Genomic DNA, 50,739 nt, shown 5'->3' with positions numbered 1-50,739 from the left:
ACAGGTATCAGTACACTGTCTGCACATGCCAATACATTGATGGTCAGCATCCCCAGAGATGGCATACCATCAATCAGCACATAATCATATTCGTCTTTGATCTGCTCTATGTAACGCTTCAATACCAATTCCCTGCTCATCACATTAACCAGGGAAATTTCCATGGCAGATAAGTCGATATTGGATGGCAGCACATCCACCCCCTCGCTATGACGAAGGATTGCAAAACCGTCCTTCATATCAACTTCATTGATGATATTCATCATTACAGATGCTAATGTATTGCAAATCTCGTCAGGATTCGTAAAGCCTAAGCTAGCCGTCAGATCGCCCTGCGGATCTGCATCAATCAGCAATACTTTTTTTCCTTTCCTGGCTAAGCCAATACCCAAATTCCCACAGGTTGTTGTCTTTCCCACGCCACCTTTTTGGTTTACAACCGCCATCACTTTACTCATTGTATTTCCTCCTTTATGAAATAAATCCCTATGTTCTTATACGATTCCAAATATCTCTTTTGCAACAAAATTTGTGCTATGATTGAATCGATATATCATAATGATTTTTTATAGTTCAAGGGCTTTTATGATTATTTCTTCAATAGAGATATCCGCGGCATAAAATACCTTCACCGATGTGCTTAAGATATTTTTCCTATAAAAGATTTTCTAATTTGAAAAAGCACTGCAAATTTGCAGTACTTTTTCAAAACAACATCTTGCATACAAAACCAGGCCAAATCTTAAATACAAACAACATATTGATATGTAACAGCAAAATGATGCCCCTTAAAACTCCGTTTATTTCTTAAAAACTCAATAGTTCGTTCGGGACATATGTTTAAGAAAATGATCGAACAGCAGGAAAAAATGATGGCTGAAAAAAATCAGGGCTGATTTAAAAACAGATTTGATTTTTAAAAGCTAAATCAGAAAAGCCCCTTTGTAAATATTTTTTACAAAGGAGCTTTTTTTATGTATTTTTTCACAAAAGCAACCTCAGATTCAACCTCTTTTGCAAAAAGCACCTCAAATTCCAGAAATTTTTTCTGTTGCTTTTCTTATATAAAACCATCGGATTTTTTTAAAACATAAACGATATTTGAATACATCGGATTAATTTCAGCTTATTTTGCCAAACATCTCAACTATTTTTTGAAAAGTGCTCTTTTTATGTATTTCCGACCTTGCAAACTGAACCGGATGGTCGATAAAATACTGCTGTACATTGACGGAATCTTTTCCCTTTTCTTCTTTTTTCACATACGTTCCCAAAGAGGTTAGCTCTCTCGCCTTCGTATTATCCATCAAGATGAACTCCAAATAGAAAGAGAACCAATCCCGATGCTCTCTGGAAAGAATGGGACAAGCGATCTCAACCCGTCTCTGCTGATTTCTTGTCATAATATCCGCAGAGGAAATATAAATCTGGCGCAGGTCTCCATTGCCAAAGCAATAAACACGGGAATGTTCCAAAAAACGGCCAACAATGCTTGTAACATGAATATGTTCCGTTTTTCCGGGAACACCAGGCAGGATACAGCAAATGCCGCGAACGATCAAATCGATCTGTACCCCTGCACAGGATGCTTCTTTCAGCTTATCGATCAGGTCACGTTCTGTCACAGAGTTTGTTTTGATAATGATACGCCCATTTTCCCCTTTGGCAATCTCGTTATCAATCAAACGCAGCAGCCCTCTCTTCATATCGTAAGGCGCTATCAGCAAACGGGAATAGCTTTCATTCAAATTGCCAATCAGCATATTCGCAAAGAAAGCCGCCGCATTCCGTCCCAATTCTTCATCAGCACTCATCAGGCAAAAATCTGTATATAATCCTGCTGTTTTTTCATTATAATTTCCCGTACCCACTTGGGTGATATAAGAAATACTGTTTTTTTCCTGATAAGTGATCAGACAAATCTTCGAATGGCATTTGAAGCCATCCTGTCCATAAACCACACGGCAGCCCGCTTCTTCCAGCACTTTTGCCCATTCAATATTATTCTTTTCATCAAAACGGGCACGCAATTCTACCAAAACTGTAACATTTTTCCCATTTTCCGCCGCTTCCACCAAATATTTTGCCACCTGAGAATTTCTTGCCAAACGATACAGCGTGATACTGATAGATACTACCGATCGATCCCTAGCCGCTTCCTTCAGCAAATCTAAAAATGGCTGCATAGAATGATACGGATAAAACAACAGTACATCTCGCTGGCGAATCTGTGTTTTCATCGGCACATTTTCTGCCAAATATACCGGTTTCTGCGGAGTGAATGGAGGATAGAGCAAATCCTTTCTGTCCTCTCCAATGCGATATGCCCAGGAAAGTACAGCGGGACATTTGGAATAATAAACCTGATATTTTTTCAGTCCCAATTTTTTTGCCAGCATTTTGCCTAATTCATGGGCATTTCCTTCCACTTCCAGCCAGACAGGCGCCAGTCTGTCCCTCGCCCGCAGCAGTTTAGACATGTGCTCTCTATAGTCCGGGCCGTCTTCATCCATCTCATCAGCATCAAAGCTGATATCTGCATTTCTAGTAACGCAGATGACAGCACTTTCTTCGGGAATGTAGATTTTAAAAATTCGGTTCAGGTTTCCCAGTATGATTTCTTCCATCCGCAAAAACCGGATGCCCTTATCCGTAGGCAAATACAATAATGGCGGCAAAACTTCCGGTACACCTACAATGCCCAAAAACGTCTTTTCCCCTGTACGCAGCAGCACAGCGCCATACAAAGCCTTATTTTTCAGATGAGGAAATGGATGGGAACGGTCTATGATCTGGGGGCTCAGCAAAGGGCGTATCGTTTTATCGAAATATTCCTGCACAAATTCTGCTTCTTTTCCCTTCAGCTTAGAAAAAGGCACTTCCGTGATACCCTGCTTATCCAGCTGCTTCATGATACGCTCATAGGCCTTTTCTCTGCGATGCAGCAAAGGCGGCACAGCTTCGTAGATTTTAGAAAGCTGTTCTGCAGGGGTCAGGCCGCTCTTATTATCCTTATCCTCAGGCGTCATGATAGAAACATCAAACAGACTGCCCACACGTACCATAAAAAACTCATCCAGATTTGTTGTAAAAATGGAGGCAAACCGCAGCCGCTCCAACAGCGGAACAGCTTCATTTTCCGCCTCTTCCAATACCCGCAGGTCAAACTGTAGCCAGCTCAATTCTCTGTTTTGTGTATAACTCAAGTCGTAAGTTTTATAATCTTTTTCCATAAATATCCCTCCCTCACACCATAATCACTGATATACAGCCGTTCTGCGTGCATTTTTTTTGCCAGTGTCTGAATGACCAGAGCCCCAGGAATAATGGTATGGATACGGTCAGGGCATTTTTTCAGCACAGCATCCCTGGCAGCTGTATCTTTTTTCAGCAGGAATGCAATGGTGTCCTCCAATTCTTTTCTGGTGATCTCTTTACAGGATGCATCTCTGTTTTCCCGCAGGTTGATCAACCCCCGCAGGCTTCTGGCTGTGCCGCCAACGCCAATGAGCAGCGGCTTGGGCACATGGGGCAATTCCAGATTTGTAAGGCTTCCCTCGATAAAGTTCCTCATCTCTTCGATTTCCCGTCTCTTTGGCCAAATTTTTTCCACATGTTCTTTATATAAATTCAAACAGCCAATTCCAATGCTGTTGATATAATAGGGATGGCGGTCATCAAATGCAACGATTTCCGTACTGCCGCCCCCCAAATCAAACAAACAGCCATCTTCAAAGGGTGCGGCATTGACTGCACCGGAAAAGCTCATGATTGCTTCTTCCTCCCCGGAAATCAGCTCAATCTCCAGCCCAACGGCATGATGGATACGCTCTATTGCCTGCTCAGAATTGGTAATATTACGCAAAGATGCGGTGGCAAAGGCATGGATGGTATCCACAGTAACATATTCCAAAGAGGCGCAGAACCGCCGCAGCACCCCAATCATTACGCCAATGCCCTCTTCAGACATTTCCCCTTCTGTAATATAATTTGCCAGCCCCGCCGTCTCTTTTTTTGAAAGCAGCACGCTAAACTGCTGTCCTTCAATTTTATAAACAGACATTCGCATGGTATTTGAGCCAATATCGATGATCGCACAAATCATAAAATTCCTCCTTAAAACACAAAAAAACTGCATCCTTCTGTCATTCGACAGAAAGATACAGTTCCATCATACGATTGCATTGTAAAATCAAGGAAATCGTATTTGTAAAATGTTTGTGAAAAATATCGAAACCAAATCAAGCTTCCAGATGTTCAGACGTTTTAAAAGATTTCGGAGAGAATCCATTAACGTGATCACAAATATTTGATCCACTATTATTTAATTGCATCAAACCCGCGCTGCAAGTCAGCGATGATATCATCGATATGCTCTGTACCGATAGACAGACGGATGGTGTTCGGCTTAATGCCCTGATCCAGCAATTCTTCTTCTGTCAGCTGGGAATGGGTCGTTGTAGCAGGATGGATGACCAGGCTCTTTACATCCGCAACATTTGCCAGAAGAGAGAACAGCTGCAGATTGTCGATAAATTTATGGGCTTCTTCCTGACCGCCCTTGATCTCGAATGTAAAGATGCTTGCGCCGCCGTTGGGGAAGTATTTTTCATACAATGCATGATCGGGATGTTCCGGCAGGGAAGGATGGTTCACATGTTCCACCTGAGGATGGTTTGCCAAAAATTCCACAACTTTCTTTGTATTTTCCGCATGGCGATCCAGTCTCAGGGACAGTGTTTCTACCCCCTGCAGCAGCAGGAATGCGTTGAAAGGAGAGATCGTCGCGCCGGTATCTCTCAGCAGGATCGCTCTCACATAAGTTACAAAAGCTGCAGGGCCTGCCGCATCCACAAAGGATACTCCATGATAGCTGGGGTTGGGTTCTGCGATGGGTGCGTATTTGCCGCTGGCCTTCCAGTCGAATTTACCGGAATCTATGATAATGCCGCCCAATGTCGTACCATGACCGCCGATGAATTTTGTTGCGGAATGTACGACGATATCTGCGCCATGTTCAATGGGACGGATCAGATAAGGTGTACCGAAAGTATTATCGATGACCAAAGGCAGTCCATGTTTATGGGCGATTTCCGCGATAGCATCAATATCAGGAATATCGCTGTTAGGGTTGCCCAGAGTTTCCAGATAGATGGCCTTTGTATTTTCCTGAATTGCACCTTCTACTTCTGCCAGATCATGGGCATCTACGAAAGTTGTTGTGATACCGTAGCGGGGCAGTGTATGGGCCAGCAGGTTATAGCTGCCGCCATAAATTGTTTTCTGTGCTACAATATGTTCGCCTGCGCCTGCCAGCGCCTGAATCGTATAGGAAATTGCCGCCGCGCCAGAGGCCAGTGCCAAAGCCGCTACGCCGCCCTCCAAGGCCGCCAGTCTCTTTTCCAATACATCCTGTGTAGAGTTTGTCAGTCTACCGTAGATATTGCCGGCATCTGCCAGGCCAAATCTGGCTGCCGCATGGGCGGAATTATGGAAAACATAAGATGTAGTCTGATAGATAGGTACCGCCCGGGCATCTGTAGCGGGGTCTGCCTGTTCCTGTCCAACGTGAAGCTGCAATGTTTCAAATCTATATTCACTCATTCTGATAACCTCTTTTCTTCTTTTGTGCTTTTGCTCTTTTGTTATTTTGTCTTATTTTCTTTCGCATAAAAAATGAAATAAAAAAACCGGGGCTTACAAGGGCTCCCGGGCAATTGGCTTAAAAAATACCTATATCAAGTATTCTTCTGGAGTGCGAAGCAGTGCATACTGACGCACCAGCCATATAAAACGCCCGGGAGTTACACATTCGCATCATACACATGTAATTGTTTTTGCTGCCAGCAATATAACCTGTCATGGCTTCCACCTCCTTTGAAATACTTTTTTCTGAAATATTCTTCTTTCATGCGATGCAATGATAATACCACCATATTCCTACTAAGTCAATAGGAAAACTAAAATTTATTTCCATTTTTTTCATCCGTTCATTGCCAAAAAAGAAAAGCAGGCAGACGAGGCCCGCTTTTCCCATGAAAAACCCCTTTTAAATTCTTATTGTATCGTACCGCCGCCCACAACAATATCACCGTCATAAAATACAACTGCCTGCCCTTTTGTAATAGCCCGCTGGGGTTCATCAAAGTATACCTCCAAGGTATCCTCATCCAGCTGTGTCGCCGTTGCCCATTGCTCCGGCTGACGATACCGTACCTTGGCTTTCACTCTCTTTGGCTCTTTCAAAAACGGAACCGAGATCAAATTGATATCCTTCGCAATCAGCGTTCTGGTATACAGGCTGTCATTTTCTCCCAATACAACACGGTTTTGGGCAGAATCAATATCACAAACATATAGAGGCATCTTTGCGGAAAGCCCCAGTCCTTTGCGCTGTCCGATGGTATAATGAATAATGCCTTTATGCTTGCCTAATATCTTCCCTTCCCGATCAACAAAATCTCCCTCGGGATACTGCTTTTGGGTATATTGCTGCATAAAGTCCGTATATTTCCCATTGGTCACAAAACAAATATCCTGGCTGTCATGTTTTTTTGCGTTGATGAACCCATGGCTTTCTGCAATGCGGCGAACTTCCGGCTTTGTCATGTTTCCCAGAGGAAATAGGGTATGCTGTAATTGCTCCTGTGTCATCATATAAAGCACGTAGCTTTGATCCTTTGCCCCATCCAAAGCCTTTTTCAGCAGATATCTGCCAGAGTCTTTGTCATATTCAATGCGGGCATAGTGCCCCGTTACAACGTAATCGTAATCCAGCTCCTTCATGCGCTGAAAGAGTTTTTCAAATTTCAGGTAACGGTTGCAGTCTATGCAGGGATTCGGTGTTTTCCCTGTTTCATATGCCTGAATAAAAGGATCTATCACACATTCCCGAAATTTATCTGAAAAATTGAACACATAATAAGGGATGTCAAGCTGATCTGCAACGCTTCTGGCATCCTCCACATCGGCAAGGGAACAGCAGGTATGTTCTCTAGAAAGACCGATTTCTTCATTATAAAACAGCTTCATCGTTGCACCCATACAAGTATATCCCTTTTCTTTCATCAAACAGGCTGCAACACTGGAATCTACACCGCCGCTCATGGCAATCAATGCTTTTTTCATGCTAAAATGCACCTCTGCTTTCTTCTCCAAATAGTATAACCAAGAAAGCCATGCAAAAGACTTCGCCCGGCTCCTTTTCTATAACTCTGCCTTTGGAAACAATTTCTCCTTCTGCACAAAAAATCTCCGATGCTCCGCGAGGAAGCATCGGAGTCCTCTTTACTCTTCAAAAAGGGGTGTAGACAGATATCTGTCCCCTGTATCCGGCAGCAATGCAACAATGGTCTTGCCTTCGTTTTCCGGGCGTTTTGCCAATTCAATGGCTGCCCATACCGCAGCACCGGCAGAAATCCCTACCAGAACCCCTTCGCTCTTGCCTACCAGCTTGCCAGTAGCAAAGGCATCTTCATTGGACACTGCAACGATTTCATCATAGATCCCTGTATCCAAAACATCGGGCACAAAGCCTGCACCAATGCCCTGGATCTTGTGTACCCCTGCGACACCTGTGGAAAGGACAGCAGAATCAGCAGGTTCTACTGCCACAACCTTAACCTCAGGCTTTTTAGATTTCAAATATGCACCAACCCCAGTCACCGTACCGCCTGTGCCTACGCCTGCAATAAAAATATCTACATTGCCATCGGTATCTTCGTAAATTTCAGGGCCTGTGGTCTCTCTATGGGCCTTAGGGTTTGCCGGATTGACAAACTGACCGGGAATAAAGCTGTTGGGAATTTCCTTTGCCAGCTCATCAGCTTTGGCAATAGCACCTTTCATGCCTTTTGCCCCTTCTGTCAGCACCAATTCTGCACCGTATGCTTTCATCAGCTGTCTGCGTTCTACCGACATGGTTTCAGGCATCACGATAATGATGCGATAGCCTCTTGCCGCCGCAACTGCCGCAAGGCCGATACCTGTATTGCCGGAAGTCGGCTCAATGATGACAGAATCCGGTTTCAATTTTCCCGTTGCTTCTGCTTCATCGATCATCGCCTTAGCAATACGATCCTTTACAGAGCCTGCAGGGTTCAGATATTCCAGCTTTGCAACAACTTTCGCTTTCAGTCCCAATGCTTTTTCGATGTGTGTCAGTTCCAGAAGTGGTGTTTTCCCAATCAGTTGATCTGCAGATGTATAAATATTAGCCATAATAAATCCCTCCTAAAATATGAACTATAACTTTAATTTTTTTATTTTTATATAAATTCTTTTGTCTTTCCTTGTAAAAAAGCAATAAAAAACCGGGGCTTTCAAAAGCTCCCGGGCATTGGCAAATACGCTTAAAGTATTTTTCTGGAGTGCGAAATATTGCATGCTGACACACCAGCCATATCAAATGCCCGGAAATCACACATACAACAACACATGTTTCTGTTATTCATTGCAGTATCGTTATTTTTCATGATATTTTCCTCCTTTCAAAAGCTTTTTTCCTGTGATGGAAACAGGATAACACCATTTTCCTACTAAGTCAATAGGAAAACTAAAATTTATTTCCATTTTTAATATCATAAAAAAGGGTATCCATTCCCTCCGGAATCAATACCCTTTTCAGCTTATTCGATTAGTTTTTGAAGCTGTGAATAGGTGCAGGGATTCTGCCGCCCCGAGCCACAAATTTTTCACAGCTGAAACGGTTCACAGGAATGATCGGTGCATAGCCCAGCAGACCGCCAAATTCTACACTTTCCCCTTCTTTTCTGCCGATGACGGGGATCAGACGAACCGCCGTTGTTTTATTATTCACCATACCGATAGCCGCTTCATCGGCAATGATACCGGACAAAGTTGCCGCAGAGGTATCCCCGGGCAGAGCGATCATATCCAGACCAACGGAGCAAACGCAGGTCATAGCTTCCAGTTTCTCCAACGTCAGTGCGCCTTTTTCGCAGGCATCGATCATCCCATGATCCTCGCTGACAGGAATGAACGCACCGCTCAGGCCGCCAACATAGGAAGATGCCATAACGCCGCCCTTTTTCACATTATCGTTCAGCAGCGCAAGTGCTGCCGTTGTACCAGGTGCGCCTGCTTCTTCCAGCCCCATTTCCTGGAAAATTTCTGCGATACTGTCGCCAACTGCAGGTGTCGGTGCCAGAGAAAGGTCGATAATACCAAAGGGTACGTTCAATCTCTTAGAAGCCTCTCTTGCAATCAGCTGCCCCACACGGGTGATTTTGAACGCAGTGCGTTTTACCGTTTCGCAAAGAGTTTCAAAATCCGCCCCTCTGACTTCTTCCAGAGCCTTTTTCACTACGCCGGGGCCGCTGACGCCAACATTGATGCAGCAATCCGCTTCCCCCACGCCATGGAAAGCCCCTGCCATAAAGGGATTATCCTCTACAGCGTTGCAGAAAACTACCAGCTTCGCACAGCCAATACATTCATTCTCCTTTGTGCGTTCCGCTGTTTCCACAATGATTTCGCCCATTCTTTTGACAGCATCCATGTTCAGGCCATTTCTGGATGTGCCGATATTGACAGAAGAACAAACGCGTTCTGTTACTGCCAATGCTTCGGGAATAGAATCCATCAAAATCTTATCGCTTTCCGTATAGCCCTTCTGCACCAGGGCAGAAAAGCCACCGATAAAATTGACACCAACTTCTTTTGCAGCTTTATCCAATGTCTGGGCAATGCTGACATAAGAATCCGCATTTTTACAGCCTGCCGCCGCAATGGCAATGGGTGTTACAGAGATTCTCTTGTTTACGACAGGAACCCCATATTCCTTCGCCAGTTCATCCCCGACCTTTACCAGGTCCTTTGCGTAAGTTGTAATTTTTTTATAAATCTTTTCATTGAATTTTTCGATATCTGCATCGGCACAATCCAGCAGGCTGATCCCCATGGTAATGGTACGCACATCCAGGTTCATCTCGCTGATCATGCTGTTGGTTTCCAGAATCTCGTTTCTTGTAATCATTCCATCCAGCCTCCTTTTCAAATGCGGTGCATCGCATCAAAGATCTCTGTGTGCTGGATTTTGATCTTCAGACCCATTTTTTCTCCTATTGCATACAGCTTTTCTGCTGTTGTATCAAATGTGTCCTTTGCCTCGGTAATGTCCACCACCATTACCATGTTGAAATAGCCCCCTACGATAGTCTGGGAAATATCCAGAATATTGATATTGGTTTCTGCCAAAACCGCGCATACCTTTGCAGTAATGCCCACCTGATCCAGACCAAGAACTGTTACAACTGCTTTTTTCATCTTACTTCCTCCTTTTTTCACCCATAATTTTTTTGAGAATGATGTTCTTATCATACCGAAGAAAAACAAAAAAAACAATGGACAAATGTCCCTATTTAAAGCACATCTTTCCAGGAAAACCCAGCATATTGTATACATAAAACAGTTTGTTTCTCTTTTTTCTCTAAAAATCATAGAGTTTTTCTATTGTAGGGTACAAAATGTGTTATAATAAGCAGGAAACAAATTCTTCAGAAAGTATCCGAAAAAGGAGGATCTCTTGTGAAACAAAAGAAAAATATCAAAAAGGTACTGATTATCGGTTCCGGCCCAATTATTATCGGTCAGGCCTGTGAATTTGACTATTCCGGCACACAGGCTTGCAAAGCATTAAAAAAATTAGGGTACGAAATCGTTTTAGTCAATTCCAACCCCGCAACGATCATGACAGACCCGGAAATTGCCGATGTGACCTACATTGAACCGCTGAACGTAACCCGTTTGGAACAGATCATCGCAAAGGAAAGACCCGATGCGCTGCTCCCCAATCTGGGCGGTCAGTCCGGTCTGAATCTTTGCTCTGAATTATCTAAGGCCGGCATTTTGGAAAAATATAACGTGGAAGTAATCGGCGTACAGGTGGATGCCATCGAACGGGGCGAAGACCGTATCGAATTCAAAAAAACCATGGACAGCCTTGGGATCGAAATGGCAAAAAGTGAAGTTGCTTATTCCGTTGAAGAAGCCCTTGCCATTGCGGATAAGCTGGGCTATCCTGTGGTTCTGCGTCCTGCCTATACCATGGGCGGCACCGGCGGCGGCCTTGTTTATAATGTAGACGAACTGAAAACCGTATGTGCCCGCGGTCTGCAGGCCAGCTTGGTGGGTCAGGTTCTGGTAGAAGAATCCATCCTCGGCTGGGAAGAACTGGAACTGGAAGTCGTTCGCGATGCCGAAGGCAACATGATTACTGTCTGCTTCATTGAAAATATCGACCCTCTAGGCGTGCATACCGGCGATTCCTTCTGTTCCGCTCCCATGCTGACCATTTCCGAAGAAGTACAGAAACGTCTGCAGGAAAAATCCTATAAAATCGTTGATTCCGTACAGGTCATCGGCGGCACCAATGTGCAGTGGGCTCATGACCCTAAAACAGACAGAGATATCATCATTGAGATCAACCCCAGAACTTCCCGTTCTTCCGCCCTGGCTTCCAAAGCTACCGGTTTCCCCATTGCTTTGGTTTCCGCCATGCTGGCAACAGGTCTGACTCTGAAAGATATCCCCTGCGGCAAATATGGCACACTGGATAAATATGTTCCAGATGGCGATTATGTAGTTATCAAATTTGCCCGTTGGGCTTTTGAAAAATTCAAAGGTGTAGAAGATAAGCTGGGCACACAGATGAGAGCTGTAGGCGAAGTCATGAGTATCGGCAAAACCTATAAAGAGGCCTTCCAGAAGGCGATCCGTTCCCTGGAAACCGGCCGTTATGGTCTGGGTCACGCCAAGGATTTCGACAGCAAATCCAAGGAAGAGCTGCTCCACATGCTGGTAACTCCCTCCAGTGAACGGCACTTCCTCATGTATGAAGCCCTCCGCAAAGGGGCAACCCCCGATGAAATCCATGAAATCACAAAGGTAAAACACTGGTTCATTGAACAGATGAAAGAACTGGTGGAGGAAGAAGAAGCCTTGCTGGCAAACAAAGGCAAGCTGCCTGCCGATGATGTTCTCATTGCCGCAAAGAAGGACGGCTTCTCCGATAAATATCTGAGCCAGATTTTGGAAGTCAAAGAAGAAGATATCCGAAACAAGAGAATCGAGCTGGGTCTGGAAGAAGCCTGGGAACCTGTACACGTCAGCGGTACACAGGATAAGGCTTACTACTATTCCACTTACAACGCAGCGGATAAAAACCCCGTCCGCACAGAAAAACCTAAGGTCATGATTTTGGGCGGCGGCCCCAACAGAATCGGTCAGGGTATCGAATTCGACTATTGCTGCGTCCATGCTTCCCTTGCCCTGAAAGAGCTGGGCTTTGAAACGATTATCGTCAACTGCAACCCCGAAACCGTTTCCACAGACTATGACACTTCCGATAAACTCTATTTTGAACCTCTGACATTGGAAGATGTCCTGAGCATCTATAAAAAGGAAAACCCCGTTGGTGTCATCGCTCAGTTTGGCGGTCAGACTCCTTTGAATCTGGCGGCAGATCTGGAAAAGAACGGCGTAAAAATCCTGGGCACTCCTCCCGCAGTCATCGACCTGGCAGAGGACAGAGATTTGTTCCGCGCTATGATGGATAAGCTGGAAATCCCCATGCCCGAATCCGGCATGGCTGTTACCGTAGAGGATGCTTTGAAGATTGCCGATGCAATCGGTTATCCTGTGATGGTACGTCCTTCTTATGTTTTGGGCGGCCGAGGTATGGAAGTGGTTTATGACCCTGAAAACCTGACAAAATATATGAATGCAGCCGTTGGCGTCACCCCCGACAGACCCATCCTCATCGACCGTTTCCTGAATCACGCCATGGAATGCGAAGCAGATGCCATCAGCGACGGCACCCATGCCTTCGTTCCCGCTGTTATGGAACATATCGAACTGGCCGGCGTTCATTCCGGCGACTCCGCATGTATCATTCCTTCCAGACATATTTCTGAAAAAAATGTCAAGACCATCAAGGAATATACTAGAAAGATTGCGGAAGAGATGGGCGTAAAAGGTTTGATGAATATGCAGTATGCCATCGAAAACGACAAGGTATACGTTTTGGAAGCAAACCCCAGAGCCTCCCGTACGGTGCCTTTGGTTTCCAAAGTATGTAATATCCGCATGGTGCCTTTGGCTATCGATATTGTAACAGCAGAACTGACAGGCAGACCTTCCCCTGTGCCCGCCCTGAAGGAACGCAATATCCCCTACTACGGTGTTAAGGAAGCAGTATTCCCCTTCAATATGTTCCAGGAAGTTGACCCTGTCCTTGGGCCTGAAATGCGCTCCACCGGTGAAGTTCTGGGTCTGTCCCAGTTCTATGGGGAAGCCTTCTTCAAAGCCCAGGAAGCAACTCAGACCAAACTGCCCCTGAGCGGCACTGTCCTGATCTCCGTTTGCGATAAGGATAAGGCAGAGCTGATTGAAATTGCAAAAGATTTTGCCGATGCAGGCTTCAAGATTCTTGCTACCAGGGGTACACAGAAGGCCTTGGCCGAAGCTGGGATTGCTTCTGAATTCGTTTATAAACTCAGCGAAGGCAGACCGAATATCTCCGACCTTATCACCAATGGCAAAATTGATCTGATCATCAATACCCCCAAAGGTGCCGATGGCGCAGCCGATGACAGCTATCTGCGGAAAGCTGCCATCCGTAAAAAAATCCCCTATATCACCACCATTGCCGCTGCAAAGGCAACTGCCAGCGGTATCGAATCTATGAATAAGCCCGGCTGTGGTGTTGTTCGCTCTTTGCAGGAACTGCACAGCATGATTACTGAAAAATAATTCTATAACAGGAATGCTTTTTGAATTTTTTCATAGAAAAAAGAGATTCCTCTGAATAGCATCAGGGAAACAGAAACGCATCAAAAAAGACCTCTTACGATAGCAAAAAGCCTATCCTAAGGGGTCTTTCTATATCAGAAAAAATGTTTCATCCGCCGGAAACGCAAAACTGACACCGCCGGAATGACGATGTCAGTTTGTTATATCTGTTTGGTTCTATTTTATGCTATTTGATACTGTCCGCAGGAAATGGCGGGATCCCTTTTTCCTATCATTCTTTTCATTAGAGTCAAAGAACGATATAATTTTCATTTTCATCCACATCCACTGTCAGCGTTGCGCCGGGCTCAACCTGATCTGCAATAATCTTTCTAGCCAGCAAAGTTTCCACATTCCGCTGTACCAGACGTTTCAATGGTCTTGCACCAAAGGCAGGATCATACCCTGTTTCAATGATATGATTCTTTGCCCGTTCTGTCAGTTCACATTTCAGCTGCTTATCTGCCAGTCTGCCATTCAGGTCTTTCAGAATCAGGTCGATGATATGGGTGATATTCTCCTTCGTCAGAGGTTTATAGAATACGATCTCATCCAGTCTGTTCAGGAATTCAGGACGGAAGGATTGTTTCAGCAGACCATCCACCGCTGCTCTTGCATCGGAAGTGATCTCACCGTTGGCATCGATGCCATCCAACAGATAGGAAGAACCCAAGTTAGAGGTCAGGATGATAACCGTGTTTTTGAAATCCACGGTTCTGCCCTGAGAATCGGTGATACGGCCGTCATCCAATACCTGCAGCAGAATATTAAATACATCGGGATGGGCCTTTTCCACTTCATCGAACAGGATAACAGAATAAGGTTTCCGGCGTACCGCTTCGGTCAGCTGTCCGCCCTCTTCATAGCCTACATATCCAGGAGGCGCACCGATCAGACGAGACACACTGAACTTTTCCATATATTCGGTCATATCGATACGAACCATGTTCTTTTCATCATCAAACAGGCATTCCGCCAAGGTCTTTGCCAGCTCCGTTTTCCCAACACCAGTAGGGCCAAGGAACAGGAAGGAACCGATAGGTCTGTTGGGGCTCTGGATACCTGCACGGCTTCTCAAAATTGCTTCGGAAACCTTTGTAACGGCTTCATCCTGCCCAACGACTCTTTCATGGAGGATATCCTCCAGATGCAGCAGTTTTTCCCGTTCGCCTTCCATCAGTTTGGCTACAGGGATACCTGTCCAGCGTTCGATGATACGGGCAATCTCTTCTTCGGTGACTTTATCTCTCAGCAGTGTATTCCGTTCGCTGTTTTCAGCAATACGTTCTTTTTCTTCCAATTCCTTCTGCAGCTGAGGCAGCTTTCCATATTTCAGCTCTGCCGCTTTATTCAGGTCATATTTCCGCTCTGCCGCTTCGATTTCCGCATTGACATCTTCAATTTCTTCCCGCAGCTTCTGTACTACGCCAATGGCATCCTTTTCATTCTGCCATTTTGCCTGCAAAGCCGCGAAATTATCCCGCATTTCTGCCAGTTCCTTCTGGATTTCCTGCAGGTGCTCCTGAGAAAGCTTGTCGTCCTCTTTTTTCAGGGCTGCCTCCTCAATTTCATGCTGAATGATCTTTCTCTGGATAATATCCAGTTCTGTAGGCATAGAATCCATTTCGGTACGGATCATGGCACAGGCTTCATCCACCAGGTCGATAGCCTTATCCGGCAGGAATCGATCGGAAATATAGCGGTTGGATAAGGTTGCCGCCGCAATGATGGCCTGATCCTGAATTTTTACACCATGGTATACTTCATACCGTTCCTTCAGACCACGCAGGATTGCAATGGTATCCTCTACGGTAGGCTCGTTGACCATGACAGGCTGGAAACGACGTTCCAGTGCAGGGTCTTTTTCGATATACTGCTTATATTCATTCAGGGTTGTTGCACCGATACAGTGCAGTTCCCCCCTTGCCAGCATGGGCTTCAGCAGGTTGCCCGCATCCATGGCGCCGTCGCTTTTGCCTGCGCCGACGATGGTATGCAGTTCATCGATGAACAGGATGATCTTGCCTTCGCTCTTTTTCACTTCATTCAGGACTGCTTTCAGCCGTTCCTCAAATTCCCCACGGAACTTTGCACCGGCAATCAAAGCACCCATATCCAGAGAGAAGATGGTCTTATCTTTCAGGCTGTTGGGTACATCTTCTTTTACAATACGCTGGGCCAGTCCTTCGGCAATGGCGGTTTTGCCGACACCGGGTTCCCCGATCAGCACAGGGTTATTCTTTGTTTTTCTGGACAGGATACGGATGACATTACGAATTTCATCATCACGGCCAATGACGGGATCCAGCTTTTTACTTCTTGCTTTTTCCACCAGGTCTGTGCCGTATTTTTTCAGAGCATCATAAGTTGCTTCTGGTGAATCACTGGTAACGCGGGTATTACCACGCACCGTCGCCAGCATCTTCATGAAATCTTCCTTTGTTACATTATACTGACGGAAAAGTTCCTTCAAAACGGCATTGGGAGCATTGACCATTGCCATGAAAATATGTTCCACAGAAACATATTCATCTGTCATATTTTCCGCCAGTTTTTCCGCTGCGGTCAGGGTCTTTTCCAGATCCACCGCCACACGGGTCTGCCCGCCGCTGACTCTGGGCAGGCGTTTTACTTCATTTTCCACTGCCTGTGTCAGGCCATTCACATTTACTTCCATTTTCTGCAGCAGCTGGGGAATGAGGCCATCCTCCTGCTGCAGCAAAGCCTGCAGCAAATGCTGCTGATCCAGTTGGGGATTGCCATATTCGATCGCACTGGACTGGGCGTTTTGAATGGCCTCCAAAGATTTTTGGGTAAATTTCTGTAAGTTCATAACCATTCCACCTTTCAAACTTTTCAAATCTATGATAACCATTAGGTTCTTCTCTTAACCACGTACCCATTATACATTGTTAGCACTCGCTTGTAAAGAGTGCTAACAAAACTTTTTTGTAAATTTTTTGTGAATAATAAAAACCATCCCTCAAAAAACAGAAAAAACCATTCAGAGTACGTTGCTCTTTTCACATCTCACTCCATAAGTCTTTACAATAAAAAATCCCCTCTTATTCTATAAACAAATAAGACGGGAATTTTTTATTGTAAGATTTTTTCGTTATCCTAAATATTGGGTCAGTTCTGCAAAACGGACACTGCTGTTTTCCGCTTCTTCCTCTTTTCTGCTGCCATCGGCATATTCCACAAGGAATCTGGTTTTTTCCGAGCCGCTTTCCAGCAGCTGTACGCGAACGATCGTAGCGCTCAGTTCTGCCTGCATGGTGAAGCCTTGCATCCTTTCGGATTTGCGGATACGTTCTTCGTTGCGTTTTTCCTGCAGCTTTTTAAAAAAAGACATCTCAAGGCTCCTCCTTATTGATAAGATTTCGTCGTTTCCATCCCGATGGTGAAGGTGCTTTCGTTCCAGGTTATCCCCATATCCAACAGCTGCGCCAGATCCCGCAGTTTATAATAGGTATAATCATTGATGGTATAAGCGCTGATATTCTTTTTGGTACCATCGCAATACAATTTCGCCGTAGATGTAGTCGCATAGGTATCACCATATCTGCCTGCAGAAGAACTGCCTACAGAAGTATAAGGTGTATGGAGAATCAGCTGAATCGCCTGATTTTCTTCATCCCAGGAAGTCTGGAACTGTTTTGATGTGCCATTGAGGGCACCGGCAATATCTCTCAGTTTAAAATAGGTATAATCATCGATCGTATAAACCTGAAAATCCACCGCCTTGCCATCCACCGTTACCTTTGCACGGCCGGCATAGGCCCATTTTTTCTGAACAATTACAGGTGTTTCCGGTTCAGGTTCAGGAACCGTGATTTCTGGTTTCTCTTCATAATATTCTTTCAGGGCATCATAGCAGCCCTGTCTGTTATTCAGCAAATCCCGTAAGCTGAAAAAGAAACTGCCGTCTACATTATATTTTTCATTGACTTGCAATTCCGCTGTAATTTCCTTTGCTACGGTATCCTTATAAATCCCCTGCCCGATATACAGCTTTACGCCCGTGCCTTCCACTACATCGCTCCACCATGCTACCAAAGTTTCATAATCGGCATAAGCATTGCCCTGTTCCCAATAAATCTGGGGGACGATATAATCTACCCAGCCTTTTTCCACCCATTTTTTGGCATCACCATAGACCGTATAATAACCCTCGGAGCCCCTCGTGGCAGAGCCTTCCGTATCAGAGGTATTGTTTTTCCAGATTCCCATGGGGCTGATGCCAAATGCTACCGAGGAGTCGATATTTTTGATGGTCTTATAAACCTGTTTCACCAGATCATCTACATGTTCCCGGCGTTCATTGGCCAAAGCGCCGTCACGATCTTCCCCTTCCGGCAGCGGATAATTGGAGGGATAGAAATAATCATCAAAGTGAATTGCATCCACATCATAATTTTCTACGATTTCCGCTACTGTATCGCAGATATATTCCTTTACTTCCTCTTTTTCGGGGTTATAATACATCGCACCATTATAGGTCAATATCCAATCGGGGTGCTGTCTTGCCATATTATCCACCGAAAGAGCTGAAACATCTGTACCAGAAGTGGTGATGCGGTAAGGGTTCATCCATGCATGAAATTCCATGCCTCTTTTATGGGTTTCTTCAATCATAAATTGCATCGGGTCATAACCGGGGTCCATTCCCTGCACCCCGGTCAAAACCGCACTCCAAGGGTTCAAATCGGATTCATAGAAAGCATCCCCTTTGGGGCGCACCTGTACCACCACCGTATTCAGCCCCATTTCCTTGGCCTTCTCCAGCTTCTGGATAAATTCGTTTTTCTGGGCATCCGGGTTATTCGTAGTGGAAGGATAATCCGCACTATAGACCGTAGAAATCCAAACCGCCCGCATCTCCTTGGCATCAGCAGCATAGGCCTCCTGGGCACCAATGCCTACCATCCCTAAAACACCACAAAGAAGGCCTGTACAAAGTTTTTTCAAATATTTATTCATAACATTCACCTGATTTCTTCCATTTCTAAATAATTGCATTTCTATCAGTGTACCATAAAAAGGGGCAGAAAAATATTACAAATACCTTAATCTTCTTTTTTGGAAAAATCGGTTCAGCCGCTATTTGCTGTATTTGGGATACTTCCAGGGACGATTGGTCATCCCTCTTTGCCAGAATATTTGAGCGCATTCATATCTTTTTCGCAGTTTCCGTATCAGAAACAGAGCACTTCTGTCCATCTTACTCATTGTCTGCGCTCTGTTTCTTTGGTAAAATAAAGACGTTAGGCAGGTGAAAACCATGGCAAAAATCAAACTAATCGCCTCCGATTTGGACGGCACATTATTGACAAACAAAAAAGAGATCACGCCCCGGTTATATCAGGCGTTAAAAAAAATAAATGAAATGGGTATTTATTTTGTTCCCTCTACGGGGAGGCCCTTCGATTCCCTCCCGTGGGATGTAAAAAATCTCCCCTTTTTGAAATATGTCATCACCAGCAATGGGGCTTCCGTATATGATGCCCGGGAAAACTATGATATTGTCCAAAATTTTCTGGCTCCCACAGCAGTAGATCTTACCTTAGAGATTGCAGGGAAATTACCCGTTATCATTGAATTTTTCAAAGACGGCAAGGCATATATCGCAAAAGAGGTTTTCGATGACCTCTCCCCCTATCAGCTGACAGAAAGCCACATCCACTACATAAAGACCACCCGTAACCCTGTAAAGGATTTCTTTGGAGAAATCGAAAAAAACAAATGTTCCCTGGAAAATATCAATCTAATTTTCAGTGATATGGAACTGAGAAAACAGACATGGGATTTGCTGAAATCCAAAGGGCATGCTTCTGTCACGGCATCCTCCCCGAATAATATCGAAATCACTTCCAAGGACGCCACCAAGGCACGGGCACTGGAAAAGCTCTGCCAAGTTTTGGGGATTGAGCCGAAAAACACCCTCGCCATGGGGGATGGGGATAATGACCTGCCCATGCTGCGCTTTGCCGGCATCGGCGTTGCCATGGAAAACGGGGAAGCCCATGTAAAAGCAGCGGCAGATTTTATCGCCGATGACTGCAACGATTTCGGTGCAGCAAAGATATTAGAACAAATCATTGAACAAAAAGGAGTTTTGTAATGAGTATTTTGAATGTAGTAAATCTCAGCCACGGCTTTGGCGACAGGGCAATCTTCACAGATGTATCCTTCCGCCTGCTGAAAGGCGAACATGTCGGCTTTGTGGGTGCCAATGGCGAAGGCAAATCCACATTTATGAATATCATCACCGGCAAGTTGATGCCCGATGAAGGCAAGATTGAATGGAGCAAAAACGTGCGCGTCGGTTATTTAGACCAGCATACCGTTCTGGAAAAAGGACAGACTATCCGGGATGTACTGCAATCGGCTTTTTCCTATCTTTTTGAACTGGAAGCTCAGATGAATGCCTATTATGGGGAAATGGCAGAAGCTGATGCAGACCGTATGGAATTTTTGATGGAAGAAACCGGCAGCATACAGGAAACGCTGGAGCATCATGATTTTTATATCATCGATTCCAAAGTAGAGGAAATCGGCCGCGCCCTGGGCTTGGCAGATATCGGCATGGATAAAGATGTGACAGAGCTTTCCGGCGGGCAAAGAACCAAGGTGCTGATGGCAAAGCTGCTGTTGGAAAAACCTGATATCCTGCTCTTAGATGAACCCACCAACTATCTGGATGAAAGCCACATCGAATGGCTGAAACGCTATCTGATCGAATATGAAAACGCCTTTATTCTTATCTCCCACGATATTCCTTTTCTGAACAGCGTTGTGAATCTGATCTATCATGTGGAAAATGCTCAAATCAACAGATACGTTGGCAATTATGATAAATTCCAAGAGGTCTATGCCATGAAGAAAGCCCAGCTGGAAGCGGCTTACCGCAAACAGCAGCAGGAAATCGAAGACCTGAAGGATTTCGTCGCCAGAAACAAAGCCAGAGTCGCTACCAGAAATATGGCAATGAGCCGACAGAAAAAACTGGATAAAATGGATGTCATAGAATTGGCAAAGGAAAAACCCAAGCCGGAATTTCACTTTAAAGAAGCCCGTGCCTCCGGCAGATATATTTTCCAGACAGAAGACCTTGTCATCGGCTATGATAAACCCCTTTCCAAACCTCTGACCCTTTCCATGGAAAGAGGGCAAAAGATTGCTTTGGTCGGTGCTAACGGGATTGGGAAAACCACCCTGCTGAAAAGCATCATCGGCGAAATCCCTCCTCTCAGCGGCAAAACAGAACTGGGGGATTATCTCTACACAGGCTATTTTGAGCAGGAAAAGAAATATACCGAAAATGTGACCTGTATCGATGAAATCTGGAAGGAATTCCCCTCCTTCACCCAGTATGAAGTCCGTTCCGCTTTGGCAAAATGCGGATTGACCACAAAGCATATTGAAAGTATGGTAAAGGTGCTCAGCGGCGGCGAACAGGCGAAAGTACGTCTGTGCAAGCTTATCAACAACGAAACCAATGTACTGCTGCTGGATGAACCGACCAACCATTTGGATGTAGATGCAAAAGAAGAACTGAAACGAGCCCTGAAAGCCTATAAAGGCAGTATCCTGCTTGTCTGCCATGAACCGGAATTTTATCGTGACGTGGTGACAGATGTATGGAATTGCGAGGAATGGACAACCGTGCAGCTATAACTATATAACATATAAAAGGAAGGCTGCAGCAGCACTCTTTTATGGTCTGCTCAAGCCTTCCAGCAATCTCATCCCCTTCTCTGAATTATCAGAAAAGGGGGTTTTGATTAGGATTCTTTTTTATTTTCCGAAAGCAGATGCATCATTTCCTTTGTTTTCTCATAGAGGGTCGCAAAAAGGATTCCCTGCTTGCGGTAAACTGCAAAGGTTTCCGGATTTGGCACATATTTCTTTTCTACCTGTATTTTACCGGATAATTCTGCCCAATCCTGAAAAGCGCCGCCTGCCAATGCTGCCATTAAGGCATCCCCATAAGCCGCACCAACCGTGATTTTTGGAACAGAAATTTCCTGTTCTAAAATATCTGCCAAACACTGCATCCAAACAGCATTTTTCGTGCCGCCGCCGACGGCAAAGATTCTTTTCACCTGCAAGCCATGGGACTTGAGCAATTCCAGATTTGACTGCATGCTATAACAAATTCCTTCCAAGCCTGCCCGTACCAAATGCCCGCGGGTATGTCCTGTTTCCAGCCCCAGAAAACAGCCTCTTGCTTTCGGGTCATTGATGGGCGTGCGCTCCCCTGCAAAATAAGGCAGACAAAGCAGACCTTCACTGCCTGCAGGCACTTTTGCCGCCTCTTCTGCCATTTTTGAAAAGGCTTCCCCCGTTTCCGTCTCCCGATACCACTGTTCTTTCATCCACTGAGTCAAAGCACCGGCCGTATTGGTTCCGGCACAGATGCCATAGGTATCAGGCAGGATAAAGGTTCCTGGCCAAAGACGGGGTTCGTCTATCATACGGTCGCTCAAATAAATCAGATATCCGGTAGAACCCAGCTGTATCATCATATCTCCCGGCTGACAAACACCGGCTGAAATCGCTTCTGCACCGGAATCACCTGTGCCTGTCAAGACAGGGGTGCCTGCTGCCAGTCCTGTTTCTTTCGCCGCCCGCTCTGTCACATGCCCTGCAATGGCTGTGGCAGGCAGCAGTTCCGCCATTTGGTCCGGTCTGCAAAAATCCTCACAGCCTTCTGCATGGATCCTGCCGTTTTTTAAATCATATAAAGGAAGGAAATCCTCCGCCAAATAGGGGTCCAATACATAACGATCGGTCAATCTTCCACATAAATAAGAAGATGCTGTCAAAAATTTATAGGCGCTTTCCCAGATATCTTTATGATGATTCCGAAACCAAAGTACCTTTGGTGCAACATCAGAGCTGCAGGGCATGTGTCCGAATATTTTTTCTGCATTTTTTCCATATTTTTCTAAAGCCCACTGAATCTCTTTTTCCGCACGGCTGTCTATTCCATAAAGAATCGCATCACTAAGGGCTTTTCCATCTTTCCCAATGGGGACACAATCGCAGCCTAGGGCTGAAAGTCCCACACATCCAATCTCAGCAGGGAAAATTGCCGCCTGCTCTATCAAGATGCGGCATAGTCTGCAAAAATCACCCCACCATATCCGTTCCGCATCCTGAGAAAACCAGCCTGGCCGGGGATGAGCCAAGCCATGGCCAACAGCCGCCTGCCAGCAGATTCTGCCATCTTCGTCGATAAGAACCCCTTTGCTTTCTCTGGTTCCAATATCAATGCCAAGATAATACGCCATGCTCATTCCCCTCTCAGCTTATGTACCAGATCCATAAATGCTTTTACACGGACTTCATCGATGGGGTTCTCAAATTTTCCATCCTTTTTAAATGTAGAGCCTACAAAAGCCCCTTGGCAGCGTTTCAGAATCTCTTCGACATTGCTCAGCTTACAGCCTGTTCCGCAAACCACCGGCGTATCTCCCGCCGCTTCTCCCACCTGTTCCAACAATTCCATTTGAGGGCCAAAACCAGCTGCCGCGCCACCTACTACCATAGCATCCGGGCGGCAATTGAACAGAAGGGATTGGGCAATATCCACTGTGGTACGTTCCCCTACGCAGGCATCGCCTTCACTGGTAATAAAATAGAAGAGTTTCAAATCATCCAAACGATATGCATTTTTCAGGCGCAGTGTTTTTGCAATATCACGGTCAACCAATCCAAAATCCCCTGCCCAGACGCCGGTAAACATACACCGGGTAAATGCAGCTTCTGTCGCCGCACAAAGAGAAATAGACGCATCTCCATCAAAAATTGCTTCTGCGCCATAGGGCACTTTTATAGAAGATTTCAGGGCGCCAATCACCATCCCCATGGCCGCCAGCGTTACAGGGGAAACGGTTTTTTCATAGGGCATACTGAATTCATTCGTAAACAGTACCCCATCCACACCGCCGTTCTGCAGAGCCTTCAGGTCTGCTCTTGCCTGTCGGATCACCGCATCCATGCCTTCCCCTTTATAAAAAGGATCCCCCGGCAATGCCCGCACATGTATCAAACCAATGATCGGTTTTTCCGTTCCAAAAAGTTCCGTTAAAAAAGACATATGTAAACCTCCTGTCATTTACATTTTCTGTCATATTATAACATATAACTCTTGGCTTTCAAAATAACCCCCAATAGATTCGTTGAAACAAACTAATATAACCTTCTTTTATCTATAAAAGATCAAACAGCTTTCCCCATTTCATAAGCTTCCTGTATCAAAGGGGTCTCTTTCACAGCCCCTGCTTCATACACACCGCTGCCATAAAGAACACCTTTCTCTGTGGAGCCATCCAGACAAACTGCAAACCCTCTGAAGCATTCCAGTGTGCAGTCCATGGCAGCTTTATCCGCTTCCGCCGCAGTCATAATATAATAGAATTCTTTATTTTTCAATTCCGTCCACTGGGCAACGGTACGGTCGATCACTGTCTTCATCTGCGCATCAATAGAATAGAAATAGACCGGGCTTGCCATAACGATCACATCTGCCCAATGCATTTCCTGAAGGATTTCCTCCATATCATCCTTAACGGCACAAACACCGCCATGCTCTCTGCAATAATAACATGCATTACAGTATCCAATTTTTTTGTCCCGAATAAAAATCTTTTTCACCTGATTCCCTGCTTCTTCCGCGCCGCGCAGAAACGCATTGCATAATAAATCTGAATTTCCTCCTCTTCTGGGGCTTCCCGAAAGGATCAATACTCTTTTGCTCATTTTTACGCCTCCTTACCATTCTTTTTTCTCGTCATTTGCGTTTTGTTTTCCCGTTCGTTCTTTTACCATTTTCACAAACCATTCCACCATGCTGGGGTCCGTATGAGAGAAAAAGGCACTCTGTTTTTTATCAAGGGCTGCAATCGTTTCCATATCTGCATCCGTCAATACAAAATCAAATACGTTGAAATTTTGTTCCATACGCTCAATATGTGTAGATTTGGGAATGACAACGATGCCTCTTTGCAGATGCCATCTCAGAATCACCTGCGCAGGTGTTTTGCCATATCGATCTCCAATCACTTTCAGCTCAGGAAGCTCAAACATACCGCCTCGCCCTTCGCCAAAGGGGGCCCATGCTTCCATCTGTACCCCATATTTATCGTGCCATGCCTTGGCTTCTTTCTGCTGATGATGGGGATGGGTTTCAATTTGGTTAACTGCCGGTCTGATTCTTGCAAAAGATGCGATATCTACCATGCGGTCCACATAAAAATTAGAAATACCAATGGCACGAATCTTTCCTTCTTCATACAAATCTTCCAGCGCACGGTATGCACCAAAATAATCCGCAAAAGGTTGATGCAGCAGGCAAAGATCCAAATAATCCACCTGCAGTTTCCGCATGGATTCCAGCACAGATGCTCTGCATTCATCATAGCCGTAATGCTCGATCCAAACCTTTGTCGTCAAAAAAATTTCTTCCCGGGGAATGCCGCTCTTTTTGATGGCATTGCCTACCTCCTCCTCATTGAAATAGGACTGGGCAGTATCGATCAGGCGATAGCCAACTTTCAGCGCATCCAAAACGCATCTTTCGCATTCTTCTCTGGGTATCTGATAAACACCATACCCCAGCATTGGCATTTCCACACCATTGTTTAACTTTACGTATTTCATACAATAATACCTCCTTGCATTCCTCCATTTATACGCCTTTCATAAAGTATAAGTAAATGATATAAGTTCAAGTCGACTTTAAGTCAATAGTCTTTGAAACAAATTTTTTTGAAGCAACATAGAAAAAGTGCCATTTTGGTATTCAAAAATGGCACTCAAATCCACCTATCCTTTTATAATCACTTCTGCTCGACAGAATATCAAACCAGCGTAACTTATTTAACATCCTCTGTTATACTAAAAACAGAACGTAATCGCTCCGTTCCGAAAACACATCCATACGGATTGCGTTCCATTTACCGAACTTTTTATTCAGAGCTTCACACCTTCTGTTGTCCAACTGCTAATCCTCGTTTCTATGCCTTTCCTCTCTCAATGGCACAGCATTTTGTGCCATCATACGGATCAGATCTTCATGGATTTCAGGTGCTTCTTTGCTGCATTTTTTGAAGCAATATTCCCAAGCGATCTGCAGAGCACCGCCGGGAGAACCATTAGGCTCACCGAACATCTCCATTGTCAGGGTTTCCTCGGAAAAGCTGTCCATTTTAATAATATTGAAGCCATAGCCATCTGTATAATCACACCTTTTGTCTATTACCAGGTTCAGGCAGTCAATCGCTTCTTTTGTCCAGCTGCCGATCAGCGTTGCTGTTCCCCTTAATTCACATGTACACTGCATAATTTTACTTCCTTAAATTTCAAAATTACTTATTCTTCTTCGCAAAATTCCATAAAGCTGTCATAGGAAACGATCTTAATCTTACCGCCCAGCTTGTTCCATTCCAGAGCCTTCCGATAATCTGCGAGTTCCTTTTCGCATGCCTCATCTACGATTAGGTAATCTGTTCCCTCTGTCACGTGGTCTTCCACAATACCACCCATTTCTTCGATCGTTTCTGCAAGTTCTTCTTCGTCTTCCTCGTCATAGATACCTGCTATAACGAAAACGCTGTCCGCAAATGCCAGTTCAGAAACATCAGAAAACTCGAATTCCACAGGCTCTACATATTTACTAAAGGGAATCCACTCTGCTTCTTCGGGGAATCCCCAATTCACAATCGTCAGGTATTCCCCATCTTCATCGAAGTCTTCTTCGTATTCGTCTTCATACCAGTCTCTTTCCTCTGCGATCACACGGTTTTCATCACAGAAAGGATCTTCCGGTGCAGCGTAAATCGTAGATTCCCCTGCAGGAGAATAGTAGGCAAAATATTCTGTCGCATCAGATACGGAATAAATGATCTTCGCCGCCACCGCCATTTCCATCTGCGGATATGCTTCTGCCATATCATTCAGGAAGACCAGTACCGCTCCGGAAGATTCTGTAGAAATTTTCAGTACCACTGTCGCCATTTCCTCATCTGCATCTTTCCTAAAATATTGCAATTCTTCTTCAATGCCTTCCGCCATTTCTCCCACTTCATCGAAATCAGGATATTCTTCCATCCATTGGTTTGCCAGCTTGGCGGCTTCCCGCAAAACGCCCAGCTCTCCGTGCATCGCCACATGGATATCACCGTATAATCTCATAAAATCCCCTCCTGGTCGATTCTTCTGTCTGCTTCAAACAAGCCCGTATCGTCTTGCAATCTTCAGCAATTCCTCCCCATCTGCCCTGCGGATCTCATGCTCATCTAAAAGCATGGCAGGCATCCCCGCCATCGCCCCTGCGTAGATTTCCGCCAGCAGTTTTTTTCTCAGCTCTTCGATTTCTCTGTCATCATATTCCATTTCAAAACGCTCCTTGTTATTATAAAACATAAAACAAATTGCTATCTTCATTATACAACATAAATCAGATAAAATGAAGTTTTTAGGGATGCTGTCATCATAGACCCACAAAAAATTATGCTTTTCTTCCCTACTGGAAATATAGGTATATCTATGGCAAATTGAGTATTCCATACAAAAGCGGTCTTTCCGAATAACAGAAAACAGACATATCAGAAGTCCTGAAAACTCAGGATTTTCTTGACATGTCTGTCTTTCGTATCCATAGCATCTATAACGTTCAAAAAGTTGTGAACCTTCCTGTTCAGCCTTCAAAGCTTATCATAAAAAGCCTTTCCTGCACACCCCCGCAATAAATATTTATTTCACCAGTTTTACGATACCACGAATATCTCTTACAACATAATCCGCACCTGCTTCATAGTAAATATTTGCCACTTTCTGATACAGCGTCTCTTTTTCTTCTGCTGTCAGTGCTTCATATTCTGCCTGTGTCAGGCCAGCAACCGAACTGCCTTCTACAATCCCTACAGAAACCATACCGGCGTTTTTGCCTTCCTTGATATCTGCTACGGTATCGCCGACTTTCATCACTCTTCTGATATCCTGCAGTTTTAATTCCTGCATATTTTTGAAAATCATATACGGATAAGGTCTGCCGCATTTGCCAACAGAATCCGGGCTGAACCAGCAATCTGCTTCATATCCTGCTGCTTTTGCCGCGGGAACTACGATTTCCATCATTTCATCTGTATAGCCTGTTGTAGAGCCAATTTTCATCCCCATCGCCCGCAGCTCAGCAATCGTTTCTTTCACATAGGGTTTCGGTTCCGCAAACTGATGGACAATTTCAATGATCTTCTTTTCACTCAGTTCATATACCTGCTGTACATCTGCCTCTGTCCATGCTCTGCCGTGGATTTCTTCCCACAGTTTGCTGATGCGTTCCATGGAGAGCATGGTGCGTACATGGTCAATCTTCAGCATACCCATGGGCTTGCGTACTTCTTCCAGCGTAGGCGTGATGCCGAACGCTTCAAAAGCTTCAACAAATGCCTTTACAGGTGCAAAGCTGCCATAATCAACCGTTGTGCCTGCCCAGTCAAAAATTATACCATCATATTTCATTTTTTCTCCTCCATAAAATCCCTGAAAATTTCGCACAGCTTTTTCATATCTTCTTCGTAGATTTCACCAATGTGACCGATGCGGAAAGTTTCTGCGTCTGTCAGCTTACCGGGATAGATTGCATAGCCTCTTTCCTTGATATACTGATACATTTCATTGAAATCGTAATCGGTATTTTCAGGATAGTAGAAAGTTGTGATGATAGGCCCCTGATTTTCGTCTTCGATGAAAGGGCGGAAGCCCATTTCTCTCATATGTGCAATCAGGTAGTTTTTGTTGTTGTTGTATCTGTTGAATCGGGCAGGGATACCGCCTTCTGCTTCCAGTTCCTGCAGTGCCTGCCAGAATGCCAGCACCACATGGGTAGGAGAAGTGAACCTCCATTTCCCGTCTTTCTGCATCGTTTCCCACTGTTCATAGAGATCCAAAGACAAACTTCTTGCTTTGCCTTTACTTTCTACCAGTTTATCTGTTTTACAGATGATGAAAGAGAAACCAGGTACCCCCTGGATACATTTATTCGCACTGCTGATCAGAAAATCAATCCCCAATTCACCTACATTGATCTCTACACCGCCAAAGCTGGACATCGCATCCACAATAAAAGTTCTGCCAGCGGCTTTTACTGCTTTTGCTACAGAAGCGATATCATTCAAAATACCAGAGGTTGTTTCGCTGTGGACCATAGAAACATGGGTGATCGCCGCATCTTCTGCCAGAATCTTTGCAATCTTTTCCGCAGAAGGCATCTGATCGAAGGGTTCTTCATACATCACATAGTTGATGCCCGCGTGCTGTGCAATCTGCGCCATACGTTTCCCGTAAGCACCATTGGCAGCAATCAACAGTTTCTCTTCTGTGCCGATCACACTTGTCAGCACAGATTCTACACCGAAAGTACCACTGCCCTGCATTAGGACTGCAGTATATTCAGGTTCTTTTACATGAGCCAGTTCCAACAGCTTGCTGCGGATCGCTCTTGTGATCTTCATGTAATCTTCATCCCATGTACAATGATCGTCCATCATCTGTTTTTTTACAGTTTCCGTCGTTGTCAGAGGACCGGGTGTCAGCAATTTATAATTCAGCATGGTTCTCTCCTTACTTTCATCCATCATTTTCCAATTCTGGTTTATTTTCAATATTTTGCTTGTCTAATTTTTTTATTTACAGCTTTCGGACAGTTCCTGGTGTTTTTCCAGCAGGGCAACTGTCAAAGGTTCCGCAAAGGTTTTCGGATATGCAGAAGCATTTACAGAATCTGTTGTTTCGCCTTCATAGATGGCATTCGGATAGTAGCTCTGCAGTGCACTTCTGCCATTCAGAATAATACATTCTGCCATTTCCTGTGCCAGAGGGTTTGTAGCTTCCCCTTTATCTACTACTGCGATAGATTCTGTCAGAGAGAAGTTTCCTTCTGTAGGGTCAACATAGTCGATCGGCAGACCTTCCGCTTTATCAGCGACTGCCTGCTGACGCAGACCAAAACCAATTGCTACTTCACCGGCACGGGCTTTTTTCAGAGGGGCAGAACCGGAACTTTCGATGTGAGGGCCAGCATTTTCATAAATGGCTGTCAATACTTCTTTTGCGCCGTCCTCACCATATTCACTTACCAACGCCTGAATCAGCAGCCATGCTGTAGAAGAACTTTTTACATCTGTTACAGAGATCATATCTTTATATACAGGATCTGCCAGGTCTTTCAGGCAAGTGGGCATAGGCAGGTTGTTTTCCGCCAGCACTTCTGTATTTACAATAATACAACCTTCCTGAGAAGTAATCGGCGCACAATATGTACTTTCGCTGCCATCCAAAAGGTGGAATTCAAATTGCAAATCCTGGAACATATTCTGCTGTTCCTGGGCACTGTCGATATAGAATGTGCTCAGGGTCAGCAGGTCTGCTTCGATATTTGTGCCTTCTGCCAGTACTTTGCCGCCCAGTTCGGATGTGCCAAAGGTCTGGAAGATATACTGGTCTGCATAACCATTTGCATCCAATGTTGCTTTCATTGCTTCCACCGCTTCATCATCCGCATTGGAATAAATAATAACCTGTTCCGCCGCGCTGCCGCCTTCTGCAGCTGTTTCAGAGCCGCCGCAGCCTGCCAGTGCAGACATAGCCATAATACCTGTCATCAGTAATGCAAATTTTCTTTTCATTGTTCTTTCTCCTTTTTACTGTTATTTGTTTTCTCTTTTAATTACATAACCCAGCACACCTTTTATAATTAAATTTGTGGCAAGGATAAATAACGATAATACAAATACTTCATTAAATTTGGTATAATACTGCAATTCTTTGATTTTTGTTGTCAATACCATTGTTCTTGCACCAGCAATGAAGACAACGGCACTGACCGTTACCATAGCATTGACAAAGTAATAGCTCAATACTTCCAAAATGGTAGATTTCATATTTGGTGTCACGATGCGGATAATCGTCTTGATCCAGCTGTCGCCCATCAGGGCTGCTGTTGTCTCCCAAGAATTATTCAGCTTTTCCAAAGACCCCTTCATCATCAGATAAGGAGTGGAAAAGAAGTGGATCACGTTGCACAGGATCATCAGCCGGAAGGTGTTCTGCAGGGATGTGCCGGAAAAGATCAGCATATATGCAATACCGATTACCATACCGGGAATCGTATTGGTGATCAGGGCAATACTGTCGATGATCTTTTTATATTGTTTCTTCATACCGCTGCGGGCTGTAGCCAAAGCTGCACCATAAGTCACCAGAAGGCCGATGATCGCAGTAAATACTGCAACCAAAATAGAGTTTTTATAAACCATCGTCAGGCTGCTGTCTCTCAATACCGCCTGCAAATGTTCCAATGTAAATTTGATGCGATAAGGCCATTCATCTACGAAGGGAACAATCAGAATCACCAGGAAGATGGACAGCATCGTCAGCAAAAGCACCGCAGAGCCAACGCCGCAGATGCCGTCTCTCAAATAATTTTTCTTAAATTCTATTGTAGAAATTTTGTTATAACGAATACTGTATCTTTCCAGATAATGCAGCAGAGCAATACTCAGGACAGAGGGAATCAGCATCAGCATCGCTACAACTGCGCCCTGCTGAAAATCCGGGATGCTGCCCAGCATTTCATTATACAGCACCGTTGCTACCACCTGATATTTTCCCCCTACAGAAGCTGGGATACCGTAATCCGTAAAACAAAGGAAAAAGCACTGCACCATAGAGGCCGCCAGTGTCCCCAACAGAGGGCGGAAAACCGTCTGCAAAAATGTAGAAAAGGGGCTGTCCCCCATAACACGGGAAACGACCATAAATTTTTTATCGATAAAGCCCATAGCATTTAAAATCAGCAGGAAAGAAATGGGCAGGGTATAGATGACATAGCCAAAGAGCAGCCCATAAAACCCATAGATTTCAAAAAGCTGTCTGCCAAAAAGCTTTGTCAGAAGCCCCAGCTTCCCGAAGGAATAGATGATCGCAAAGCCATAGGTAATCGTCGGCAGGAGCATCGGCAGCACTGCCAGCAGGCGGATCATCTTTTTCCCTACAGCAGGAAGATTCGTATATTGGATACTGTAAGCCAGAAAAAATGCCAGTATCGTAGAAATGACCGCCGCGCTGAGCGAAACCTTGACACTATTTCCAAAAGCTGTCAAAAATCCTTTCTCTGTCAATACTTCTATATAATTTGCAACTCCCCACCCTTCGTCCAAAACGAAAGATTCCACCAGCAAGCGGATGATAGGAACTGCCAGAAATGCTGCAAAAAACAGTAGGATGATTCCATAGATGGTTTTGATTTCTCGTTCTTTTCTGATAACCATACTCTTATACCGCCTGTACTTTCGCTTCCTGCTGGAACAATGCAAAAATATTATTTTTCTTGATCTCCAGCTGACTTAAAATAAATTCTTTGATAAAAGCATTGCCGGGTCTGGCAATAATCTCTTCCGGCGCACCGAATTGAGAGATTTTTCCTTCATTCACAATCAGCACTTTATCGGAAAGAGTCAAAGCTTCTTCCGGGTCGTGGGTAACGATGATTGTTGTCAGGTGGTATTCCTTCGCAATCTGCTTGATCTTTTCCTTGATAGATTCTTTGATGACCCCATCCAGGGCACTCAGGGGTTCATCCAGCAGCAGGATCTTCGGCTTCATCACCATGGTTCTTGCCAAAGCTACTCTCTGCTTTTGCCCGCCTGAAAGCTGTTCGATCTTCTTTTCCAAGTGCGGACGCAAACCCAGCAGTTCGATCAGATCTTCTACTTCTTCTTTTGTAGAAATATTGGGACTGTTTTTCAGACCATATGTAATATTCTGATATACATTCAGATTAGGAAACAGGGCATAATCCTGAAATACAATGTTAAATCCTCTTTTCTCCATAGGCACATTTGTAATATCTTTACCTTCAAAAATAATGCTGCCACCATCTGCATCTGTCAGCCCTAAGATCAGGTTCAGCAGTGTTGTTTTGCCGCAGCCGCTGGGGCCAAGGATAGAAACGATTTCGCCTTCTTCAATGGTCAGATCGATGCCATTCAGCACAGGTACGCCATCATAAGTTTTTTTAATATTCTTCAATTCAAGCATCTGCAATGCTCCTTTCCGCTTCTTTTATTTTCACAATCATTTAATCATATTCTTAAAACCCAAACTATCTGGATTGGGTAAAAACATTGTGAAAATCTAGTAAAATGCCCCCAAAAACACTGCAGATTTTTCTTGCATTTTATTTTCTTTTTTATAAAAACCATTGTCCCCGCCATTCCAGATTGACCCAATAATATAGGCCTTTGCCATCAGATTGAACGCCAAAGTGATGCCTGCAAAATGCACTATTTTCTGTTTTCTGCTCTGTAAATCACATATGTAAAAATATCTAATGCGCAGTACAGATATAATCCATACAGTGTTCATATAGTATTCAATTAAATTTTTCTCCCAATTTTCAGAAAGATATTGTTTAAACAAAATATCGAAAATCGCTGAAACATCTCCTTGCCTGCAGACTGCGCTGCAAAGCATAGCCTTCAAATATACAGTTTTTTGGATCCTTTTCTGTAATCATAATTTTTGTCTCCTCTACAGTCTCAAAAGTAATAAACTGCACTGATGCCAAAGCCCCCTGATTCCTGCAGTAAAATTCAAAATTCTGTTATTTCTTGTACTCATATAAAAATGCCTTTCTGCATTCTTTATTACATTTGTATCTTTTATCCGTCCAATCCCCATTGTATCATTTCTGCGCCCCCTTTCTTGGCTTCATACTCTCATCCTGAATCAAAATTCTCAACGCAACAAAAAAATGAAGACAAGGAAAACCTGCTTCTTTATAAAAATTTCATGAGCAATTCGGAAATTCCAAATGATTTGTTCTATCAAAAACCGTCTGCACTTTATAACAAAAGTCCGTATTTTTGTACACGAAATTTGATATGCTTTTTTCAAGATAAAACAGAACTCGACAAAAATCTTTACGGAGGGGATCATTTATGAAATATATCATTTTAGATTTGGAATGGAATCAGGCGATCAAAAAACTTCATTTATATCTGGAAGGAGAAATTATCCAGATTGGTGCCGTAAAGTTAGATGAATCCTTCAAAAAAATCGAAACATTTAAAATCGGCATTGCACCAAAATATTATAAGAAGCTGCATTGGAAAGTAGCAGAATTAACCCATATCTCTGAAGCAGACTTTGCTTATGGCTTCTCATTTCCTACAGCATTCAGATATTTTAAAGATTGGTGCGGTGATGAGTTTACCCTTCTCACTTGGGGAAATGATGACCTGCGTATTCTGAGGGCCAACTTGAATCTTTATAAACTGGATCCAAACTGGATTCCTGCAGCATATAATCTCCAGTTAATCTTTGATCGTCAAATCGCCCATGAAAACAGGCAGTGTTCTCTGCTTTATGCCATGGAAAAAATCAATAAAGTTCCCTTAGAAGCCCATGATGCACTGCATGACGCATTGAATACATATGAAGTCTGCCAAACATTAGATTTAAACAGAGCCTTTGCAGACTATTCTTCATATCGCAAGAAAAAGATCACTCCAGAATATCCAAATGTAGCAGGTCAAACTTCTGACGCATTTATTTATCCAAGTAAAAAAACTGCTTTTAAAGCAACCTCTAAACAAGATATTTTCTGTCCCTGCTGCAACAAAACTATGGATCATATGGAGTGGATTTCCCAAAACGATATCAAATATATTTCTTTAGCGAAATGCACCTGCGGGCATGAATATTTTATTCGGATGAAAATTAAGAAAACATCTGCAAACAAATATGCCGCTCCTATGTTTATCTATCAATTAGACCCTCAGTTAACAGCATATTATATCGAAAAGCGACTGAAAAAACTGCCTAAAATAGCTATGCTTTCTAAAAATATTTTATCCTTGCCAGAGTTTTCTACAGTTCATTTTTCATTTACAAACTGGAAGTAATCTGTCTCTCCCTGATTTCTATTATCCTTTCTATCAAAGCATTTTGAATCATACTGAAAAAATCCAGGGGAGAATCCCCTTCATACCTAATCAAAACCGCTAGCTAAACTAGTGGTTTATACCAGCTCTAGAAGGGCATATTACAGGCACAGCGTCTTGACACCCATTGAATAGTTCCACCAACCGCATTATGAATGTAATAAACTTTTAATGTCATTCATGACAAAACCTCCTTTGATTTTGAAAGCGGTTGGGGAACCACTTCCATTATATCGAAGGAGATTTTACTGCTATAAGTACCTTATTCCACCAGCAGAGCTGGTGGTTTCTTCGTGCTTAAGCGCACAAAGAAAAAAGACGTGATTCCTCACGCCTTTTTCCCTTCAGCCGATCTTTTTTGGTCTTTCTTCTCCTTGGATACGAAAAAATTCTGATAATGCAGCGATAAACTGCCCATTCGTGGGCTTTTCTGCCGGCAAATAGCCTGCCGCCTCAAAATATACCTGCGGGCCGTTTTTCTTCCATGCACTTTCAATGGCATGGCGGATTGCACGCTCTACCTTGCTGGCGGAAGTCTTATACATCTTGGCAATATCCGGATAGAGCCCTTTGGTGATGCCCACAAGCACGTCCTGATCCTCTACCGCCATCAATACTGCCTTGCGGATGAAATGATAGCCCCTGATGCTGGCTGAAATCCCCATCCGGCTCAGCATCACAGAAATTTCCCCTTCCAGATTCCGAAACGGATTTTCTGCTATTTCCGGTTCCTTTTCTTTTTTCGCCCCCTGGGCTTTCTCGCCACTTTCCTGACGCAGCAGCTGATGGATCCGTTCCATCAGCAGATCTCCTTGAATGGGCTTTGCCATATAGTAATCCGCCCCAAGGATAATTGCCTGACGCACCAGTTTATCGCTATCTATCGCAGAGATCAGGATGCAGATACAGCTGATGCCTTCTTTTTTCAGGTTCTCCAGAACCCAGAAGCCATCCCGTTCTCCCAGCAAAATGTCCATCAGAATCACATCCGGCTTGCCTTGCTTCGCCATCTCCAGCACAGCAGGTCCACTGTCGGTCATCCCCATGACCGTCATGTCCCCCTTCCGTTCCAAGCAGCGCTTCAGACGTTGTAGGTAAAACCCATCACGATCCGCCAGAATCACTTTGCTTTTTTCGTTTCCTTTCATAAAAGTGCACCCCATTTCTTAAATGTTTCTCCGTTTTCTGACAGGAAAAGCGGCTTCCCTTCCGTCTTCTGTCGATTCTATTATAAATGCTGTCAAAAAATTTTGCCATACAACAAAACCCAAATGCACTTTTAGGAGCGTAAATACCAAAAAAAGGAGGTTTTTACCATTCAGTAGCGGAAAAATGTCTTTCAGTAAACGACAAAAGACCGATAAAATCGGTCTTTTTCTTCGCTCAAACAAGGAACTTCGTTCCTTTCTATGTATGTTCTCTTTTCCTTTTATGGCAGCTTTTCCACCATAAACTCCTTATCCCGCAGCCGAAACGATTCCATCCATCAGCAAAAAGATCAGCAGCAGGCAAACAACAAAAACACCGCCCCACCTTGCCACAGTACGGTTTTCTTTTTTCATTTGTATGCCATAAACGAACGCAATACCGGAAAACAACGCCGCGATCCAGCTGCAAAGCAACAATATGATATAGACTGCTTCCGGAACAAAAAGCAAGTGATCCATGAAAACTCTCCTTGTTTATTTTTTTATGATTGGAATCCTATTTTAAAATACCGTTATATAGGATAATTATACCATAAATATCCATATAAAAAAAGAGTTCCCCTTTCTGTGTCTGGAAAAATTCAATCTATTTTTTTAGCTCTGGCGAATGATAAGCTGCTTTTTCCCAAAAAACCTGCTTTTCTCTTTTTTTCAAAAACAAAACCTGCTTTGGATAAAAATAGCGGCGGGATACCCCGCCGCTGTCTGCTTATGCCGCCGCCAACATGGTCTCGATAAATGTTCCATAGCCCTTTGCAGGTTCATTTAACATCACATGGGTCACCGCGCCCACCAGTTTACCATCCTGCAGGATCGGGCTGCCGCTCATCCCCTGCACGATGCCTCCCGTCAGGTGCAGCAGACGCTCATCCGTAATGCGGATGGTCATATCCTTATTGCTTTTTCCGCCATTGCGGTCGATACTTTCGATCTCCAAGGCATATTCCTTCACTTTTCCGCCTTCCAGGTCGGAAAGCAGAACAGCTTTGCCTTTTTTGACCTCATCCGCAGCGGCAACAGGAATCGCCTGCCCCGCAAAAACCTCTTCTTCTGCCATACCATAAATACCCACTTCTGTATTTTTTTCGATATGGGCTAATTTTTCCTCCCGGTTCACTTTCCCCATCAACTCCCCGGCTGTACCTTTCTGCCCTTTCACAATCTCAGTCAGGTCAGCATCCACCAGAGAGCCTTCCCGGATGGTCATCAGCTCATCGGTATCCACATCATAAACCCCATGTCCCAAGGCTCCAAAAGTTCCGCTTGCGGGGTCATAATAGGTCACTGTACCGATGCCCTGGATGCTGTCCCGAATCCAGACGCCGATTTTAAACGCATTGTCTGCTGCACTAAAAACCGGCGTGATCTTCACTTCCTTTTGTCTGCCGTTTCGTTCCAAAAGCAGTTTCATGGTCTCGCCGCCGCTGCTTTCCACTGCTTCCAGAAAAGCTTCCTTATTCTCCATGGATTCCCCGTCGGCTTTCAATATCAGATCTCCGATTTTCAGGACACCTTTGCTGGGCTCATACGTCTCATTATCCGCTCCGTTTACAAAGCCTGTCCCCAAAACCAAAAGTCCCTTCGTATCCATCGTTACCCCGACAGTTTGCCCCACAGGAACCAGTTCCCGCTGTTCTGATGCCTGTACCGTCTGCGGAAGCCAAAGCAGAATCGGTATGAAAATTGCTGCCAGCGGGAATACTGAAAAAAACTGTTTTCTTTTGATTCGCTGCATCTTCTCCTCTCCCAACTGCATTTTTCGGAACAATAAATTTTCGTTTTTTGTTCCAAACTTACTTTCTCCCCAAAGAAAAGACAGTATTCAGCCCAAAAACACCAGAAACATACAAGGCTTGACATTTTCAATGAAACTCTGTTCTGGCAATTTTTTATTTTTATAAAAAAGGGCGCAGACAAGCACCCTTTAAAACCAATTTTTCAGCATCCGCTGCAGCATGATATTGATATTGGCTTTTTCCACCGCTTCTGCCGTCACCAAATCTGTCCGTCCTACCTCTTCCCCATTGATCAGATAGACCAGTTCGCCCACCTTTTCCCCTACCGTTACAGGTGCATCCATACCGGGTAAAACTTCTGTCTGTGTTTCCCAATCGCCGCTCCTGTCCTTTTTCAGCAGCATAGAAATCTCTTCTTTCACCACCACAGGTACGCTGTCCGCCATTCCTTTGGCAACAGGGATCTCTGCCATTTCCTGCCCGGCAGGCAGTCCTTTTTGGGCAGTATAATTGGCAAAGCCATAATCCAACAGCTTCATGGTCTCCTGAAAACGTACTTTGAAATCCGGCGCAGCCATAACAACCCCAATCAGGTGCAGCCCATTTCGCTCCGCCGTGCCGGAAAGGCAATATAAGGCTTTCCCCGTAGAGCCCGTTTTCAATCCTGTTGCCCCTTCATACCATTTGATAAGCTTATTGGTATTCGTCAGGCCAAATTCCGATTCACCCTTGCGGGTCTTATGTATAATGGTATCCTGCCATGTGGTGGTGTATTCCTGAATTTCTGGGAAGCGGGTCATCAGTTCCCGGCTCATCAGCGCAATGTCATAAGCACTGGTCTCATGTCCATCTACATCCAGCCCGCAGGCATTCACGAAATGAGTATCTTCCATCCCTAGTTCCTCTGCTTTTTGATTCATCCGTTCCACAAAAGCCTCTTCGCTGCCCGCCACAAATTCCGCCATAGCCACCGCCGCATCGTTGGCAGAAGCGATGGCAATGCACTTTGTCATATCTGCCGCCGTTTGCATTTCTCCCGGCTCTAAAAAAACCTGAGAACCGCCCATGCCGGCCGCATGCTCGCTAACCTGCACACTGTCCTCCCATTTAAACTGTCCGGCTTCTTCTGCCTCATAAATCAGCAGCAGCGTCATGACCTTCGTCACACTGGCCGGCGGCATAGCTTCATGGCTGTTCTTCTCATATAAAACCGTTCCCGTTGCCGCGTCCATCAGCACAGCGCTTTTGCTTTCCAAAGTCAACGGTTCTGTTTCCGCGCCATAGACAGGTACAAGTAAAAGTACCGCCAGCAGCAGTGACAGAAGTACCGCCGCTTTTCTGTGTTTTTTCATCCTCCCATTCCTCCCAAAAGCATCTTACTGACACTCTATGTTTTTTCCTGGAAAGATATGTCTCTCCGTTGGCTTGGCGTCATTCTTAACATTTGTTGAACCGTTTTGTATAAAGACGAATTGGCAGGATTGCTGCTCCTTTCTGCATACCGATATACTTTTTCATTCTGCCCTTTGCCGGTTGATAAACTGCATTTTTATTTCAAGATAACCTGTTCTGTTATCTGAATAATCCTTCCAGCCACAGTCCTTATTCCGCCGGCTTTTATGGTATTTTCTTCCCGTTTTCGCCAATGGATGTCCCGTTGGGTTTTCTGCTGCTTCCATGTTTTTCTGGCTGCAGAAAGGAGATCCACAAAGTTTTCGCTTGCATCAGACAGCCCCTTGTCCTACTGCTATCCTCAGATCTATGGCTGTAAATAGGCGGTAAATCTCTCTTTCCCATGGGCAAAATGCCCAAAAAGCCTACTATTTCAGAAAAACCGATTTTTCAAATTCTTAATTCTTTCTTAAATTCATCCAATTTTTATAAAAAATGGCGCATTTTATAATATAATCTTGCTATAGTTGTTACAAATTTGATATACTATTCTCAGTTACAAACACAAAAAGGAGGCTTGTCCTATGAAATATAATAAAGCAAAACAAACTATAGCATTTATGGCAGCGGCACTTTTAGCCTGTCAGCCTGTTTCCGCCTATGCGGCAACCTTTGCGGATATCAATCAGGCTCCTTGGCCCGGTGCGGAAACCGCCATCAATAAAGCTGCCGATTTAGGGCTGGTCGTTGGCGAAACCAGCAACGGCAAAACATATTTCCGCCCCAGAGATTCTGTATCTCTGGCAGAATCCTGCCAGCTGGCATATAAACTGCTGCAGCAGTCAGGAAAAGCTTCTGCCAGTTCTTCCGTAACAGAAAAATGGGCCACTGTTCTGACTACATACGGCATTCAGGAATGGGCGCACCCCGCTGTTTCTTTCTGCCTGGAAGAAGGAATCATCTCCATCTCCAATCTGAGTAGCTTTATGAAAAATGGCTCTAATCTGCCTGCCACAAGAGAACAGGCGGTAACTATCCTAGGCCGCGCTCTGACCACTGGCGTTTCCTCTTATTCTGCCAACGCCACAACAACAAAATTCAACGACAACAGCAGCATCTCCTCCGAAGCGCGCCCCTATGTTGCTCTTTTGAATGAAGTTGGTGTTGTTAATGGGGATGATACAGGCAATTTTAACCCTAAAAAAACACTGAACCGTACCGAAACTGCTGTACTGGTCACAAATCTGTATAATGTGCTGCAGAAGGAAACAACGTCTGCCACATCTACAACATCCACAAATTCTTCCTCTACAACTTCTACTTCTTCTGTCTCTTCTACCCAGAGCGGTACGATCAAAGACATGAACAATCTGTATGTAAACTTTGAAAACAGCAACGCCTATTATCTTTTTGCTTCTAATGGAGTTACAATCACCCTCAATGGCGCATCCTCTTCTGTTTCCAACCTGGTAACCCTGTTCAAAGATGGCAATACCATCAAAGCAACTTTAACTTTGGACAGCAGTAGCCGCATCACCAAACTGGCTGCAACCTGCGAAACAAAAACAACCAGCGAAAAGGCAACAAAGGGCACTCTGACAAAAGTAACCTATGATGATGACGATAATGATGGCTCTATCGTTATCGAAAAAACAAGCACCTATAAAATCGACGATGGCGATGACGTAGATATCACCATTGATAAAAAGAGTTATGACCTGGAAGGATTATATGACCTGTTCAAAGACTGTGAAGATGATGACCAGACCATCGAAGTAACGCTGACCCTCAACAGCAAAGGTGAAGTCACAAAGATCACCGGTTCTATTGAAGATGACGATGATGACGGCGATACTGTCAAAGGCGAAGTTTCCACAGTTTCCTATGATGAAGATGAAGAAGAAGGCTACATTAAGCTGAAAAACAAATCTACAAAATATTACATCAAGGATACTGACGATGTAACCGTAAAAATCGACAGCAAGACAAAAGACTATGAAGATCTGTATGATCTCTACGAGGATGATGAATATCTCTATGTGAAGCTGACACTGGACAGCAAAGATTATGTTACAAAAATTGAAGCTTCCACAGACGAAGATGATGATGACGATGAGGATGAAGTAGACGGCACCATCTCCAAAGTAACCTACGACGATGATGATGAGGAAGGCACCATCAAAATCGGCAGCAAAACCTATGAAGCCAGCGATACTGATGATGTAGATATCGAAATCACAGACGGCAAAACCAAAATCAAGGACTGGGAAGAACTTTATGATGCTTACAGAGACGGCAAAACCCTCTCCGTGACCCTGACCTTGGATGATGACGAGATTACCGAAATCAGCGGCAAAGTGACAAAAGCCAAAGGGATCCTGACAAGCTGGGATGATGATTACCTGAAATTGAAAGGAACCAAGAGCGGTACTTCCTTCAAATATGAATTTGATGAAGATGATGCCGATGATATCGATGTAGATATCGATGGCAGCGGCATGAGCAAAATTGATACGATGGAAGATTTCATTGAATGGCTGGAAGATAATTTTGACGATGATGATGACGAATTCACATTGGTTCTGAAACTGGATAAAAACGGATATATTACAGAAGTAACAGGTGAATATGAATAATCTTCAAAGCCCCGCTGCATAGCAGCGGGGCTTGTTTTTTTCTATTTAAAACAAGGATCAATGGATATCTGGATAGAAACCAGTATCAGACTATATTCCTTTCAAAAACATCCCCGATACAATATCCATTATGCTTTCCTCAAAGATTTTCTTTTATGATCCTGCAAAGCTTTTTCATGCCTTCTACAATTTTTTCTTCGGGCATATTAGAGTAATTCAGCCGCAGAGTATTTTCATGCCCACCATTGGGATAAAATCCTGTACCTGTTACAAATGCGACCTTTTCTGCCAGGCATTTCATGGAAAGCTCTTTTGCATTCACAGATTCAGGCAATTCGATCCATGTAAAGAGACCGCCTTCGGGATCCGTAAATTTGCAGCTGTCAGGCAGTTCTTTCCGCATGATATCGATCATTGTATTCTTTCTGTTTTTGTAGCATTCTCTGATCTTTTCCACATGGGCATCCAGATCAAACATATCGATCCATTTAGAAGCAGCCAGCATAGAAATCGTAGGTGCCTGCAAAGAGGATGCCTGTTTGATGAAATTATATTTTGCCAGAATGCTTTCCTCCGCGCATACCCAGCCCAGACGGAACCCGGGCGCCAGAATCTTGGAGAATGTCCCCAGATAAACCACAAGGCCTTTGGTATCCAGAGATTTCAGTGCTGGCAGATATTCTCCCTCAAAACGCAGCTCCCCATAGGGGTTATCTTCAATAACCGGAATTTCATATTTGTTTATGATCTCCATGAACTGTTTGCGGCGTTCCAAAGACCATGTCTTGCCGGAAGGATTCTGGAAATCAGGAATCACATAAATCATTTTAACATTTTTTGTTGTTTCCAAAACACGTTCCAGTTCATCCATCAGCATTCCTTCACTGTCTGTGGGAATGTCAATGAAATTGGGCTCACATGTTCTAAAAGCGTTAATCGCTCCCAGATAAGAAGGACTTTCCATCAGAACCACGTCGCCTTTATTCAGGAAAACCTGAGCGGAAAATGCCAGCCCCTCCTGAGAACCGGAAGTCATCAGAATATGGTCGATATCAGTGATGATATTATTTTTCGCTTTCATACGTTCCGCGATCTGTTCCCGCAGTCTGGGAACGCCTTCTGTTGTACCATACTGCAGTGCTTCCTGTCCATTTTCCTTCAATACAGTAACCATTGCCTCAATAACTTCATCAACAGGGAATAACTCCGGTGCCGGCATGCCGCCTGCAAAAGAAATAATATCAGGCTTTGCTGTCAACGCCATAAATTCACGAATTTCGGAGCCTTTCAACTGACTCATTCTATCTGCAAAATTTACCATATCTTCCCTTCTTTTCTTTCCAAGTTTAAATCACCGAAATATTCAGATCTGCAAAGAAGAAATGGTCTCAATCGCAAATCCGGCGCAGCAGATCATATCTCTGATCCACCGATGCCTGAATTTCGGCAATATCTTCTTCTGTCAGATCTTTAAATTTGCCAATGCCCTTTACAAAGTCAGCAATAGACATGGGATTCTTGTTTTCATAATTCAAATGGTAGCCCTGTGTATCCTTTTCCCACAGAGGGAACAGATTGGACTGCACTGCCTTCCGTGCAACAGAAATTGCTTTTTCAGGCGCATAAGACCAGCCTGTAGGACAGGGAGAAAATACATGCAGATAAGCAAAGCCTTTTTTACTTGCTTCCAAACCTTTCTGCACTTTTGCAACGAAGTCTGCCATATTGGAAGGAGATGCCGTTGCACAGTATTCCACATTGTGCATGGAAAGGATCAGAGGCAGATATTTCTGCTGCTGCTGTTTGCCGTTGATGACAGAACCGATGGGAGTTGTGGAAGTTCTGGAACCCTTTGTCGTGGTGGAGCTTCTCTGATACCCTGTGTTCATATAGCCTTCATTGTCGTAGCAAACATACAGCATCTTTTCATTTCTTTCGGCTGCTGCCGACAGGCTCTGGAACCCACAGTCTGCTGTTGCGCCATCCCCAGCCAGCGCAACAATATTAACATCTGGTCTGCCTTTTCTCTGATACATCTGGCTCAGACCGGTCAGGAAGGAGGCTGTGTTATCCAACAGAGGGATATGTACGGGAATTTTCAAGCCGTTGGCATAGTTCCACCCTACGACACCGGCACCTGCCATACACCCGGGAGGGATACCAATGATTGTATCTTCTCCGGCAACTTTCAAAATTGTTCTCAAAATCAGTTCGCCGCCGCACCCCTGACATGCAGACATGCCGGGTGTGACCTGATCTTGTGCTTCACGTAATACATCAATATAACTCATCCACAAAACCTCCTTATTCATTCATAAACCATTTTGTGGTCTTTTCACCGGGTTCATTTTTCTGTGCATCCAGCAGTTCAATGGTTTCCAGCATATTCCGCAGAGAAATATCTGCACCACCCAGACCGCCGATAGCAGAAAAATGGGCATATTTTTCATCCACATCCGCCAATGCTGCTTTTACTTCCATATGCATAGGTCCCTGACTCCAGCCGAAGCAAACGGAACGATCCACAACTGCAAAGGCTTTCTTGCCTTCCAGTGCTTTGGCAATTCGTTTTGCAGGGAAAGGACGGATAAATCTCAGCTTGATCAAACCTGCTTTGATACCTTTTTCTCTGGCGATATCCACTGCATCCATACCTGCGCCAGTCATACCGCCGATGGTAATCAGTACAACCTCTGCATCTTCTGCGCGATATTCTGAAATGGCACCACCATAGGAACGACCAAATTTTTCACCAAATTCTTTATCGATCTCTTCCAGCACTTCCAGGGCTTTTTCCATGGCATCCAGATGGCTCTTTCGATATTTCATCAGCAAAGGACCAGGGGTCAGCGGATCCAGAGCGAAAGGCTTTTTCGGGTCGAGTACACAATGTTGGAAGGAAGGCGCAGGCAGGAAAGCGTCTACTTCCTCCTGTTCCGGCACATCTACGCCTTCTGTCAGATGAGAACTGTAAAAACCATCGTAGCAAACATTGACAGGAATCAGTACATCAGGATGTTCTGCCAGTTTATACCCTTGAATCACCATATCCATGATTTCCTGGTTGCTGTCACAGAATACCTGGATCCAGCCTGCATCTCTGACAGAGATGGCATCCTGCTGGCCGCTCCATACGGTTTCAGGAGAAGTCATTTCTCTTGTTGCCAGTGCCATGACCATGGGCATACGCAGGGTGGACATACGGAAATAGGGTTCATACATCAGAGCCAGCCCCTGTGCGGAGGTTGCTGTAAAAACTCTGCCGCCGCCGGCTGCTGCCCCCTGCACAACGCTCATAGCGGAGTGTTCCGATTCTACCTGAACCAGATTCGCATCCAGTTCGCCATTATGTACCTTCGCCGCCAGACCTTCTACAACAGAAGACTGAGGCGTAATGGGATATGCTGCGATCAGATCGGGACGGCAAAGAGCAGCCGCTTCTGTCGCTGTATAGTTACCAATAAGTACTTTGATTTTCCCCATTATTCCTGACCTCCTTCCGGAACCATATCAATTGCTTTCTTCGGACATTCTTCTGCACAGATGCCGCAGCCTTTGCAATAATCATAAGTAATAAAGTATTTTTTATCTTCTGTTCCCCGAATTGCATTTACAGGACAGTATGTCAGGCACATCCCGCATTCCACACATTTTTCCTTATTCATGACCGGGCGAAAAACGCGCCAGCTTGCTGTATCCAGAATATACATGCCGTCATCACCGATTGGTGTGATATGTAAACGTTCAGCCATAGTATCCCTCCTTATCCTTTTACAATCTTAACCTGTTCATAGGCATTGATTGCGGCAACTCTGTTCTTTTCCCCGAAGGTTTTTGCGATTTCCTCAAACAGAATATCTTTATCCACCAGACCTGTCACTTTTGCAAAGGCGCCCAGCATTGCTGTATTGGGGATATTTCTGCCAAAGAGTGCTTCAGAAATGCCGGACGCATTTACCATGGCTACAGTTCCTGCATTTTCAGGAATCTGCAGTTCTTCCATAGTCTTTATAGAGTTGATGATGACCATGCCGCCATCCTTCAACCCTGCGTAGGTCTGCGGCAGCGTAACCAGAGAATCATCCATGATCACCAGAATATCGGGATCATAAATCTGTGTTTTGCAGCGGATGCTTTTATCATCCAGTCTCAGATACCCAAAAACAGGGGAACCCTTTCTTTCCACCCCAAAGAATGGAATAAACTGTCCATGGCTTCCACCTGCCACTGCCGCTTTTACCACCAGCTGAGATGCTTTTACAACACCTTGTCCGCCGCGGCCATGTAAACGAATTTCTTTCATGCTTTCACTGCTCCTTTCATATTTTCTTTTATTCCTTAAAGAAAGCTTCTTTACCCAGTGGTTCATCCATAAATATTGCTTGATCCATTTCTTTCAATGCATGGGAGATCAACGGACGAAACTCCATTTTTCCAATGATATCTTTTTCAACATCCACGCCGGGGGCATATTCCGTTAACATCAGCCCCTTTTCCGTCCAAAGGAAAACTGCTCTTTCTGTTACAATCATTACTTTCTGTTTCTTTTTGATAGCCATTTCGCCGCTGAAAGTAATCTGTTCCACATTCTTTTTGAATTTCAGCACATTCCCGTCTTTCACAATGTGCAGCTTTCCATTTTCCACACGGATATCGGATTTGCCTGCTGTAAAGGTTCCTGTGAAAATAACAAAGGGTGTATGCTGTACGATATTGATAAACCCACCGGGACCCATTACCTTTCCATTGAATTTGGATACATTCAGGTTGCCCGCTTCATCCATCTCTGCCAGGCCAAGCACCGCCATATCCAGGCCGCCGCCGTCATAAACATTCAGGATATCAGGCATCTTATAAAAGGCTTCCGGATTGATACTGCCGCCCAAGGCCAGCCCGCCTAAAGGTACGCCGCCCAAAACGCCCGATTCAATAGAAAGCGTAAATTCAGAAGAGATGCCTTCTTCCGCTGCAACTGCAGCCACAGCATCGGGCATCCCGATGCCCAGATTTACCAGTGTATTTTGCTTTAACTCCAATGCAGCCCTTCTGCCGCAAATCTTTCTTTCCTGGAGCGGCATTTTTTCCACTGCATCCAGAGGGATACGCACATCTCCTGTCAGTTCCGGCTGATATACATCGCTTGTAAAGGTCTGCGGATGGTTTTCAGGCTTTGCCACCACAACATAATCCACCATAAAACCATGGATCTTCACATCTCGGGGATCTAATGTTCCTCGGTTTACAATCTTTTCCACCTGCACGATAACGATCCCGCCGCTGTTATGGGTCGCTGCGGCAATCTCCAGCTGGTCTCCATGGATGGCTTCTTTCTCTAAGGAGATGTTGCCGTCCTCATCGGCGTAGGTGCCGCGGATGACACAAGCATGCAAAGGTGCCGTTTCATAATACAGACATTCTTTTCCATTCAATTCCATCAGGGAAACGATATCGCCGCCCTTTTCTTTTGTCAGTTCATTCCCCTTCGCTCCTTCGATCCGGGGGTCTACAAAAGTCCCAAGGCCCACATAGGTAGTCAGCCCAGGTTTATGGCTTGCTACTGCTCTGAACCAATCGGTGATGGTTCCCAGCGGCAGCATATAGCTGAAGAATTTATTCTCCGCTGCCATTTTTGCAATCCCCGGCTCCAATCCAAAATGAGAACAGATGACGCATTTCAAAAGTCCATCTGCTGCCAGGCGATTGATTCCTCTTTCCCCTTTGTCGCCAATGCTGACACCTTTGATCAAAGTCATATTTTTAGGATGACCAACTTCATCGTAATTTTTTCGAATTGCTTTTAATACTTCTTCCGGGCATCCAAAACCCAAAAAACCGCCAATAGCAACTCTCGCATCATCGGGAATCAGTTTTGCAGCTGCTCCCGCGGAAATCACTTTTTTCATACTCCTCCTCCTTCATATCATTTCTCTATGCGAATTACAATTTATTATATCGAACTTTAAATTTATTATAACGATATAAATATTGTATGTAAATATGAAATTTGCACAAAATAGATTTTGATTTCATTGACGAAAAATTGCCCAACTGATATACTGAAAAAAACATCGAAACGAGGTGTCTTTATTGAATCCAGACAATAACAGCAAATATATTCTAAGTTCCTTAGATAATGCACTTTCCATCCTGAATCTTTTTATCACCGCTCCGGAACTGACCCCAATTGAAATTTCTGCTCTTTCCGGAATCAATAGAAGTACTGTTTTTCGTATGTTGGTTACTCTGGAAAGCAGAGGATACCTTCTGCGGGATGATGCAAATAGATACCGCCTTGGGCTAAAATTGTTCACTTTAGGTCAGTTGGTATACAGCCGTGCTGAGCTGGTTTCCATCATTCATCCTTATCTGGCGAAATTAATGAAGGAAACTGGTGAGTCCTCTCATTTATCCATATTGGATGATACAACACATGTCGTTTTTCTGGATAAAGTCGTTAGCGACTCTCTTCTGAAGATGGATACGCCTCTTGGATTCCACCAGCAGGCCCATTTGACCGGCACCGGCAAGGCGATCCTTGCCTTTGAATCCGAACAGGTGGTGAATCAATACATCAAATTAGCAGAATTTTCAGCCAAAACAGAATTTTCTATCAAAACCGCAAAAGAATTTCTGGAAATATTAGAAACGATTCGTGAAAATGGATATGCCTGCGATGAAGAAGAATCCGAAATCGGCTTGACTTGTTTCGCCGTGCCTGTTTTCGATGCTTCCGGTCATCCTATCGCTGCCATCAGCTGTTCCGGCCCAACGACCCGTATGAACATGCGGAAAGAACAGCATATCCAAACACTGCAATCTATTGCACAAGAAATCCACAAAATCTTAAGCTAAACTTCTTTTTTCTCATATAAATTTTTATTTATGATAAAAAACACAATTAAAAAAACGATGTGATTTTTGTTCATCACATCGTTTTTTTATCTTTCCTCTTTTTCCGCCGGGCTCACTTAATCCTCGTCCAGCTTCAGCACAGACATAAATGCCTGCTGCGGTACTTCTACGCTGCCAATCTGGCGCATACGTTTTTTCCCTTCTTTTTGCTTTTCCAACAGTTTTTTCTTACGGGTAATATCACCGCCGTAGCACTTCGCCAATACATCTTTCCGCATGGCACTGATGGTTTCTCTGGCGATGATCTTGCTGCCGATGGCTGCCTGGATGGGAATTTCAAACAAATGTCTGGGAATTTCCTTTTTCAGCTTTTCGCACATCTTTCTGCCTCGCTCTGTTGCAGAGCCTTTATGCACAATAAAAGACAAAGCATCCACAGGCTCTTTATTAACCAGAATATCCAGCTTCACCAATTCGCTTTCCTGATAGCCGATAAGGCTGTAATCAAAGGAAGCATAGCCGCGGCTTCTGGATTTCAAAACATCAAAGAAATCGTAAATAATTTCATTCAGGGGCATGTGATAAGTCAGCATTGCTCTGGTAGAATCCAGATATTCCATACTGATATATTCCCCACGACGCTGCTGGCACAGCTCCATAATAGGGCCGATATAATCCTTGGGCAGCATAATCTCTGCCTTTACGATGGGTTCTTCCATCTTTTCGATACGGGCAGGGTCAGGCATATTGCTGGGATTAGATAAATCGAAGCTGGTACCATCTGTCAGATATACTTTATAAATAACACTGGGTGCTGTTGTAACCAAGTCCAGATTATATTCCCTTTCCAGTCTTTCCTGGATGATTTCCAAATGCAGCAGGCCTAGAAAACCACAACGGAAACCAAAGCCCAGAGCAATGGAAGTTTCCGGCTCGAAGAACAGTGCGGCATCATTCAGCTGCAATTTTTCCAAAGCATCCCGCAAATCAGGATATTTTGCGCCATCCACAGGGAAAATGCCGCAGTAAACCATGGGGTTTACCTTTTTATAGCCGGGAAGAGCTTCCGCCGTCGGTCTGGCTGCTTCTGTTACTGTATCGCCCACGCGGGTATCGGATACTGTTTTGATGCTGGCGGTAAAATAGCCTACCATCCCTGCGCTCAGTTCATCGGCAGGCAGGAAACGGCCGGGGCCAAAAATACCAACCTCAACCACATCAAATTCCTTCCCCGTTGCCATCATTTTTACCTTGCTGCCCTTGCGGATCTTTCCATCAAAGACACGCATCAAAACGATAACACCCCGGTACTGATCGTAAACAGAGTCGAATACCAAAGCCTTCAAGGGCGCATCAGGGTCGCCTGTAGGGGCAGGAATATCTGTAATGATACGTTCCAATACCTCCTCAATATTAATGCCGTTTTTTGCGGAGATTTCAGGGGCATCCTCCGCAGGGATCCCAATGATATCCTCAATCTCCTGTTTTGCCCATGCGGGGTTTGCACTGGGCAGATCGATCTTATTGATGACAGGCAATATTTCCAAATTATTATCCAATGCCAGATATACATTTGCCAATGTCTGCGCTTCAATGCCCTGGGCTGCGTCAACGATCAGCACAGCACCTTCGCAGGCCGCCAGGGAACGAGAAACTTCATAATTGAAGTCCACATGACCGGGGGTATCGATCAGGTTGAACTGATATTCCTCCCCATCCTGCGCACGGTAAATCAGACGCACCGCCTGCGATTTGATGGTGATGCCTCTTTCTCTTTCCAGGTCCATGTTGTCCAAAACCTGTTCCTGCATTTCTCTATCTGTCAAAAGACCCGTTTTCTGGATCAATCTGTCTGCCAGCGTGGATTTACCATGGTCAATATGTGCCACGATACAAAAATTTCGAATATTTTTCTGTTTGTCCTGAGACATACGCTTCCTCCTTGAACAAATTTGATTCATACATAATATCTTATTTTACCATATCTTTTATAGGGAAGTCAAAATAAACGCCGATTCTTTTCTGCCAAATCCCTCTTCTTCTGCTTTCATAAAAAATTCCTTCACCTTTTTTAACAAAGCCTTAA

General features: G+C 44.4%; 38 protein-coding genes and 1 pseudogene. 6 read left to right on the top strand and 33 right to left on the bottom strand.

Going from position 1 to position 50,739, the window contains the following annotated elements; genetic code table 11:
* The 8 genes from ACI39P_RS07120 to ACI39P_RS07085 all read right to left on the bottom strand — a co-directional run.
* Nucleotides 1-458: AAA family ATPase (locus ACI39P_RS07120; RefSeq protein WP_439719976.1), on the bottom strand; the 458-nt coding region annotated here is incomplete at its 3' end.
* Between the two features lie 663 nt (nucleotides 459-1,121).
* Nucleotides 1,122-3,233, bottom strand: coding sequence for a polyphosphate kinase 1 (ppk1, locus tag ACI39P_RS07115; RefSeq protein ID WP_439719975.1), 2,112 nt, complete (start codon nucleotides 3,231-3,233; stop codon nucleotides 1,122-1,124).
* On the bottom strand, nucleotides 3,203-4,105 hold the full coding sequence (locus ACI39P_RS07110) for a Ppx/GppA phosphatase family protein (protein ID WP_439719974.1): 903 nt from the start codon (nucleotides 4,103-4,105) through the stop codon (nucleotides 3,203-3,205). Before ACI39P_RS07110 ends, ppk1 begins: the two co-directional genes overlap by 31 nt.
* 215 nt (nucleotides 4,106-4,320) lie before the next feature.
* Nucleotides 4,321-5,604, bottom strand: a complete 1,284-nt coding sequence (locus tag ACI39P_RS07105) for an aminotransferase class I/II-fold pyridoxal phosphate-dependent enzyme (protein ID WP_439719973.1) — start codon at nucleotides 5,602-5,604, stop codon at nucleotides 4,321-4,323.
* A 453-nt stretch (nucleotides 5,605-6,057) separates the two neighbouring features.
* Nucleotides 6,058-7,128, bottom strand: coding sequence for a tRNA 2-thiouridine(34) synthase MnmA (mnmA, locus tag ACI39P_RS07100; protein ID WP_439719972.1), 1,071 nt, complete (start codon nucleotides 7,126-7,128; stop codon nucleotides 6,058-6,060).
* A 159-nt stretch (nucleotides 7,129-7,287) separates the two neighbouring features.
* Nucleotides 7,288-8,220, bottom strand: a complete 933-nt coding sequence (gene cysK, locus ACI39P_RS07095) for a cysteine synthase A (protein ID WP_439719971.1) — start codon at nucleotides 8,218-8,220, stop codon at nucleotides 7,288-7,290.
* 415 nt (nucleotides 8,221-8,635) lie between these two features.
* Complete coding sequence (locus ACI39P_RS07090; protein ID WP_439719970.1) at nucleotides 8,636-9,997, bottom strand: PFL family protein; 1,362 nt, start codon at nucleotides 9,995-9,997, stop codon at nucleotides 8,636-8,638.
* A gap of 17 nt (nucleotides 9,998-10,014) precedes the next feature.
* The gene (locus tag ACI39P_RS07085; RefSeq protein WP_439719969.1) at nucleotides 10,015-10,287 is read right to left on the bottom strand and encodes an ACT domain-containing protein; all 273 of its coding nucleotides are present in this window, start codon (nucleotides 10,285-10,287) and stop codon (nucleotides 10,015-10,017) included.
* 261 nt (nucleotides 10,288-10,548) lie between these two features.
* Here ACI39P_RS07085 and carB point away from each other — a divergent pair, with 261 nt between their 5' ends.
* On the top strand, nucleotides 10,549-13,773 hold the full coding sequence (gene carB, locus ACI39P_RS07080) for a carbamoyl-phosphate synthase large subunit (protein WP_439719968.1): 3,225 nt from the start codon (nucleotides 10,549-10,551) through the stop codon (nucleotides 13,771-13,773).
* Between the two features lie 289 nt (nucleotides 13,774-14,062).
* Here carB and clpB read toward each other — a convergent pair whose 3' ends face one another.
* The 3 genes from clpB to ACI39P_RS07065 all read right to left on the bottom strand — a co-directional run bounded on the left by clpB (nucleotide 14,063) and on the right by ACI39P_RS07065 (nucleotide 18,795).
* Entirely contained in the window at nucleotides 14,063-16,645 is a 2,583-nt protein-coding gene (clpB, locus tag ACI39P_RS07075) for an ATP-dependent chaperone ClpB (protein WP_439719967.1), read from the bottom strand.
* A gap of 282 nt (nucleotides 16,646-16,927) precedes the next feature.
* Nucleotides 16,928-17,167, bottom strand: a complete 240-nt coding sequence (locus tag ACI39P_RS07070; RefSeq protein WP_439719966.1) for a hypothetical protein — start codon at nucleotides 17,165-17,167, stop codon at nucleotides 16,928-16,930.
* A 14-nt stretch (nucleotides 17,168-17,181) separates the two neighbouring features.
* Nucleotides 17,182-18,795, bottom strand: coding sequence for a family 10 glycosylhydrolase (locus tag ACI39P_RS07065; RefSeq protein ID WP_439719965.1), 1,614 nt, complete (start codon nucleotides 18,793-18,795; stop codon nucleotides 17,182-17,184).
* Nucleotides 18,796-19,096: 301 nt separating this feature from the next.
* Here ACI39P_RS07065 and ACI39P_RS07060 point away from each other — a divergent pair, with 301 nt between their 5' ends.
* Nucleotides 19,097-19,936 (top strand): Cof-type HAD-IIB family hydrolase, encoded by an 840-nt coding sequence (locus ACI39P_RS07060; protein ID WP_439719964.1) that lies wholly within the window; start codon nucleotides 19,097-19,099, stop codon nucleotides 19,934-19,936.
* Entirely contained in the window at nucleotides 19,936-21,492 is a 1,557-nt protein-coding gene (locus tag ACI39P_RS07055) for an ATP-binding cassette domain-containing protein (protein WP_439719963.1), read from the top strand. Before ACI39P_RS07060 ends, ACI39P_RS07055 begins: the two co-directional genes overlap by 1 nt.
* 107 nt (nucleotides 21,493-21,599) lie before the next feature.
* Here the strand turns inward: ACI39P_RS07055 and ACI39P_RS07050 are convergent, their stop codons facing one another.
* The 11 genes and pseudogenes from ACI39P_RS07050 to ACI39P_RS07000 all read right to left on the bottom strand — a co-directional run bounded on the left by ACI39P_RS07050 (nucleotide 21,600) and on the right by ACI39P_RS07000 (nucleotide 32,922).
* A complete protein-coding gene (locus ACI39P_RS07050; RefSeq protein WP_439719962.1) occupies nucleotides 21,600-23,111 on the bottom strand; it encodes an FGGY-family carbohydrate kinase in 1,512 nt (503 codons plus the stop codon).
* A gap of 2 nt (nucleotides 23,112-23,113) precedes the next feature.
* Entirely contained in the window at nucleotides 23,114-23,920 is an 807-nt protein-coding gene (locus ACI39P_RS07045) for a BtpA/SgcQ family protein (protein WP_439719961.1), read from the bottom strand.
* 122 nt (nucleotides 23,921-24,042) lie between these two features.
* Nucleotides 24,043-24,582 (bottom strand): NAD(P)H-dependent oxidoreductase, encoded by a 540-nt coding sequence (locus ACI39P_RS07040; protein WP_439719960.1) that lies wholly within the window; start codon nucleotides 24,580-24,582, stop codon nucleotides 24,043-24,045.
* A 12-nt stretch (nucleotides 24,583-24,594) separates the two neighbouring features.
* Complete coding sequence (locus tag ACI39P_RS07035) at nucleotides 24,595-25,482, bottom strand: aldo/keto reductase (protein ID WP_439719959.1); 888 nt, start codon at nucleotides 25,480-25,482, stop codon at nucleotides 24,595-24,597.
* Between the two features lie 343 nt (nucleotides 25,483-25,825).
* Nucleotides 25,826-26,164 (bottom strand): hypothetical protein, encoded by a 339-nt coding sequence (locus ACI39P_RS07030; protein WP_439719958.1) that lies wholly within the window; start codon nucleotides 26,162-26,164, stop codon nucleotides 25,826-25,828.
* A gap of 29 nt (nucleotides 26,165-26,193) precedes the next feature.
* A complete protein-coding gene (locus ACI39P_RS07025; protein ID WP_439719957.1) occupies nucleotides 26,194-27,015 on the bottom strand; it encodes a BRCT domain-containing protein in 822 nt (273 codons plus the stop codon).
* Nucleotides 27,016-27,048: 33 nt separating this feature from the next.
* The gene (locus ACI39P_RS07020) at nucleotides 27,049-27,216 is read right to left on the bottom strand and encodes a hypothetical protein (protein WP_439719956.1); all 168 of its coding nucleotides are present in this window, start codon (nucleotides 27,214-27,216) and stop codon (nucleotides 27,049-27,051) included.
* A 360-nt stretch (nucleotides 27,217-27,576) separates the two neighbouring features.
* A complete protein-coding gene (gene phnX / locus ACI39P_RS07015) occupies nucleotides 27,577-28,344 on the bottom strand; it encodes a phosphonoacetaldehyde hydrolase (protein ID WP_439719955.1) in 768 nt (255 codons plus the stop codon).
* Nucleotides 28,341-29,435 carry a 2-aminoethylphosphonate--pyruvate transaminase gene (phnW, locus tag ACI39P_RS07010; protein ID WP_439719954.1) on the bottom strand — a complete coding sequence of 365 codons (1,095 nt, stop codon included), beginning with the start codon at nucleotides 29,433-29,435 and terminating at the stop codon, nucleotides 28,341-28,343. The genes phnX and phnW overlap by 4 nt, the downstream gene beginning before the upstream one ends.
* 72 nt (nucleotides 29,436-29,507) lie before the next feature.
* A pseudogene (locus ACI39P_RS07005) lies at nucleotides 29,508-32,153 on the bottom strand (extracellular solute-binding protein).
* A 4-nt stretch (nucleotides 32,154-32,157) separates the two neighbouring features.
* Entirely contained in the window at nucleotides 32,158-32,922 is a 765-nt protein-coding gene (locus tag ACI39P_RS07000) for an ATP-binding cassette domain-containing protein (RefSeq protein ID WP_439719953.1), read from the bottom strand.
* Nucleotides 32,923-33,824: 902 nt separating this feature from the next.
* Between ACI39P_RS07000 and ACI39P_RS06995 the strand changes: the two genes are divergently transcribed.
* Nucleotides 33,825-34,790: an exonuclease domain-containing protein gene (locus tag ACI39P_RS06995; RefSeq protein WP_439719952.1), complete on the top strand. Its 966-nt coding sequence runs from the start codon at nucleotides 33,825-33,827 to the stop codon at nucleotides 34,788-34,790.
* A gap of 383 nt (nucleotides 34,791-35,173) precedes the next feature.
* Here the strand turns inward: ACI39P_RS06995 and ACI39P_RS06990 are convergent, their stop codons facing one another.
* From ACI39P_RS06990 to ACI39P_RS06975, 4 genes are all read right to left on the bottom strand, one after another.
* Nucleotides 35,174-35,977, bottom strand: coding sequence for a sporulation initiation factor Spo0A C-terminal domain-containing protein (locus ACI39P_RS06990; RefSeq protein WP_439719951.1), 804 nt, complete (start codon nucleotides 35,975-35,977; stop codon nucleotides 35,174-35,176).
* Between the two features lie 309 nt (nucleotides 35,978-36,286).
* Nucleotides 36,287-36,496: a hypothetical protein gene (locus tag ACI39P_RS06985; RefSeq protein ID WP_439719950.1), complete on the bottom strand. Its 210-nt coding sequence runs from the start codon at nucleotides 36,494-36,496 to the stop codon at nucleotides 36,287-36,289.
* Nucleotides 36,497-36,746: 250 nt separating this feature from the next.
* Nucleotides 36,747-37,772 carry a SpoIVB peptidase gene (gene spoIVB, locus ACI39P_RS06980; RefSeq protein WP_439719949.1) on the bottom strand — a complete coding sequence of 342 codons (1,026 nt, stop codon included), beginning with the start codon at nucleotides 37,770-37,772 and terminating at the stop codon, nucleotides 36,747-36,749.
* Between the two features lie 189 nt (nucleotides 37,773-37,961).
* On the bottom strand, nucleotides 37,962-39,125 hold the full coding sequence (locus ACI39P_RS06975) for a serine hydrolase (RefSeq protein WP_439719948.1): 1,164 nt from the start codon (nucleotides 39,123-39,125) through the stop codon (nucleotides 37,962-37,964).
* Nucleotides 39,126-39,749: 624 nt separating this feature from the next.
* On the opposite strand from ACI39P_RS06975, the gene ACI39P_RS06970 reads away from it, so the two are divergent.
* Entirely contained in the window at nucleotides 39,750-41,801 is a 2,052-nt protein-coding gene (locus tag ACI39P_RS06970) for an S-layer homology domain-containing protein (protein ID WP_439719947.1), read from the top strand.
* A gap of 139 nt (nucleotides 41,802-41,940) precedes the next feature.
* On the opposite strand, the gene ACI39P_RS06965 is transcribed toward ACI39P_RS06970, so the two are convergent.
* From ACI39P_RS06965 to ACI39P_RS06940, 6 genes are all read right to left on the bottom strand, one after another.
* Nucleotides 41,941-43,122, bottom strand: coding sequence for an aminotransferase class I/II-fold pyridoxal phosphate-dependent enzyme (locus ACI39P_RS06965; protein ID WP_439719946.1), 1,182 nt, complete (start codon nucleotides 43,120-43,122; stop codon nucleotides 41,941-41,943).
* 67 nt (nucleotides 43,123-43,189) lie between these two features.
* Nucleotides 43,190-44,092, bottom strand: a complete 903-nt coding sequence (locus tag ACI39P_RS06960) for a thiamine pyrophosphate-dependent enzyme (RefSeq protein ID WP_439719945.1) — start codon at nucleotides 44,090-44,092, stop codon at nucleotides 43,190-43,192.
* Nucleotides 44,093-44,105: 13 nt separating this feature from the next.
* Entirely contained in the window at nucleotides 44,106-45,284 is a 1,179-nt protein-coding gene (locus ACI39P_RS06955; RefSeq protein WP_439719944.1) for a transketolase C-terminal domain-containing protein, read from the bottom strand.
* On the bottom strand, nucleotides 45,284-45,553 hold the full coding sequence (locus ACI39P_RS06950) for a 4Fe-4S dicluster domain-containing protein (RefSeq protein ID WP_439719943.1): 270 nt from the start codon (nucleotides 45,551-45,553) through the stop codon (nucleotides 45,284-45,286). The genes ACI39P_RS06955 and ACI39P_RS06950 overlap by 1 nt, the downstream gene beginning before the upstream one ends.
* Before the next feature lie 11 nt (nucleotides 45,554-45,564).
* Entirely contained in the window at nucleotides 45,565-46,104 is a 540-nt protein-coding gene (locus tag ACI39P_RS06945) for a 2-oxoacid:acceptor oxidoreductase family protein (protein WP_439719942.1), read from the bottom strand.
* A gap of 28 nt (nucleotides 46,105-46,132) precedes the next feature.
* Nucleotides 46,133-47,704, bottom strand: coding sequence for a CoA-transferase (locus ACI39P_RS06940; protein WP_439719941.1), 1,572 nt, complete (start codon nucleotides 47,702-47,704; stop codon nucleotides 46,133-46,135).
* Between the two features lie 184 nt (nucleotides 47,705-47,888).
* Between ACI39P_RS06940 and ACI39P_RS06935 the strand changes: the two genes are divergently transcribed.
* Nucleotides 47,889-48,653: an IclR family transcriptional regulator domain-containing protein gene (locus ACI39P_RS06935; protein WP_439719940.1), complete on the top strand. Its 765-nt coding sequence runs from the start codon at nucleotides 47,889-47,891 to the stop codon at nucleotides 48,651-48,653.
* Between the two features lie 116 nt (nucleotides 48,654-48,769).
* On the opposite strand, the gene lepA is transcribed toward ACI39P_RS06935, so the two are convergent.
* Nucleotides 48,770-50,584 (bottom strand): translation elongation factor 4, encoded by a 1,815-nt coding sequence (gene lepA, locus ACI39P_RS06930; protein ID WP_439719939.1) that lies wholly within the window; start codon nucleotides 50,582-50,584, stop codon nucleotides 48,770-48,772.
* Between the last annotated feature and the right edge of the window lie 155 nt (nucleotides 50,585-50,739).

Source organism: Anaerotignum sp. (assembly GCF_051877975.1).
Taxonomy (GTDB): Bacteria; Bacillota; Clostridia; order Lachnospirales; family Anaerotignaceae; genus Anaerotignum_A.
This window is presented reverse-complemented; position numbering and strand designations above follow the sequence as displayed.

What these genes read in the sequence shown, in the direction of transcription:
- ACI39P_RS06975 (WP_439719948.1), bottom strand. Translation starts at nt 39,125, where the DNA reads ATGAAAAAACACAGAAAAGCGGCGGTACTTCTGTCACTGCTGCTGGCG.
- ACI39P_RS07030 (WP_439719958.1), bottom strand. Translation starts at nt 26,164, where the DNA reads ATGCAGTGTACATGTGAATTAAGGGGAACAGCAACGCTGATCGGCAGC.
- ACI39P_RS06990 (WP_439719951.1), bottom strand. Translation starts at nt 35,977, where the DNA reads ATGAAAGGAAACGAAAAAAGCAAAGTGATTCTGGCGGATCGTGATGGG.
- lepA (WP_439719939.1), bottom strand. Translation starts at nt 50,584, where the DNA reads ATGTCTCAGGACAAACAGAAAAATATTCGAAATTTTTGTATCGTGGCA.
- phnX (WP_439719955.1), bottom strand. Translation starts at nt 28,344, where the DNA reads ATGAAATATGATGGTATAATTTTTGACTGGGCAGGCACAACGGTTGAT.
- ACI39P_RS06940 (WP_439719941.1), bottom strand. Translation starts at nt 47,704, where the DNA reads ATGAAAAAAGTGATTTCCGCGGGAGCAGCTGCAAAACTGATTCCCGAT.
- ACI39P_RS07050 (WP_439719962.1), bottom strand. Translation starts at nt 23,111, where the DNA reads ATGGCGTATTATCTTGGCATTGATATTGGAACCAGAGAAAGCAAAGGG.
- ACI39P_RS06955 (WP_439719944.1), bottom strand. Translation starts at nt 45,284, where the DNA reads ATGGGGAAAATCAAAGTACTTATTGGTAACTATACAGCGACAGAAGCG.
- clpB (WP_439719967.1), bottom strand. Translation starts at nt 16,645, where the DNA reads ATGAACTTACAGAAATTTACCCAAAAATCTTTGGAGGCCATTCAAAAC.
- ACI39P_RS06995 (WP_439719952.1), top strand. Translation starts at nt 33,825, where the DNA reads ATGAAATATATCATTTTAGATTTGGAATGGAATCAGGCGATCAAAAAA.
- ACI39P_RS07035 (WP_439719959.1), bottom strand. Translation starts at nt 25,482, where the DNA reads ATGAAATACGTAAAGTTAAACAATGGTGTGGAAATGCCAATGCTGGGG.
- ACI39P_RS07045 (WP_439719961.1), bottom strand. Translation starts at nt 23,920, where the DNA reads ATGTCTTTTTTAACGGAACTTTTTGGAACGGAAAAACCGATCATTGGT.
- ACI39P_RS07090 (WP_439719970.1), bottom strand. Translation starts at nt 9,997, where the DNA reads ATGATTACAAGAAACGAGATTCTGGAAACCAACAGCATGATCAGCGAG.
- ACI39P_RS07055 (WP_439719963.1), top strand. Translation starts at nt 19,936, where the DNA reads ATGAGTATTTTGAATGTAGTAAATCTCAGCCACGGCTTTGGCGACAGG.
- ACI39P_RS06960 (WP_439719945.1), bottom strand. Translation starts at nt 44,092, where the DNA reads ATGAGTTATATTGATGTATTACGTGAAGCACAAGATCAGGTCACACCC.
- spoIVB (WP_439719949.1), bottom strand. Translation starts at nt 37,772, where the DNA reads ATGCAGCGAATCAAAAGAAAACAGTTTTTTTCAGTATTCCCGCTGGCA.
- ACI39P_RS07110 (WP_439719974.1), bottom strand. Translation starts at nt 4,105, where the DNA reads ATGATTTGTGCGATCATCGATATTGGCTCAAATACCATGCGAATGTCT.
- ACI39P_RS07060 (WP_439719964.1), top strand. Translation starts at nt 19,097, where the DNA reads ATGGCAAAAATCAAACTAATCGCCTCCGATTTGGACGGCACATTATTG.
- ACI39P_RS06970 (WP_439719947.1), top strand. Translation starts at nt 39,750, where the DNA reads ATGAAATATAATAAAGCAAAACAAACTATAGCATTTATGGCAGCGGCA.
- cysK (WP_439719971.1), bottom strand. Translation starts at nt 8,220, where the DNA reads ATGGCTAATATTTATACATCTGCAGATCAACTGATTGGGAAAACACCA.
- ACI39P_RS07070 (WP_439719966.1), bottom strand. Translation starts at nt 17,167, where the DNA reads ATGTCTTTTTTTAAAAAGCTGCAGGAAAAACGCAACGAAGAACGTATC.
- ACI39P_RS07040 (WP_439719960.1), bottom strand. Translation starts at nt 24,582, where the DNA reads ATGAGCAAAAGAGTATTGATCCTTTCGGGAAGCCCCAGAAGAGGAGGA.
- ppk1 (WP_439719975.1), bottom strand. Translation starts at nt 3,233, where the DNA reads ATGGAAAAAGATTATAAAACTTACGACTTGAGTTATACACAAAACAGA.
- ACI39P_RS07020 (WP_439719956.1), bottom strand. Translation starts at nt 27,216, where the DNA reads ATGGAATATGATGACAGAGAAATCGAAGAGCTGAGAAAAAAACTGCTG.
- ACI39P_RS06945 (WP_439719942.1), bottom strand. Translation starts at nt 46,104, where the DNA reads ATGAAAGAAATTCGTTTACATGGCCGCGGCGGACAAGGTGTTGTAAAA.
- ACI39P_RS07105 (WP_439719973.1), bottom strand. Translation starts at nt 5,604, where the DNA reads ATGAGTGAATATAGATTTGAAACATTGCAGCTTCACGTTGGACAGGAA.
- phnW (WP_439719954.1), bottom strand. Translation starts at nt 29,435, where the DNA reads ATGCTGAATTATAAATTGCTGACACCCGGTCCTCTGACAACGACGGAA.
- ACI39P_RS06965 (WP_439719946.1), bottom strand. Translation starts at nt 43,122, where the DNA reads ATGGTAAATTTTGCAGATAGAATGAGTCAGTTGAAAGGCTCCGAAATT.
- ACI39P_RS06985 (WP_439719950.1), bottom strand. Translation starts at nt 36,496, where the DNA reads ATGGATCACTTGCTTTTTGTTCCGGAAGCAGTCTATATCATATTGTTG.
- ACI39P_RS07025 (WP_439719957.1), bottom strand. Translation starts at nt 27,015, where the DNA reads ATGAGATTATACGGTGATATCCATGTGGCGATGCACGGAGAGCTGGGC.
- ACI39P_RS07085 (WP_439719969.1), bottom strand. Translation starts at nt 10,287, where the DNA reads ATGAAAAAAGCAGTTGTAACAGTTCTTGGTCTGGATCAGGTGGGCATT.
- ACI39P_RS07065 (WP_439719965.1), bottom strand. Translation starts at nt 18,795, where the DNA reads ATGAATAAATATTTGAAAAAACTTTGTACAGGCCTTCTTTGTGGTGTT.
- ACI39P_RS07000 (WP_439719953.1), bottom strand. Translation starts at nt 32,922, where the DNA reads ATGCTTGAATTGAAGAATATTAAAAAAACTTATGATGGCGTACCTGTG.
- mnmA (WP_439719972.1), bottom strand. Translation starts at nt 7,128, where the DNA reads ATGAAAAAAGCATTGATTGCCATGAGCGGCGGTGTAGATTCCAGTGTT.
- ACI39P_RS06950 (WP_439719943.1), bottom strand. Translation starts at nt 45,553, where the DNA reads ATGGCTGAACGTTTACATATCACACCAATCGGTGATGACGGCATGTAT.